Genomic DNA, 57,089 nt, shown 5'->3' with positions numbered 1-57,089 from the left:
CCGTCCCCCGCCGGAGCCGCGAGCGCCGGGTCCAGCCGGCCGGGGGCGGGCCGGTCGGCGGCGCCCGCCAGCGTGGCCTCGTGCACCCGGCCCAGGGTCGGGAAGGTCAGCGTCCGCCGCGAACGCTCGTCCGGCACCCGCCGTACCGCCGCTCCCGGTGTCTCGGGGGCGGCCGCCTCCGGCGCGGGCGCGGCCCAGCGCAGCGGCACCACGGCGAACACCCCGTCCTCGGCCGGGTCCAGGCCCAGCAGGCGCCCGACGCGGGGCTCGTCGAACCACAGCGCGGTGCCCAGCCGCAGCCCGTGCGCCCGCGCCCACATCCGCCAGGTCTCCAGCAGGGCGCCGATGTCCATCGTCACGGCGTGGTACGAGAAACTGTTGTACTTGAACGCGTTCTGCCAGAAGGTCACGCCCAGCACCAGGAACTGGTCGGTGTCCGCCTCCGCCAAGTCACCCAGGGCGGACCGGACTTCGCCGGTCACGTCGCCGGACAGCAGCCGGTTCAGCCGGTGGTGCGGGGTGTCGTAGTAGTAGACGCCCGGTGTGAGCGGGCCGCTCGCGCCGCTCACCCAGTGCACGCCGATCGGGTACAGGCCGCCGCCCGAGGCGGTGCCCCGCGACCAGTTGGCGTGGGTGTGGAACGGCAGCGAACCCAGGTCCGTGTTGGCCTGCACGGCCAGCCGGCGTCCGGTCAGCCCGTAGGAGTCCCGGAGCATCGCGCCCAGCAGGGGCAGCGTGAACGCGCCCGTGCCCGGCTCGCCGAACAGGCCCCGGCCCAGCGTGGCGTCGTCCGCGCAGCCGCCGTCGGGCAGCGGGAAGGAGGGCACACCGGGGAAGTACTTGCCCTTGCGGGGCCGGTCGGCCCAGTCCGGCACGAAGTCGGCCGGCTCCATGGGGACCCTGCCCCGCCGCATCACCGCGGTCGCGTACTCATGGGCGTATCCCATGGTCACTCCCTAGTCAGCTCGTCTGTGGCGGACGCCCGGCGGTTCGGGCCGGACGCCCTGGGATGTCGTTGGTGCGGACAGCCGCGGGGGCGGTCAGGGGAAGGGGTGCGGCGCCGGGTTGCAGTCGTCCGGCGCCAGATCGGCCGTACGCAGCCCGGCCTCCCGCAGCGCCGTACGGGTACGGGGCAGCCACGGGCCGCGCTGCCGGCTCCAGCCGAAGTCGATCGGGAGGAGGCCGGGCACCAGCACCTTGGCCGTGCTCAGGCCCAACCTCCGCTGTTCCGGGGCCGTCTGGTCGACCACGACCATGTCGAAACCGCGCGCCGTCACCTCCGCCACGACCGCCTCCACGTCCGCGCGCAGATCCGCCGGGCGGGGCCGGGGGCGGTCCGGGGCGAGGGAGGCGAGGGAGGCGAGGGGGACGCGGTCGCCGTCGTCCCGGCCGCGCAGCAGGAAGTCGGTGTACCGGCCCATCTCGGGCAGCCCGTACAGCAGCGGATGGTCGTGCAGCACCCGGACCTCGTCGAAGTCGGCCGCCATCCGGCGCAGCCGCCGCTCCTCGCGGGCGGTACGGCGGCGCAGGTTGACCGAGTCGGTGGCGATCTCGCACAGCCCGCCGGAGAGGGCGTCCTCCGGGTCGAGCGAGGCGCCCGCGCCGAAGCACAGCAGCCCCGGCCCGCCGTCCACCCGCTCGGCCACCGCGGTCACCACCGGTACCGGGAAGCTGATCCGGGTGTCGAAGAACCGCGCCCGGTACCCGTACATCGCCAGCCGGTCGACCATCGCGCGGGTCGCGGGCCGGGTGCTGCTCGCCGGGTCGATCTCGGGCAGCCGCGCCCGGCCGAACCAGGCCAGCAGGAAGGCGTCGCGCTCGATGGTCTCCATCAGCCCGTGGTGCACGGCCTCGGCCAAACTCCCGCCGGAGGCACAGCCGTTGGAGCTCTCCTGCACGAACCGGCGCCGGATGCCGCCCGGCGCGTGGTAGTACGCGACCACCTCCGGGACGAGGACCGGCCGGGCGTCCCGCAGCGACCAGCCCCACACCCACGCGATCGGCCGGTCCGGCGCGAAGCGGGGCGCGCCGACCGCGTCGGCGTCGAAGGTTTCCGGGTACAGCCCGGTGATCCGGGGGTCCACCGCCGTGTCGCCCAGCTCCTCCAGCGTGGCCGTCACGACCGGGCGCCGGGCCCGCGCCCGCATCCCCGCGTACCGCTCCAGCCCCTCCAGCAGCCCGACGCGCACACTCGTGCCGTACGTCCCGGTGTGCCCGCCCCAGTAGCACTCGCGCAGATAGGCGCCGGAGCGGGTGGTGAAGGCGCCGACCGCCGAAGAAGTGGACGCCGACGTCAGATCGGGCGCCACGGAGGGGCCGAGCATCCCGGTCACCGGGTTGGCGAACGCCTCCAGCGGCAGGTCGTACGCGGACAGGGGCCGGGTACGGAAGCTGCCCGGTGCGTGTTCCGGGGCCGGGTCCAGGTCGATCCGGGCACCCTCGGCCGTGTCGTCCGGCCGCTCCGCGCAGGCCGGACACTCACCGTCCGGCACCAGCGGGAACCGGGAGACCCGCAGCGTCTCCAGATCCAGCAGCCACACCCACGGATGCCGTACGGCACGCGGGTGCGCGTCGGCCGCCGAGACGAGCGCGGCCAGCGCGTCCACCACGAAGTCGGCACCCCACGGCGGGGTCCCGGTCGCGCGGGTCGGCCCGCCCTGCTCCAGCGCGTCCCGCAGGAACCCGGCCCGCACCGCCTGCCAGCGCCGGGCCAGACAGCGCGGACAGCCACGGCCGCCGACGGGAGCCACGGGGCCGACCACGGCGTGATGGCCGTAGAGGCCCACGGGGATCGCGTCGGGGGCGAACTCCCCTGTGGCTTCGGCCAGTTCATCGCGGACACCGAGCGCGGTGACCACGGCGGTCCGGCCGGGGAGACGGGAGACGAGTGCGGCGGTCAGCCGTTGGCACACCGTGTCCCAGGGCGCGTCGACGGCGACCGGCGCCGCCTCCGTCTCAGTGGGCACCGGACCCGCCACCGGTGAGCAGCACGCGTACGGCGTGGATCTCGCCCGCCGCGAGGTCCGGCGCGGCCACCGGCACCGCGAACGCGTCCCGCCCGGCCGCCGCCAGCGCGTCCAGCACCTTGGCCCAGTCCGTCCCGTCCGCCCGCAGCGGCACCGGCTCGCCCTCGGGGACGAGCGCCGCCGCCTCCAGGTCGGCCCACAGCGGGTCGCCGAGGTCCGGCTCGGCACCGGCCCGCCGCATCTGCTCCGCGCCGAGGAGATCGCGCAGCGCCTCCAGTACCGCCTCGCGCGGACGCAGACCGCTGCCCGGCGCCCAGCGCACTGCCCCGCTCTCCGGGTCGGTGCAGCGGGCCAGGGCCACGGGCAGCGCGGCCGCACCCTCGGTCAGGTCCAGCACCTCCACCGTGACGCCCAGGTTCTCCGCCGAGCTCAGCAGGAACAGCAACTCGGCATCTTCGGTGAGGGAGTTGAGGTCCAGCAGCCGGACCGGCGCCGCCCTCCGGATCGCCCGGCGCAGGGCGTCGTGGGTCAGTGCGGAGCGCAGGGCGCGGGCCAGGGCCGCGCGGGCGGTGCCCGCCGCGCCCGTACCGGCCGAGGTGCGCTCGAAGAGGCCCTGGTCGTTCCAGCCGCCCAGGGTGCGCACCGCGCCCGTGGGCACCAGCACGGCCCGCCCGTCCAGCAGCGACGTCGCCTCCGACCACGCGGCGACCTGGTCGACAGGCGCCTCCAGCCCACTGGACAGGGCGAGTTCGGCCGGCGCGACCCGGCTCCCCTCGCCGCCCACCCGAGGCGGCACCACATGCTCGGCGTACACCTCGGCGCCCCGGAACAGCGCGGCGAGCCGGGCCCCCGCCACATGGTGCACGTCGATCGCGGAGACCTCGCGCACCCGGCCGGGGGAGACCCCCAGGCGTACGGTGCTCACCTTCAGCGGGGTCTGCTCCCAGTCGTCGTCGGCATAGCCGCCGAACACCCCGGCCGCCTCGCGGACCAGGACGTCCCGCAGCTCCAGCGCGGCCAGCGCCCCCTTGGCCGCGGCCTCGTCGGCCGGGCCGTCGGCGGGCAGTACCGCCGGCTCGTCGTCCGCGTGCGGCACCCGCAGCGCGGCCCCGTCCGCGGCCTTGAGTTCACCGGAGGCGCAGAACCGGCAGCGGGGGTGCGGCAGCAGCGGTTCGGCCAGCACGTCCAGGGAGTTGAGGTCCTGCACGATGACCTGGTTACGGGTCTCGGCGGGCAGCGCCTCCGTCACCAGCCGGAACACCTCGAACGCCAGCAGGTTGCCGAGCATCCCCGCCAGCGGCCCGGTCGGCACCCGCGCGGGCGTCCCCACCGGTGCGGCCGGACCGAGGCCGGACCACAGGTCGGCGCTGTCGGCCGCGTCCGCACCGGCGCCCAGCCGCAGCGCGGCGCAGGACCAGCAGCCCGGCGTCCCGGCCGTCATCACCGGCCCGACCACCGCCCGCTCACCGAACGTCCACGCCCCCAGCAGCCGCCGCCCGTCCGGCACGCCCTCGCTGAGCAGCCGCAGCAGTTGCGCGGGCGCGCCCGCCCCGGTCACCAGCACGGTGTCCCAGCCGTCCAGGTCGGCCCAGCCCAGCGTGCCCCCGCCCAGCCGGACCAGCGTGGGCGCGCAGCCCGCCTCGGTGAGCCCCGCCACCTCCACGTCCAGGCCGGTGCTCCGGGGCTCGTGGTCGAGGGCGCCCTCCGCCGCGTCCTCGACCGTGACGGCCACCGTGGCGAGGCCGTTGCGCAGCAGGCCCAGCGCGGCCCACCCCGCCATCTCGTCGTCCCCGAGCACCGCCACACGGGTGTCCCGGTACCGGGCGAACCTGCCGTGGGCGTCGTCGGCGTAATGGTCCAGATAGTCGAGCTGATGGGCGAAACGTGCCGTCACCTGCGGTGACAAAGCGGAGCCGGTGGGTCTTGGCCCGGCATCCCGGGCGAAACCACGCGCGTAGAGTGCGCGCACGAGTTGGACCACCATGTCGCGCTGCTTGTCCCCCAGGCCGGCGCAGAGTTCCTCGACCCGGCGCTCCCCGTCGAGATGGGGCACGATCAGCGCGGCGAAGCGGTACGCGGACCGGGTGACCACGTTGAAGCCGCCGTGCGCGTTGTGGAACAGCACCCCGTCCGGAGTGCGGGTGAACAGGACGTCGCGGCGGATACGGGGCCGCGAACGGGCGATCTCCTCGTAGGACGAGGGAGCAGGGGCCATGCTGGACAACCTCCGTGAAGAGCGGGGGAGCGGTCAGTCGGCGGGGGGTGGGGACTTCTCCGCCGGGTCGTGCGGTGCGGTGGCCGGGAGGCTGGTGCCGGCCGCCTGGACGAAGAGCCGCAGCAGGTCGTGGACCCGGTAGCGGCCCGACGGGTCCTCCTCCAGCAGCCCGGCGTCGACCAGTGCGCGCAGCACCAGCGCGCCCGGCGCCGGGGGAGAGGCCCGCTCCAGCGCGGACGACGCCCCGGCGGCCCCCGAGGGCGGCACACCGGCCGCGGGCAGCGCCGGGCGCCCGCCGTACGGCTCGCCGCGCAGCACCGCGAGCTGGAGACCGCGCAGCGCCGCACCCGGCTCCACCCCCAGCTCGGAGGTGAGATGGGCGTGGATACGGCGGTACTCCGCGAGCGCCTCGGCCCGGCGGCCCGAGCGGTACAGCGCCTCGATGAGCAGCGCCGACAGCCCCTCGTGGCCGGGCTGGCCGCGCACCGCCTCGCGGGCCTCGGCGATCATCTCCCGGTGTCTGCCCAGGCGGAGTTCGCCGTCGAAGACCCGCTCCACGGCGAGCAGCCGCTCCTCGGCCAGGCGCGGTACGTGGTCGCGGTGCAGCTCGTCGGAGTGGACGTTGCCGAGCAGCGGCCCCTTCCACAGTCCCAGCGCCGTCCGCGCGAGCCGCAAGGCGGACTCCGGGTCGTCGCCGGCCGAGGCCCGGCCGAGCAGGTCGCGGAAGTGCAGGAGGTCCAGGGTCTCGGCGTCCGCCTGGAGCCGGTAGCCGCCGGGCACCGCCTCGATGGCGTGGTCGGCGACCCCGTACTTGGAAAACAGACGGCGCAGTCGGAGAACGCAGGTGTGCAGCGCCGATCTCCCGCCGGACGGCGGTCGGTCGCCCCACACCACGCGCTGGAGCAGCTCGCCCGAGACCACGGCACCGGGGTGCAGCAGCAGGGCGGCCAGCAGTGAGGTCGGTTTGGAGGGCTGGAGGACGACGGTCTCGTGACCGTCGGTGATGGCCAGCAGGCCGAGAACCTGGAAGCGGGGGCGGCCCGGATGCGCCGCGGTGGCCTGCTGATCAGGAAGCGCGCCGTGGGGCGCGGAAAGTCCGGTCTTCACCACAGCCTTTCGCATCGCACGGTAAGTGATGCAGCAACTGCCTGGCACGACAGGGCACTTGTTCACACCAGGGGTGGAGGACGTGAACAAGTGATCTGCTGAGACGGGAACTTAGAAGCGAACCGGTCGGTCCGTCCAGTGGTTGGCGCGAAACACCTGATGACGAGCGGGGGACGCGAGGGCTTTTGCGCCCAGCGGTGTTGGCGGGCGCCCTGCCAGGGCATACCCTCCCGGTGAAGTGGCGCGGCGCGCTCCCGTGACCGCCGCGCAGGGGAGGAACAACCATGCCGTGGTGGGCGCTGATCCCGGTCGTCTCGATGATTACCGGACCGGTCGTGCTGTACATCCTGAGCCGCCGCAAACGCGACTCCGACGACCCTGATGCCGACGAACGGTACGAGGAGCTGTCCCACAAGTACGACGAGCTGCTGGCGGAGAACCGGCGGCTCGACCCCCCGGCCGCCGGGGACCAGCGCGGCTGATCCCCGCGACGCCGGGTCCGCTCAGCCCTGATGTCCCACATGCTCGGGGTGCTCGGACGGCTGGTGCTCGCTCATGTACCAGCCGTCGACGCGCGGCCCGACCAGGTCGCTCGGCCAGCCCGCCGTCTGCACCGCCGCCTCGTACACGGCATCGCCGAACCGGACGATCGCCCCGTGCGGGTCCGGCAGCCGGCGCAGGTTCTGCCACGGCAGCAGCGCGAGCCCGAGGTCCGGGTGCCAGTCGGCGCCCTCGACACCCCAGGACCGGCCGGTCAGACCGTCCGGCTGCGGCCAGATGTAGGCGTACATCCCGATGTCCAGCGGGCTGCTGCCGTCGGCGTGGGTGTTGTCGAAGGAGAACCCCACCGACACGTACTCGTGCAACTGGGCGTTGCGCATGAACGGCGGGCCCTTGGGGCCGGGGTCCGTGCGCTTCGGGCGCCAGCGGGTCGCCGACAGGTCGAACCCGCCCCACATCACGCCGACGCGCGGCCGGTGCCCGAGGAACGGGGCCTGCCACGCCTCCAGGCCGCCCGCCGCGAGATCGAACGCCTCCCAGATCAGCCGCGCCGAGTGCGCGTCCCAGACCCGCTCGGCCCGGTCGTCCTCGAAGTTCGGCGGGGCGGCGGGGATCTCGCAGATCTGCGCGCTGCGCGGGTGCGGGATGCCCAGCTTGGTCGCGGCCTCGCAGAACGAGGTGTAGAAGTCGGCGACCGAGGTCCGCCCCAGCGACAGCGTCCGCGCGGCGCCGTCGGTCTCGATCACCACGTCACCGTCGAGCAGCCGGTAGTGCACCGTGAAGGTCACCCCGTTCCGCCGGAACGTCGGCGTACGCAGCCCGCGCGGGGACACCTCCAGCACGATGTTGCCCCAGCCGACCTCGAAAGGGTCGTCCAGCGAGTACTTGCCCGCGACCTGAACCACCCGGTTCACATATTCGAGCATGGACCCCAGTTCCGCGTGGTCCAGCACCGGCCACGCCTCGGGACGTTCGCTCACGGGAGCCTCCCGGCGGATCGATCCACATGTCCTCGACGGCCGTACGACGCCGGGTCCGTACCACCGGATTTCCGGCATGACAGTCGTACGACCGCACACCCCCCGATTCTCCCACGAGCCCCGGAGCCCCGCCTCCTTCCCGCCCGTGCCGGATCGCACCCGGCGTGACACGATGACGGGACGGAATGACGGGACACCCCACCTCAGTACGCCAGTTCCGCGGAAGCGTCTGAAGGAGCCCAGCATGGCGTCGACCGAAGCGACCGGCGCGGCCGGGATGCAGTTCGGCATCTTCACCGTCGGGGACGTCACCCCCGACCCCACCACGGGCCGTACCCCCACCGAGGCGGAGCGCATCCGGGCGACCGTCGCCATCGCGCGCAAGGCGGAGGAGGTCGGGCTCGACGTCTTCGCCACCGGCGAGCACCACAACCCGCCCTTCGTGCCGTCCTCGCCGACCACGCTGCTCGCCTACATCGCCGCGCAGACCGAGCGGATCATCCTCTCCACCTCCACCACGCTGATCACCACCAACGACCCGGTGAAGATCGCCGAGGACTTCAGTGTGCTCCAGCACCTGTCCGGCGGCCGCACCGACGTCATGCTCGGCCGGGGCAACACCGGCCCGGTGTATCCGTGGTTCGGCCAGGACATCCGCCAGGCCATTCCGCTCACGGTCGAGAACTACGACCTGCTGCGCCGCCTCTGGCGCGAGGAGACCGTCGACTGGGAAGGCAAGTTCCGCAGCGCGCTGCAGGGCTTCACCCTCGCGCCGCGCCCGCTGGACGACGTACCGCCCTTCGTCTGGCACGCCTCCATCCGCACCCCCGAGATCGCCGAACTCGCCGCGTACTTCGGGGACGGCTTCTTCGCCAACCACATCTTCTGGCCGGCCTCCCACACCCGACAGCTCGTCAGCCTCTACCGGCGCCGGTTCGCGCACTACGGCCACGGCACCCCGGAACAGGCCATCGTGGGGCTCGGCGGGCAGGTGTTCATGCGGCCCAACAGCCAGGACGCGGTCAAGGAGTTCCGGCCCTACTTCGACAACGCCCCGGTGTACGGGCACGGGCCCTCGCTGGAGGAGTTCACCCGGCAGACCCCGCTCACCGTCGGCTCACCGGCCGAGGTGATCGAGAAGACACTGGGCTTCCGTGAGTACGTCGGGGACTACCAGCGCCAGCTCTTCCTCATCGACCACGCCGGGCTCCCGGTGAAGACCGTCCTGGAACAGCTCGACCTGCTCGGCGAGGAGGTCGTCCCCGTGCTGCGCCGGGAGTTCGCCAAGGACCGGCCCGCGGACACCCCGGCGGCCCCGACCCACGCCTCGCTGCTGCGCGCATGCGAGGACGCGACCGACGAAGGCGACGCGGAGGCGCGATGAAGATCACGATCATCACGGGCGGGCTGCGCGAGCCCTCCTCCACCCGGCTCCTCGCGGACCGGCTGGCGGCGGCCGTCACCCATGAACTCGAGGCGCAGGGCGAGCCGGTGGAGCTGTCCTTCGTCGAACTGCGCCCGCTGGCCCACCCCATCATGGACGCGATGCTCACCGGCTTCACCGGCGAGGCGCTGGACACCGCCTTCGAGACCATCGCCGGGGCGGACGGCGTCATCGCGGTGACCCCCGCCTTCAACGCGTCCTTCAGCGGCCTGTTCAAGTCGTTCTTCGACGTGCTCCCCGAGGAGACCCTCTCCGACATGCCCGTCCTCATCGCGGCCAGCGGCGGCACCGAACGCCACTCCCTCGTCCTCGAGCACGCCCTGCGCCCGATGTTCTCCTACCTCCACGCCATCGTCTCCCCGCGCCCCGTCTACGCCGCCACCAGCGACTTCGGCACCCAGGACGGCGCGGCCCTCGGCGCCCGCATCACCGCCGCCGCCGCCGACTTCACCCGCCTCCTCCGCGCCTGCGGCCCCCGCACCCGAGAAACCCAGGAGGACGCGGACCTGGCGACGATGCGGGGGTTGCTGGGCGGAGGCTGACGTGATCCCATTTGGGCTCGTCTCCGAGGCCGGCCAGCGTTCCGCCACTACAACGAGCGTCACACTGGCGGCGGTGAGGAAGAGGCTCGAAACTGGTCCAGGGCCTGTGCCCGTTCGTGGTATGGGAGGCGGGACAACCGGCAGAGCATGGTCCACATGGTCCGCTCTGCGTGGAGTTCGGCCGGCAGGGTGTAGCCGAGGGCTTCTGCCAGTGGCTTGCGCCCCAGGTTTACCAGGGACCGGACGGATGCCGCCCATTCGTCCGTAGCCTTGGTGGCGGACCAGTACCACACTGGAATCAGCAGGCTCAGCGACACGATCGAGATCGCCAAGATACCTGTCTGCGGCCGGCCGCTCAGCAGAGCCGCCGCGGCGCAGGCGGCCACCACACCGTGCCCGTACAAGAGCGCGATGAAGAAGTCGACTCGTGTCCGCGCGAGTTCGACCTGACGCCTGACCTGCTCGGGCACGCACCCGGTCAACTCGTGCCACATCACTTGGGTGTCGAGGCGGAAACGTTCGTATCCGTACTCCTCGAGGCGGCGGATGGCATTGCCCAGCCGTGTCGGTGCGACCTGCTCGTCGCTGATGGGATAGCGGGAAAGTCTTTCCTGAAGCAGGGCGCGCTGGATCGCCGAGCGCGCCTGGTCCTGGCGGGTGTAACGGGCCACACCGGGGTCGTCGCGCAGACGTGCCAGGCGGGCTGCTGCCGCGTCGTTCGCACCTTCGTCACGCGCACGCTGTTCGAGTCGCATGGCCACGATGCGATCACGCAGTACGTGTTTGATCCTCAGTTGGCGTCCGCATCCCCAGTCGAACACCCTCTGAGGCCACAGGATGTAGCCCTCGAGCAGCCGGTACAGAACGTTCTGCGAGGCGTGTAGTACGAAGCCGATGAGAACGGAGCCCGTCAGGAGAAGGAGCGGCAGTCTCACCGGTGAGCCGGGCCCCAGTCGGTCGGCCAGAGAAGTGCGCTGTAGCGTCGGAGCGACTGCCAGCAGGAATACGGCCAGGTTGAGGGCGCTGGGCACGATCCACCCGACCAGCAGCGACCATGTTCCAGCGAAAACCCCTTTCGCGATGTCACCCACGCGTCCGCCCTCCCGGCAGGCCGCCGACGCTCATTCGTCGTCGCCCCAGTCGTCGTCGTCCAGTGGGGGGCCGGGAGGCGTGCTGGACGGAGGGTCCGACGGTGTTCCCCGCTTCCTGTTCCGCCATTCCCGCCAGCCGTTTACGGCGACGGTCACACCGCTTCCCAGAACGGCGGCACTGGCGAGTGTGAAGAGAACTTCCCTGATATCCATGATCCCCCTGCAACTCAAGCAGCGGGAGAATCAGCGGCGACACTAGTCACAGCCGGGTCCCTCCCGTCCCCGTCGGCTCAGTATCGCCTTGGGCGGCCCTCCTCCAGGCCGAGCAGATGGGTATCGCTTGGACGGCTTTCGGACCTCCGCACACGACCAGCCGCGCCCGGTCCGCGCAAAGCAACAAATCACCACACAGGCAAAAGCCTGGGCAAGTCTGAAGCAACAAATCTTGACGTGTTCGATCGTGCTTCGTACGTTCCCGAGCGGCCGTGAGGAGTCGTCGACTCCGCCTTCCCCCACGCGGCCGGCCGAAGGAGCAGACGATGCGCGCATTCAGATCCGCCGGGTTACCAGGTCTCAAGGGGCGCCTCGGGGCCGTCCTGTCCGTGCTCGCCCTGCTGCTGGGCGCCCTCGCCGGGCTGAGCGCGCCCGCGCAGGCCGCCGGGTCGGGCCCTTGCGACATCTACGCCGCCGCCGGCACCCCCTGCGTCGCCGCGCACAGTACGATCCGGGCGCTGTTCGCCGGCTACAACGGCCCGCTGTACCGGGTCACCCGCGCCTCGGACGGCGCCGCCACCGACATCGGGCTCCTGGCCACCGGCGGTTACGCGGACGCGGGCCGCCAGGACACCTTCTGCGGCGGCACCACCTGTCGTATGACGAAGATCTACGACCAGACCAGCCGCCACAATGACCTCAACCCCGGCCCGGCCGGCACCGCCGGGATGGGCGCCGACCGCGCCGCCGACGCGAGCGAACTCGCCGTCACCGCGGGCGGCCACAAGGTCTACGGCATCTGGATCTCACCCGGCGTCGGCTACCGCTCCAACGGCGCCGCCTCCGGCGTCGCGGTCAACGGCCAGCCCGAGGGCGTCTACATGGTGGCCAGCGGCACCCACGTCGGCTCCGCCTGCTGCTTCGACTACGGCAATGCCGAGCGCACCCCCGCCGACACCGGCAACGGCCACATGGACGCCGTATCCATCGCCACCACCTGCTACTTCGCCCCCTGCACCGGCAACGGCCCCTGGGTCGAGGCCGACCTGGAGAACGGCATGTTCCAGGGCGACAACGGCTCCAACCTCGCCAACCGGGGCAACAGCAGCACCTATGTCACCGCCGTGCTGAAGAACGACGGCCAGACCCGGTACGCCCTCAAGGGCGGCAACTCCCAGACCGGTCCCTTGAGCACCTGGTGGGACGGCGCGCTGCCCTCGCGCGGCGGCTACCGGCCCATGCAGCAGGAGGGCGGCATCATCCTCGGCACCGGCGGGGACAACAGCAACTGGAACATGGGCACCTTCTTCGAGGGCGCCATGGTCTCCGGCTATCCCTCCGACGCCGCCGAGAACGCGGTGCAGGCCAACGTCGTCGCGGCCGGCTACTCCGGCCAGACCAACGTGCCCAACGGCCCCCAGGGCACCATCACCGGCCCCGGCGGCAAGTGCGTGGACGTCGCCGCCGACGACACCGGGGTCAACGGCGCCGCCGTCCAGCTCTGGGACTGCCAGACCTACGCCGAGGACCAGCACTGGACCCACAACCCGGACACCTCCCTCGGCACCATCTCCCGCTGCCTCGACATCAACGGCAACGGCACGGCCAACGGCACCGAGGTCGAGCTGTGGGACTGCAACGGGGCCGGCGGGCAGAAGTGGGTCCAGCAGGCCGACGGCTCCCTGCGCAACCCCCAGTCCGGCCGCTGCCTCGACGCCCCCAACGGCACCTCCACCAACGGCACCCGGCTGCGGATCTGGGACTGCAACGGCTCGGCCGCCCAGAAGTTCTCCGTGAACGCCGGAGCACCGGTCACCGCGCCGGGCGGCAAGTGTGTCGACGTCGCCGCCGATGACACCGGGGCCAACGGCACCGCCGTACAGCTCTGGGACTGCCAGACCTGGTCCGTCGACCAGCACTGGTTCCACCGCTCCGACACCTCCCTCTCCACCCTCGGCCGCTGCCTGGACATCAACGGCAACGGCACGGCCAACGGCACCCAGGTCGAGCTGTGGGACTGCAACGGGGCCGGGGGCCAGAAGTGGGAGCAGCAGGCCGACGGCTCGCTGCGCAACCCCCAGTCCGGCCGCTGCCTCGACGCCCCCAACGGCACGACCGCCAACGGCACCCGGCTCCAGATCTGGGACTGCAACGGCGCCGCCGCGCAGAAGTTCAAGCTGAACTGACGGCCCGGCACGGGGGCTTTCCCGCCGGATACGGGGGAAGCGGCTGCGGGGGAGGGGTGAACACGCGGGCGGACGGCGCTTCTCCGCCCGCCGCGCCCCGCCCCCGCACACTGGGCGCAGCCGCCGCACCCGTACCGGAAGGAACCCCCGCACCATGCACCTCGATCTGAGCGGACGCACCGCCCTGGTCACCGGCTCCACGCAGGGCATCGGCGCGGCCATCGCGCTTGGCCTCGCCCGCGCCGGTGCCCGCGTCGCCGTCAACGGCCGCGACAAGGAACGTGTCTCCGCGAGCATCGCCGAGTTCGCCGAGCAGGCCCCGGACGCGGAGTTCGTCGCGGCCGCGGCCGACGTGTCCACCGAGGAGGGGGCCCAGCAGTTGCTGCGCGAGCTGCCCCAGGTGGACATCCTTGTCAACAACCTCGGCATCTTCGGCACCGCCGACCCGCTGGAACTCACTGACGACGAGTGGCGCCGCTACTTCGAGATCAACGTCCTCGCGGCCGTCCGGCTGACCCGGCTGTACCTGCCCGGGATGACCGACCGGGGCTGGGGCCGGGTGCTGTACATCGCCAGCGACTCGGCCATCGTCATCCCGGCCGAGATGATCCAGTACGGCATGTCCAAGACCGCCCTGCTCGCGGTGGGCCGGGGGTTCGCCAAGAAGGCCGCGGGCACCGGCGTCACCGTCAACTCGGTGATCGCGGGCCCCACCCACACCGCGGGCGTCGAGGACTTCGTCTACGAACTCGTCGACAAGAAGCTGCCCTGGGACGAGGCCCAGCGGGTCTTCATGCGCGAATACCGCCCGCAGTCCCTGCTCCAGCGCCTGATCGAGCCGGAGGAGATCGCCAACATGGTCGTCTACCTCAGCTCCCCCCAGGCATCGGCCACCACCGGCGGCGCCCTCCGCGTGGACGGCGGCTACGTGGACGCCATCCTGCCCTGACCGCCCCGGAGCCGTGCGTGCAGGCATCCGTCGAGGGGAGGCCCACCCGGTCAACGCCGTCAGCACGCGCGGGGCCACGCCCCGCCCCGCGCCCGCGCGGCCATGCTTGCACACCAGCCCCGTGGGGCAGATGAACCCGGACGCGGACTCCCCATCGGTGAAGCAGAGCGCGGCAGTGGATGCCGGATGGGGTGGGTCCGTTCGCTCGTACGGGCCCTGACAAGCCAAAATGGCCCTGAGCGTTTTGAGAGAACACGATGCGGAGGAGCGGACCCATGGCGCACGAGCGAGCCGGCCGTCCGGCCGGTCCCGAGGACCTTGTCGATGTGGCCCGCCTGGTCACGGCGTACTACGCCCTGCACCCGGACCTGGACGACCCCGCCCAGCGGGTCGCCTTCGGCACCTCGGGACACCGGGGCTCGTCCCTGGCGGCCGCGTTCAACGAGGACCACATCGCCGCCACCAGCCAGGCGATCTGCGAGTACCGCGCCGCGCAGGGCATCGACGGCCCGCTGTTCCTCGGCGCCGACACCCACGCCCTGTCCGAGCCCGCGAAGGTCACCGCGCTGGAGGTGTTCGCGGCCAACGGCGTCACCGTCCTCGTCGACAGCGAGGACGGCTACACCCCCACCCCGGCCGTCTCGCACGCCATCCTCGCCCACAACCGGGACCGTACGACCGGTCTCGCGGACGGCGTGGTCGTGACCCCCTCGCACAACCCGCCCGCCGACGGCGGCTTCAAGTACAACCCCCCGAGCGGCGGCCCGGCCCCCTCCGACGCCACGTCCTGGATTCAGGACCGCGCCAACCAGATCATCGCGGGCGGCCTCAAGGACGTACGCCGCATCCCCTACGCCCGCGCGCTCGCCGCCGACACCACCGGCCGGTACGACTTCCTCGGCGCCTACGTCCGTGACCTGCCCAGCGTGCTGGACCTGGCCGCGATCCGGGACGCCGGGCTGCGCATCGGCGCCGACCCGCTCGGCGGCGCCTCCGTCGGCTACTGGGGCCGGATCGCCGACGAGCACGGTATCGACCTGACCGTGGTCAACCCGCACGCCGACCCCACCTGGCGCTTCATGACCCTGGACTGGGACGGCAAGATCCGCATGGACTGCTCCTCGCCGTACGCGATGGCCTCGCTCATCGAGCAGCGCGACCGGTTCGGCATCTCCACCGGCAACGACGCCGACGCCGACCGGCACGGCATCGTCACCCCGGACGCCGGGCTGATGAACCCCAACCACTACCTCGCCGTCGCCATCGACTACCTCTACCGCCACCGCGAGCAGTGGCCCGAGGCGACCGGCATCGGCAAGACTCTCGTCTCCTCCACGATGATCGACCGGGTCGCCGGCGACCTGGGCCGCAGGCTCGTCGAGGTGCCGGTCGGCTTCAAGTGGTTCGTGGACGGACTGCTCAGCGGGGACCTCGGCTTCGGCGGCGAGGAGTCGGCGGGCGCCTCCTTCCTGCGCCGGGACGGCTCGGTGTGGACCACCGACAAGGACGGCATCCTCCTCGCCCTCCTCGCCTCCGAGATCACGGCCGTCACCGGCCGCACCCCCTCCGAGCACTACGCCGGGCTCACCGAGCGCTTCGGCGAGCCCGCCTACGCCCGCATCGACGCCCCGGCGACCCGTGAGCAGAAGGCGCTGCTCGGCAAGCTGTCCCCGGCCCAGGTCACCGCCGACACCCTGGCCGGTGAGGAGGTCACCGCCGTCCTGACCGAGGCCCCCGGCAACGGCGCCCCCATCGGCGGCATCAAGGTCACCACCGCCAACGCCTGGTTCGCGGCCCGCCCTTCGGGCACCGAGGACGTGTACAAGGTGTACGCCGAGTCGTTCCTCGGCCCGGACCACCTCGCGCGAGTGCAGGAGGAGGCCCAGGGCGTCGTCCTCGGGGCGCTCGGCGACTGAGCCCCAGCCCAGGGGGCGCGGCCGGTCAGCGCCGGCCGTGTCCCCGGTCCAGCCTGTCCAGCACCGCCCGCGCCATCGCCGCCTCGCCCTGCGCGTTGGGGTGCGCGGGCGCGGCGGGGGAGGCCGGCTGGAGCGGCTCGATCCAGCGCGCGCCGGGCGACTTGCACATGTCGTGGCCGACCGTGGGCCCGTAGGTGTCGACGTACTCCACCCCGTTCCAGGCCGCGACCAGGCGCAGCATCAGGTTGACCCGCTTCCCGGTGTCGCGCAGGTAGGGGAAGTCTCCGCGTGCGAACGGCACGGTGGGGAAGCAGCCGGAGCCGTCGTCGGGCAGCAGGTCCGGATAGCCGACCAGCAGCACCCGGGCGTGCGGCGCCCGCGCGTGCACGGCCCGCAGCACCCGGTCCACCTTGGGCGCGGTACGGGCGACGGCCGCCGTCAACTCGTCGTATCCGGCGGCCCGGTACGAGCGCTCGCACGGGTTGCCCGTCGGGTCGGCGGCGCCGAGGCGGGCGCAGGTGGCGATGATCGAGCCGAAGCCGACGTCGTTGCCGCCGATCTGCACGGTGACCAGGTCGGTGCCCCGGTTCAGCGCGTCCAACTGGGGACCGTTGCCGCCCTGCGCCCGCCACATCTCCGCGGTCGTCGCGCCCGAACAGCTCACGTCCTTGAACGTGCCCGTCCGCCGCGCGGCGGCCACCAGCGAGGGGTAATTCCGGTTCGAGCGGGCGCAGTTGGCGTCCACCTGGTCCGGTATCAGCGGGCCCGAGGTGTAGGAGTCCCCGAGCGCCACGTACTGCGTGCCGTGGCCCTGGGGCTGTGCCGCCGCCGGGACCACGGAACCGGCGACCAGGGCACAGCCGCCGAGCAGCGCCCCCAGCCCGGCCCGCCGACGCCGTCTCGCCGTCTCTCCGCCACGCGCCATGAGATCGTCCCCCTCGGTTCCGGCCCGGCGCTCCCCGCGCCCTCGACCGGCCTTGTATACCTCCGGGGCGGCCCCCGCGACCAGAAGCGGGACCACGTCAACTGCCGCACCGCAGGTCACAGTTGTCCCGGCCCCGGTGTGGAAGACTCCAGAGGTTCCGTCACCGTACGCAGGAGGGGCACCGCTCGATGGCCGTCATCCACCACACCACCCTCACCCCGACCAAGGTCGAACTCCTCACCTCCTGGCTCCCCGGCCGCCCCTGGTACCGGGGTTCCGGCACGCCCGAGCTGGAGCGGACCGGCGGCTTCCGGCTGGACGACCCGGCGGGCGAGGTCGGTATCGAGTTCATGGTGGTCACCGACCGCTCCACCCCCGAACCCACCGCCTACCTGGCCCCGCTGACCTACCGCGCCGCACCCCTCGCCGGTGCCGAGGACGGCCTGATCGGCACCACGGAACACGGCGTCCTGGGCAAGCGCTGGGTCTACGACGGCTGCCACGACCCGGTGCTGACCACCGAACTGCTCGCCCTGATCGGCGGCACCGCCCAGGCGATGGCCCAGAGCATCACCGACACCCCCGACCACGACGTCACCCGCTCCCACACCGGCGAGCCCCTCCCGTCGGCCCCGCACACTCCCGCCCCCGTCGACGACGCGGACGGCACCGCCCTGCCCGCGCCCCACAACACCGTGCTGCGCGTCCACCGTGTCCTGCGCCCGGTCCCCGGCGCCGAGACGCCCGGCCGCCCCGAGGGCGCGGTCGGCCATGTGGCGACCGGCTGGCCCGGCCCGGACGGCACCCGGCTGCGCGCGGTCTTCATGGAGCTGCGCACCGCCTGACCCGGCCCCGCGCCGGCGCCGCTCGCCCGGCGGCACCGGCACCCCAAGCGACCGTCTGGCATGCCCTGGTCAAATCTGTCACTCTTTCGGCAGCCACGCCCGCACGGGCGTGGCGCAGTGCTCGCGCAGCCCCGCCCCACGGCCGCCCCGGCGTACCCCGCCCGGCACCCGGCCACCGAGCAGGCCGGACCCCGGCCGCCGCCAAAGGAGTAGCGTGTGAGACCCACCCCCCACCGGGCGCTCGCCACCGGCGTGTTCACCGCAGCCGCCCTGATCGCCCTCTCCCTCCCCGCCACCGCCGCCCAGCCCGAGCCCTCGGCCGCAGCCGCGTGCACCCCGGCGCAGTCGGTCGTCAACGGCGGCTTCGAGAACGGCACGTCACCCTGGACCGAGTCCCCGTCCGGGATCGTCACCAGCCGCACCGGCCAGAGCGCCCACGGCGGCACCTCGTTCGCCTGGCTCGACGGCAGCGGCCGTACCCGCACCGACACGCTCACCCAGAGCGTCACCGTGCCGGGCGGCTGCACGACCGCCACGCTCAGCTTCTATCTCCATGTCGACACCGCCGAGACCACCTCATCCACGGCCTACGACAAGCTCACCGCCAAGGTCGGCTCCACCACGCTCGCCACCTACTCCAACCTCGACCGGGCCTCCGGCTACGTCCGCAAGACGATCGACGTCTCCTCCTACGCGGGCCAGACCGTGAACCTCGCCTTCACCGGCACCGAGGACTCCAGCCTGCAGACCAGCTTCGTCCTGGACGACATCGCGCTCGACACCTCGGGCACCACCACCCCGCCCCCGGCCGACGCGGTGCGCACCCCGGCCGCGCCCGCGTACACCGTCAGCCTCAGCAGCGACAGCACGGGCACGGTGTGGAACGGCCACCAGAGCGCCACCTTCACCAACGCCTCCGCCACCGCGCTCAGCGAGGTCTACCTCCGGCTGTGGGACAACTACCACGGCACGTGCTCGGCGCCGCCCATCAAGGTCAGCAATGTCACCGGCGGCACGGCGGGCGACCTCTCCGTGGCCTGCACCGCGCTGAAGATCACGCTGCCGGCCCCGCTCGCCCAGGGCCAGAGCGCCACCATCGGCTTCGACCTCGGCATCACCGTGCCCGACGGCGCCGACCGGTTCGGCCACGACGGCGCCTTCAGCTTCATCGGCAACGCGCTGCCCGTCCTCGCGGTCCGCGACGGCGCCGGCTGGCACCTGGACCCGTACACCAACAACGGCGAGTCCTTCTACTCGCTGGCCGCCGACTTCAAGGTCACCCTGGACCACCCCAGCAGCCTGCTGGTCCCCGCCACCGGCACCTCCACCGACACCCCCGGCAGCAGCGGCCGTACGGTGACCACCGCCACCGCGTCCAAGGTGCGTGACTTCGCGTGGGCCGCCGGACCCTTCAGCAAGATCTCGGGCACCTCGCCCGGCGGGGTCCCGGTCAACGTCTACTCCGTCTCCGGCATCAGCTCCGCCAACGCCCAGTCGATGCTCAGCACCGCCAAGAGCGCCGTCGACGCCCACGCGGGCCGCTTCGGGGCGTACCCCTACGGGGAGCTGGACGCGGTCATCGACAACAACTTCTGGTTCGGCGGCATGGAGTACCCCGGCTTCGTCCTCGACCTGGTCAGCACCACCGCCCTCACCCACGAGATCGGCCACCAGTGGTGGTACGGCATCGTCGGCGACGACGAGTACAACACCCCCTGGCTGGACGAGTCCTTCACCGACTACGCCACCGACCTCGCCCAGGGCAAGACCGGCTCGGGCTGCTGGAGCAGCGTCTCCTGGGCCTCCAGCGCCGAGAAGATCACCAACTCGATGGCCTACTGGGACGCCCACTCCTCCCGCTACTCCACCGTGGTCTACGGCTACGGCAAGTGCGCCCTGCACGACCTGCGCCGCGTCCTCGGTGACACCGCGATGGCCAAGCTGCTGAAGGACTACGCCGCCGCCCACTGGTACGGCGTCTCCACCACCGCCGAGTTCAAGGCCGCCGCCCAGGCCGCCACCAGCACCGACCTCACCTCCTTCTGGACCCAGCACCGCATCGACGGCTGACGCGCCCGCCCTCTTCGTCCCGGCCGGGGCGCTCCCCGGCCGGGCCACCCACATGGCCCACAGGCGCCTTCGCCCGGCGGTACCCCGCGTGCGGGACGGCCCGATGGCGGGTCAGATGGATGACGTGCGAAGCGACATACTCCTCCCCAGCGGCCGCAGCTCACGCCTTGGTCTCACCGGCGTCCTGACCGGCCTCCTCCTGTTCCTGTCGCCCCCCGCCGCCGTGCCCCACTCCGGCGGGCCGACCGCCCCGCGCGGCAGCGCCTACATGGGCGTGGGCGTACGCGCCCACGACGGGGGCGCGCCCCTGGCGGCCGAGCGGTCCGCCGGCCTCCGGGTGACCCAGACCGAGGGCGTGGACGTCTCCAGCCACCAGGGCAACGTCGCCTGGTCCACCCTGTGGAGTGCGGGCACCAAGTGGGCCTACACCAAGGCGACCGAGGGCACCTACTACAAGAACCCCAACTTCAGCCAGCAGTACAACGGCCCGTACAACGCGGGCATGATCCGGGGCTCGTACCATTTCGCCACCCCCGACACCACCAGCGGCAAGGCCCAGGCGGACTACTTCGTCGACCACGGCGGCGGCTGGTCCAAGGACGGCAGGACGCTGCCCGGTGTCCTGGACATCGAGTGGAACCCCTACGGGGCGTCCTGCTACGGCAAGTCCAAGAGCGGCATGGTGAGCTGGATCAAGGACTTCCTGAACCGCTACAAGGCCCGTACCGGCCGCTCGGCCGTCATCTACACGGCCACCAACTGGTGGAAGGACTGCACCGGCAACTACGCCGGCTTCGCCTCCTCCCACCCGCTGTGGATCGCCCGCTACGCCTCCACCCCCGGCACCCTGCCGGCCGGCTGGTCCACGCACACCATGTGGCAGTACACCTCCTCCGGCAAGACCGTGGGCGACCACGACAAGTTCAACGGCGCCCTCTCCAGGGTGCGGGCACTCGCCAACGGCTGACGCCCCGGCAGCCCACCGTGCGCGGGACCCGGCCCACGGGCCGGCCCGCGCACCGTCATGCGACGACCACCTGCCAGGCCGGCGCCAGCCCGCCCGCGTACACCAGCGCCCCCAGCGGCAGTCCGCACCACGGCCAGAGCCCCCGCCGCCGGGCCGCCACCGCGAGCGCCGCGCCCGCCGCCCACACCAGGCCCAGCCATGGCAGCCCCCATATCAGCAGCAGGCCGCCGCCCGTGCAGCGCAGCGGGTCCGGGCGGTGGATGCCGCAGTCGTCGGTGGCGAAGACGGCGAGGTAGCACCACAGCAGGTTCAGCAGCGCCCCGCCCGCGGCCAGCACGCCGACGACCACCACATAGGCGACCGGCCACAGGCCCCGCCGCGTCCCGCCCGCTCCGTACCCGCTCATGACCCCACCCCTTGCTCTCCGCCGCTCCGGCTGACGCTACGGTCCGCCCGGCGCCGGGCACTTGAGCGCGGGTACTCAGCCCGGACGGGTCCGCTACTCAGGGCGGCGGCTTCTGAGTACCCGCACTCAGGCGTACTTCCGCCCGGTCGGGCAGGCTGAGGGCATGACGACGCCATCACCGAAGACCCCGGCACCGCGGCTGTGGGCGGGGCTGGCCGCGCTCGGCGTGACCGTCGCGTGCGGAGGGGCCGCGCTGTCCTGGTCCGGCAAGGACGGCGGCCGGCCGCGCGTGACCGACACCCGCGCGGGCGTCTCCTACGCCGTGCCCGAGGGCTGGCGTCACGACCCGGCGGCGGACCGGGAGTTGCTCGGCGCCTTCTCCTCCCGGATCAGCCGCGCCTCCGACACCACCGAGGACGCGACCGTGCTGACCGGTGCCGCCGGGCGGCCCGTACCGAGCGCCGAACTGCGCCGGGCGGCCGAGGGCGCCGCCCGCTCCAACGCCGCGTTCTTCTTCCCGGACGCGGCCCCCACCCTCACCGAGTCCCGCCGCACCGAACTGGGCGGCCGGCCCGCCCACACCGTCGCCCTGGACGTCCCGCACGACGGCGGCACCGCCCGCGTGGAACTGACCGTGGTCGCCGGCACCCACCCGGCCTTCCTCCTGGCCCTCGCCTCGAACGCCGCCGACACGCGCGTCCTCGCGGACGTGCACGCCGTGGAGGCAAGCGTGGCGCTGGGCACTAAGGCGAGCTAGGCGGGGGTGGCGCCCGTACCGCGCCCAGTACCGCCCAGACCACCGAGACGAACGGCACCGCCACCACCGCGCCGATCACCCCCGCCACGATGCTGCCCGCGATCACGGAGACCGCGACGACCAGGGGATGCAGGCGCACCGCCCAGCTCATCACCAGGGGATGCAGTACGTGCCCCTCCAACTGGCCGATGACCACGATGAGCACCAGCACCGCGGCGGCCGTCAGCGGGCCGCGTCCGGCCAACGCCACGACCGTCGCCACGCCGAGCGCCACCGGCGAGCCCACCAGCGGGACGAAGGCGGCGAAGAACTCCAGCAGGGTCAGCGGCAGCGCCAGCGGCACCCGCAGGATGAACAGCACGATGCCGACCAGGATCGCGTTGGTCGCGGCGATGATGATGATCCCCCGCGTGTACCCGGCGAAGGTCCGCCAGGCCGCCCGCCCCGCCCGCTCCCACACCGGCCGGCCCCCGCGCGGCAGCAGCCGGACGCTCACCCAGCTCCACAGCTTCTCGCCGGAGTGGATGAAGAACACCGAGGCGAACAGCGCCAGCGCCCCGCCCGTGATCACCTCCACCACCCGGCCGAGCCCGGACACCGCGCTGCTGAACAGGCTGGCCCGGTGCCGGGAGAGATAATCCGTCACCTCCTGCTGGAGCGCGGCCAGCCGCCCCGGACTCAGCCGGAACGGCGGCTGCCGCAGCCACTCCTCGATCCGGTGCACCCCGCCCCGGAACTCCCCGCTCAGCCGTGTCGACTCGCCCGCCACCGCGTTGCCCACCAGCGCCAGCAGCCCCAGCACCAGCAGGATGCTGCCGATCAGCGCGACGGCCACGCTCAGCGGCCGGGGCATGAACCGGTCCAGCACATCGGCGAGCGGCCGCAGCACCGAGGTGATGACCAGCGCCAGGAACAGCGAGACGGCGATGAGCTGGAAGCGGCCCAGCACGCTGAAGATGCCCCAGACGACGACCCCGACCAGGATGAGCCGCCACGAGTAAGCCGCCGCGATCCGCAGCCACCCCACGGTCCGCTCGGCCACCGAGGTACGCGGGATGGACCGGGTCACCGAGGGCAGCCGCACGGAGTACGCCGGACGGCTGCCCGGCACCGCGCCCCGCGCGCCCGGACCGGAACGCTCGCGCCCCGTCCGCCGCCCGTCACCACCCACCACGCGCCCGCCTCGCCTCCGCACCCGCCGAGCTGACCGTCGGTCACCTCCGACGCTACGGGCAAACCGGACACCGGGTGACGCCCACTGAGCCGCGTGGGCTACGTCCCCCTACTCCTCGGTCGGCAGCCAGTTCCCGTGCAGGCCGAGCGGGACGCGCACCGGGATGCGCACGCGGGCCATCGGGCCGCTCTCCGGTGCCTCGGCCGGAAACACCAGGAGCTGGGCGCTGTCGTCGGTGCGGTCGGTGGCGAAGGCCAGCCAGTGGCCCCGGTCGTCGCCATCGTGGCCCGGCGAGGGCGCGAACGCCGGCTCGCCCACCGAGAGATCGCCGCCGTACCAGGTGCGGGACGGGGCGCCGGGAGCGCCGGTGTCGTACCAGCGCAGCGCGTCGAACTCGCCGGGAAGCAGGTCCGGGGAGCGTTCGCTGTCGAAGGCGACCGCCACCTGTCCGTGCCGGGTGCCGATCCGGCGGTCGTCGATGCGCGGGAACTCCACGCGGGCGTCGTCCAGCGTGGTGCGCCGCATCCGGCCGGTCGCCGGGTCCAGCACCGCCCGGACCAGGGTGCTGCGGTTCGGCCCGCCGGCGGAGTCGCCCAGGGACAGCCGCGTCCACTGCACGTACTCCAGCACCACCGTGCCGTCCGGCTCGTCGTGGGCGTTGACGGTGTGCCAGAGCCAGAAGGCGTCGTCCGACACCTCGCGGACCGGGGAGCCGTCGCGCGGGATCAGCAGCACACGGGTGCCCGCCTCGGGACGCCAGTCGATGAGCGAGCCGCCGCTCACCGCCGCCGAGAGGTCGAAGAAGACGGGGGCGAGGACCAGCACCAGGAAGCGGGCGGTGAGCGCCATGTCGTGGATCATCATCGGCTCGCCGACCCCGTCGAGCGGCACCGGACCCCGCGTCACCGTCCCGTCCGGGGCGATCAGGGACCAGGTCAGGTACGGCGGCTCCAGCGCGTAGCAGAACACCGCCATCTCGCCGGTGACCGGGTCGGTCTTCGGGTGCGCGGTGATCCCGGCGGGCAGGGCGCCGCCGAAGGTCTCCCGGCCTGCCGTCTCCAGCTCCGGGGTCATCCGGAATGGGCAGCCCGCCTCGGCCAGTGCCAGCAGGCGGCCCGCGTGCCGGACCACGTTGATGTCGGGCAGGTCCCGGAAGGTGTGGGCCAGCTCCGGCCCGACCTCCTGCTCGTCCGGGGTGATCATCGACTCGATGCCGCCCCACAGCGCCCGGCCCGCCCGCTCCTCGGCGACCACGGCGGGGGTACGCACGAAGCGGTTGCGGTAGCGGGCCCGGCCGCCCTCGATCCACACGCCGTGCAGCATGCCGTCGCCGTCGATCGGATACAGGAAGGAGCCGATCGGGGTGAAGCGCGGGTTGGGACCGTTGCGCAGATAGACGCCGTCCAGGCCGGCGGGCAGCTCCCCCTCCACGGCGAGGGAGACCTCGTCCACCTCCTCGGTGACGGGCGCGAACCGCCCCGACAGATGGGCCACACGCGCCGGGTCGAAACGCCCGGTGGCGGAAGCGGTCATGAGACCTCCCCGGCGGAGGGAAACGGGCCGACGTCCCCCCATCGTCACCCGCCCGGCCCACCCCCGCATCCGAACCCCTCACCGGCGACCGAACGTGTGCTTGCCTCGAACAGTCCGGAATGCCCAGGTATGGGCGGAAGTGGCCGCGAGCGGGTGAGGAAACGTTCCGATGGTCCTACATGACGTCCGGAACATGGACGAATATACGGTCTCATGGACATTTTGCTGGTCGCCAGCGCGTTCAACAGCCTCACTCAGCGCGCCTACGCCGAACTCTCGGACGCCGGACACCAGGTGGACGTCGTCCTCGCCACGCACGGTCCCGACCCCGTCCGTGCCGCCGTACGCGAGAGACGCCCCGAGCTGATCGTCGCGCCCATGCTGAAGAGCGCGCTCCCCGAGGACGTGTGGCGGGAGCACACCTGCCTGATCGTGCATCCCGGCCCGCCGGGGGACCGGGGCCCCTCCTCGCTGGACTGGGCCGTGGACGGGGAGGCCGGCCAGTGGGGCGTCACCGTGCTCCAGGCCGAGGCGGGCATGGACGCGGGCGCCGTCTGGGCCGACGAGCCCTTCGCCGTACCGGACGCCGGAAAGAGCGACCTGTACCGCAACGAGGCCGCCGACGCCGCCATGACCGCCCTGCACCGGGCCGTACGCCGGTACGCCGACGGCGACCACAAGCCCCGCCCCCAGACCGGCGACTGGCCCGAGGTCGTCTGGCGCGACTACTTCCGCCAGGACCGGCGCCGCATCGACTGGGAGCGGGACGACACCCGTACCGTGCTGCGCAAGCTGCGCGGCGCCGACTCCCAGCCGGGCGTGCTCGACGAACTCCACGGCCGCGAGGTCTTCCTGCACGGCGGCCACCCCGAGGACCAGCTCCGCGGCCGCCCCGGCGACCTCCTCGCCACCCGCGCCGGAGCCGTCTGCCGCGCCACCCGCGACGGCGCCGTGTGGATTCCCGAGCTGCGCCCCCGCAAGAACTCCGGCGACCCGGCGCCCTTCCGCCGCCCCGCCGCCACCGTCCTCGCCTCCTGGACCGCCCCGCACACCCCCGCGCTGCCCGAGATCCCGGCCCCGCTCGACCTGCCCGCCGCCCGGCGCACCTTCGCCGACGTCCGCTACCGCGAGCGGGGCGGCACCGGCTTCGTGAGCTTCTCCTTTCCCGGCGGCGCGATGAGCACCGACCAGTGCCGCAGACTCCTGGCCGCCTACCGGTACGCCCTCACCCGCCCGACCTCCGTCGTCGTCCTCGGGGGCGCCCGCGACTTCTTCTCCAACGGCATTCACCTCAACGTCATCGAGGGCGCTCCCGACCCCGGCGAGGAGTCCTGGCGCAACCTCAACGCCATGGACGACGTGGTGGAGGCCGTCCTGCGCACCACCGACCGGCTGGTGATCGCCGCGCTCGCGGGCAACGCGGCCGCCGGAGGCGCCATGCTGGCCCTCGCCGCCGACGAGGTGTGGTGCCGCACCGGCGCCGTCCTCAACCCGCACTACCGGCGCATGGGCCTGTACGGCTCCGAGTTCTGGACGTACACCCTGCCCCGCCGCACCGGCCCCGAGACCGCGCGCCGCCTCACCACCGAGGCCCTGCCGGTGAGCGCCGCCCGAGGGGTCCGGCTCGGCCTGGTGGACCGTCTCGTCCCCGCCGCCCCCGGCGAGTTCGCGGGCACCGTCGAGGCCATGGCCGCCGAGGTCGCCGCCGCCCCCGGCCTGGCCGGCCGGATCGCCGCCAAGGCCGAGGCCCGCCACGCCGACGAGGCCGTACGCCCCCTCGCCGAGCACCGGCGCGACGAACTCGCCCGGATGCACGCCATCTTCTTCGACCGCCACGCCCCGTACCACGCCCTGCGCTCGGCCTTCGTCCGCAAGGTCCCCGCCGCCGGCACCCGCCCCCTGCACCCCGGAGAGGGCCGATGAGCACCCCCGAACCCCTGCTGGTGGCCGGCGTCGGCAACATCTTCCTCGGCGACGACGCCTTCGGCCCCGAGGTCGTCCGCGCCCTCGAACAGCGCCCCCTCCCGCCCGGCGCGCACGTCCGGGACTTCGGCATCCGGGGCATGGACCTCGCCTACGCCCTGCTCGGCGGCTGCGCCACCGCCGTACTGGTCGACGCCGCGCCCCGGGGACAGCGCCCCGGCACCCTCTCCCTGGTCGAGGCCGAACCGCCGGACGGCACGGTCGTGCCCGAGGCGCACGGCATGGACCCGGAGAAGGTACTCGCCCTCGCCACCCACCTCGGCGACGAACCGCTGCCCCGCGTCCTGGTCCTCACCTGCGAGCCCGCCGTGGTGCCCCGCCCGGACGAGGACATCGCCCCCGGCCTCAGCGAACCGGTGCGCGAGGCCGTCGGACGGGCCGTCGACGCGCTGCACACCCTGATCCCCGTCCTGCTGGCCGACCCGGCCGCGCCCGCGCCCCCGTTGGGCCGCCCGATGGAATCCGGGCCCCCGCACGCGGCTGCGCTGCCCGGCGTCGGGGCGGGCGGACCCGAAGATCGGTGAGACCCCTGGGCCGTGCCCCGGCACGGCCCAGGCCCCCGATCTTCGCGAGGAGCTGTGCCCATGTGCCGGTCCGACGTCAAGCAGGCCGTCCTGGCCAAGAACGACGATCTCGCCGCCCGCCTGCGTGAGGACCTCACCGAACGGGGCGTCACCGTCGTCAACCTGCTGTCCAGCCCCGGCAGCGGCAAGACCGAACTCCTCGGCCGCATTCTGGCCCGCGCCGTCCAGCGCGGTGTCCCCGTGGCCGCGCTCACCGCCGACCTCGCCACCGAGAACGACGCCCAGCGCCTTGCCCGCTCCGGCGCCCCCGTCCAGCAGCTCCTCACCGACGGGCTGTGCCACCTGGAGGCCGGCCAGGTCCGCGACCGCCTCGACGGCTGGCTCCCCGCCGACACCGAGGTGCTGTTCGTGGAGAACGTCGGCAACCTCGTCTGCCCGGCCTCCTACGACCTCGGCGAGACCCTGCGGATCGCCCTGATGGCCGTCACCGAGGGCGAGGACAAGCCGCTGAAGTACCCCACCGCCTTCGGCTCCGCCCACCTGGTCGCCATCACCAAGACCGACCTCGCCGCCCCCGCCGGCTTCGACGAGGCCGCCTTCCGCGCCAACGTCCAGCGGGTCAACCCCGGCGTGGAGACGGTACGGACCTGCGCGCGTAGCGGAGACGGCGTCGACGCCCTGCTGGAGCGCGCCCTCGCCGTCCGCCACGCCCCGCCCGCCCACCGCCCGCCGCTGGCCCCCGGACCGCACGGCCACTCCCACGGCGGCCACAGCCACGACCACGACCCGGCCGCAGCCCCCCTCGCATGACGGCCCCCGCGACGGGCCGGGTGCGCCGCCGGCTCACCGTGCGGGGCACGGTGCAGGGGGTCGGCTTCCGGCCCCATGTGCACCGGCTCGCCGCCGAGTACGCCCTCGCCGGGTTCGTCGGCAACACCGCCGACGGCGTCCTCGTCGAGGTCGAGGGCCCGCTGCCCGACGTGGAGCGGTTCTGCGAGGCGCTCGCCGGACACCCGCCCCCGCTCGCCTCGGTCACCGCCATCGGCCACCAGGACCTCCCCGCCACCTGCACCGGCGGGACGTTCACCATCCAGGCCACCACGGAACACACCACCGGCCGCACCCAGTTGCCGCCCGACACCGCCGCCTGCGCCGACTGCCTGCGCGAACTCGCGGACCCCGCCGACCGCCGCCACCGGCACCCCTTCGTCACCTGCACCCACTGCGGCCCCCGCTTCACCATCGCCACCGCGATGCCGTACGACCGCGCGGCCACCACCATGGCCCGCTTCCCGATGTGCCCCGCCTGCGCTCGCGAGTACGGCGACCCGCTCGACCGGCGCTTCCACGCCCAGCCCGTCGCCTGCCCCGACTGCGGCCCCGGACTGAGGCTCGTTCCCGCCGAGGGCACCGGAGCGCGCCCGGCCCGCGACGCCGACGCCCTCGCCCAGGCGCGGGCCCTGCTCGCCCGGGGCCGTATCGTCGCCGTCAAGGGACTCGGCGGCTACCACCTGGCCTGCGACGCCACCAACCCGCGTGCCGTCGCCACCCTGCGCGCCCGCAAGGCACGCGGCGGCAAGGCGTTCGCGGTGATGTGCGCCGACCTCGCCACCGCCGAGAGCGTCGCCCACCTCACGGACGCCGAGCGGGCCGCGCTCACCGGCCCGGAACGCCCCATCGTCCTGCTGCGCGCCCGTACCCCCGGCGACGGCCCCCGCCTCGCCGACCAGATCGCGCCCGGCAGCCCGCACCTCGGCGTCCTGCTGCCCTACACCCCGGTGCACACCCTGCTGTTCGGCCTGCCCGGCGACCCGCCCGGACCCCGCGTGCTCGTGATGACCAGCGGCAACCGCTCCGGCGAGCCCATCGTCACCGACGACGCCCAGGCACTCATCCGGCTCGCCGGACTGGCCGACGCCTGGCTCACCCACGACCGCACGATCGCCGCCCCCTGCGACGACTCCCTGCTCCGCGTACGCACCGACGGCACCTCCCAACTCCTGCGCCGCTCACGGGGATACGTACCCCGGCCACTGAACCTCCCGGTGCCGGTGCGGCCCGCCCTCGCGGTCGGCGGGGACCTGAAGAACGCGCTCTGCCTCGGGGAGGACGACCAGGCGTGGTTCGGCCCGCACATCGGGGACATGGGCGACCTCGCCACCCTGGACGCCGCCCGCCGCGCCGAGGCCCACCTCGCCGCCCTGACCGGCGTCACCCCGCGCCTGATCGCCGCCGACCGGCACCCCGGCTACCAGTCCACGGCCCACGCCCGCCGCCGCGCCGCCGAGGCCGGACTGCCCGCACCGGCGCTGGTCCAGCACCACCACGCCCACATCGCCGCCGCCCTGGCCGAACACGGCATGGACGGCACCACCCCCGTCATCGGCGTCGCCTTCGACGGCACCGGGTACGGCGACGACGGCACCGTCTGGGGCGGCGAGGTCCTGCTCGCGGACTACACCGCGTACCGCCGCTTCGCCCACCTCGTCCCCGCCCCGCTGCCCGGCGGGGACGCCGGTGTCGCCAACCCCTGCCGGCAGGCGCTGGCCCGGCTCTGGGCGGCCGGTATCGACTGGGCGCCGGACGTGCCCAGCGTGGCCGCCTGCACCGACACCGAACGCGCGGTACTAAACGGCCAGTTGACCCACGGCATCGCCTGCGTACCGACCAGCAGCATGGGCCGTCTCTTCGACGCCGTCGCCTCCCTCACCGGCGCCTGCCATCGCGCCGGCCACGAGGCCGAGGCCGCGCTCGCCCTGGAGGCCCTCGCCCTCGAAGCACGGGACGCGGACAACGGGGAGTACGCCTTCGGCTTCGCACCCGGACCGCGGGCCGACCCCGCCCCGGTGCTGCGGGCCCTCCTCTCCGACCTGCGCCGGGGTGCGCCCGCGCCCGTGCTCGCCGCCCGCTTCCACCGGGGCGTCGCCGGAGCCGTGGCCGGGCTGTGCCGACGGGCCCGCGAGGCCACCGGTCTGACCACCGTGGCCCTGACCGGCGGGGTCTTCGCCAACGCCCTGCTGGAGGAGGACAGCACCGCCCGGCTCACCGCCGACGGCTTCACCGTCCTGCGGCACGGCCGGGTGCCGCCCAACGACGGCGGCCTCGCGCTCGGCCAGCTCATGGTCGCGGCCCATGTGCCCCGGCCGGCCCGCTGATCCGCCGACCCGGCCATCAGCCCACCCCAGACGAGACGGAGTGACCCATGTGTCTTGCAGTGCCCGGCAAGGTCGTCGCCATCGACGAAGGCGCCGACCCGCTCACCGGGCTCGTCGACTTCGGCGGCGTGCGGAAACAGGCGTGTCTGGAGTATCTGCCCGATGTACGGGTGGGGGAGTACGTCATCGTGCACGTCGGCTTCGCCCTGCAGAAGCTCGACGAGGAGTCGGCCCGCGCCTCGCTGGAGCTGTTCGAGCAACTCGGGCTGCTGGAGGAGGAGTTCGGGGACGCCTGGGAGCAGGCCGAGCGGCAGGGAAGCGGGAGTGAGAACCGGTGAAGTACATCGACGAGTTCAACGACCCCGCGCTGGCCCGCCGCCTGCTGGACGAGATCCGCGCCACCGTCACCCGGCCCTGGGCCCTGATGGAGGTGTGCGGCGGCCAGACCCACTCCATCATCCGGCACGGAATCGACCAACTCCTGCCCGACGAGGTCGAGTTGATCCACGGGCCGGGCTGTCCGGTGTGTGTCACCCCGCTCGACGTCATCGACAAGGCCCTCGCGGTCGCCGCCCGTCCCGACGTGATCTTCTGCTCCTTCGGTGACATGCTCCGGGTGCCCGGCACCGACCGCGACCTGTTCCGGGTCAAGGGCGAGGGCGGCGACGTACGCGTGGTGTACTCCCCGCTCGACGCGCTCGAACTGGCCCGCAAGCACCCCGAGAAGCAGGTGGTGTTCTTCGCCATCGGCTTCGAGACCACCGCACCCGCCAACGCCATGGCCGTCCACCAGGCCCGCAGGCTCGGCCTGGACAACTTCAGCCTGCTGGTCTCCCACGTCCGGGTCCCCCCGGCCATCGAGGCGATCATGACCGCCCCCGAGTGCCGGGTACAGGGCTTCCTCGCCGCCGGGCACGTGTGCAGCGTGATGGGCACCGCCGAGTACCCCGAGCTGGCCGAGCGGTTCCGGGTGCCGATGGTGGTCACCGGGTTCGAACCGCTGGACATCCTGGAGGGCATCCGCCGCGCCGTGCACCAACTGGAGCGCGGCGAGCACCGGGTGGAGAACGCCTACCCGCGTGCCGTGCGCGAGCAGGGCAACCCGGCCGCGCTGCGCATGATCGAGGACGTCTTCGAGGTCACCGACCGCAACTGGCGCGGCATCGGCCCGATCCCGGCCAGCGGCTGGCGCCTCGCGGAGGCGTACCGCGCCTACGACGCCGAGCACCGCTTCGACGTCACCGGCATCCGCACCGAGGAACCCGCCGTGTGCCGGGCCGGAGAGGTGCTCCAGGGCCTCATCAAGCCCACCGAGTGCGAGGCGTTCGGCACCGCCTGCACCCCGCGCACCCCGCTCGGCGCCACCATGGTCTCCAGCGAGGGCGCCTGCGCCGCCTACTACCTGTACCGCCGCATGGAAGGCGGGCCCGCGCCGCGCGGATCGCGCATCCCGCGTAAGGAGATGAACCCCGTTGGCTGACCTCACCGAAGCTCCGGCGATCGACCCCGCCAACTGGACGTGCCCCGCCCCCCTGCGCGACCAGGGCGTGGTCGTGATGGGCCACGGCGGAGGCGGCGCCCTCTCCGCCGAGCTGATCGACCAGGTCTTCGCCCCCGCCTACGGCAACCCCACCCTCGCCGGGCTCGCCGACTCCGCCGTGCTCCAACTCGGCGGCGCACGGCTGGCGTTCTCCACCGACTCCTACGTGGTGCGCCCGCTGTTCTTCCCCGGTGGCTGCCTCGGTGACCTCGCCGTCAACGGCACGGTGAACGACCTGGCGATGAGCGGCGCGAAGCCCGCCTATCTGTCCACGGCGTTCGTGCTGGAGGAGGGCGTCGAGATCGCCGTCGTCGACCGCATCGCCCGCGCCCTCGGCGCCGCCGCCCGCGCCGCGGACGTCACCGTAGCCACCGGCGACACCAAGGTGGTCGAGTCCGGCCACGGTGACGGCGTCTACGTCACCACCGCCGGCGTCGGGCTCGTCCCCGACGGCGTCGACATCCGCCCCCAGCGCGCGCGGCCCGGTGACGCCGTCCTCGTCAGCGGGCCGATCGGGCTGCACGGCGTCGCGGTGATGAGCGTGCGGGAGGGGCTGGAGTTCGGCGTCGAGATCGCCTCCGACACCGCGCCGCTCGCCGGCCTGGTCGCGGCCATGCTCGCCGTCACGCAGGACGTGCACGTCCTGCGCGACCCCACTCGCGGCGGCCTCGGCGCCTCCCTCAACGAGATCGCCCGCGCCTCCGGCACCGGCGTCCGGATCACCGAGCGGGCCGTGCCGGTGCCGGACGAGGTGGCCAACGCCTGCGGGTTCCTCGGCCTGGACCCGCTGTACGTCGCCAACGAGGGCCGGCTCGTCGCCTTCGTACCCCGCGAGCACGCCGACGCCGTACTCGCCGCCATGCGCGCCCATCCGCACGGCGCCGGGGCCGCGCTGATCGGGGAGTGCGTGGCCGAGCACCCCGGCATGGTCACCGTGGCCACCGGGCTCGGCGGTACCCGTGTGCTCGACCTGCCGCTCGGGGAGCAGCTTCCGCGCATCTGCTGAGCACACGAACCGGCCCCGCCCCCAAGAGGGACGGGGCCGGTTCGCGCGTGCGGGGGTCAGGGCACCGCCTCCACGGCGGTGATCTCCAACTCCCGCCCGCTGCGCAGGTCCTGCGACGGCTGGTCGCAGGCGGGGCACCAGAAGAACGGGGGCATGCCCACCGCGAACTCCTCCGCGCACCCGCCGCACCAGGCCACCGCCGTCACCTGCTCCACCACCAGATCGGCCGAGGCGAGCGAGGTGCCGTCACGGGCCACCTCGAAGGCGAAGTGCAGCGCGTCCGGCACCACGCCCGCCAGCTCACCCACCCGCACGGTCACCGAGGAGACGTCCCCGGCGCCGTCCGCGCGGGCGATCTCCCCGGCCTGCTCCACGATCGCGGTCGCGATCGACAGCTCGTGCACCGGTGCCTCACGGGTACCGGCGGAGCGCGCGGCGGCCGCCGGTCATCCGATAGATCTTGATCTCCCGGATGATGCCGGGGACCTCACTGACGACCAGCAGCAGCGTCAGACCGGCGAGCACGGCGGCCTGGGCGACGAGCACCCGCCGCCCCGTCCACAGGGTCCGCTCCGTCTCCTCGACGGCTCGCGCGGCTTTTGCGATCTTCATGGCGCTCACTTCCTGCCGTCTCATCCCGGTGGGATGTTCGGCATGACGTCGAGGATGGCGTTGTGCCGCTTGGTACGGACACCCGTGGAGCGGCGCGAGTCGGCGGTGCCGTCCTCGTGATGGCCCACCTGCTCCTGATAGGGGCCCCTGTTGCCCTCGTGCAGACCCCGCACGTGGGTCGGCGTGTCCGGCTTCACCTGGGGACGGCCCACTCTGATCCTGCCCATGATCGTCTCCTCTCTGGGCTCACGAACCTCTGGGCTTCACGAACGCTCGGTGAGCTCCGCGAAGAACCGTTCGACGGCCGGCCACACCCGGCCGCCGCCGGACAGCCCCTGCCACTCCGCGCGGACCAGGGCCACCATCCGGAAGCAGTCGTCGACGGGCACGATCCAGTGCTCCTCCTGGCCGCGCACCGTGTTGACCAGCAGCGCCTCCACGTCGGGTACCACGGAGGCGAGCGGCGGACACGCGGCGGCCAGCCCCCGCCAGGCATCCGCGTCCACCTCCCACCGCATGGCCCCGGCCGGGCTCGGCCCCTGCGCGGTCACCGTGCCGTCGGCGCGCGGCACGAAGAACACCAGACCCACCGGCACCCCCAGCGCCGCCGTGTCCACCGGCGCGAGTCGCACCCGGCGCCGGGGCACCAGTTGATACCGGCCGCCGCCCGACCCCTGCTCGGCGAAGAGCACCGAGCAGGGACCGCAGACACAGCGGACCTGGTCGGCCGCCGCCTCGAACAGATGCGGATGCTCCTCGGCCACCGGCGCGGCACACAGCTCGCAGGTCTCGGGCCGACCGGCCCCGGCCGGACCGGAGCGGATCAGCCGGGCCAGCGCCCCGCTCACCGCGCCTCCTGCGGACGCTCCGCCCGGCGCGTGGTCAGCGTGGCGAGCGGTACGAACGCCGGCGGCTTGGCCCGCTCGGCCGTGACCGCCTCCACCGCCCGCAGCTCCGGAGCCGCGGCCAGTACGGTCGCCCGCACCACCTCGGTGACGTCCCCGCCACCCCCGCCGCACCCCGAGCCACAGCCACCGCCGCCGGAGTCGACCCGCACGCGGGCCACCTCGCCCTCGACGCCCAGCCACTCCAAGTCGCCGCCGCGCTCACGCACCGCAGGCCGCAGCCGCTCCACCGCGCGCTCGGCCCGCCGTTCCGGCGGCTCGGGGTGCAGGGAGTGCAGCACCAGCAGATGCGCCAGCAGCTCGTCGCCGGCCACCCGGTCCAGCAGGGCGGCGTCCGCGCCGTCGAGCATCCGGGCCAGCGCCTCCCCGTACACCTCGGTCAGCAGGCCCACCGACTCCAGGGCCTCGGCGGACAGTTGGCCACTGCCGGACTCCAGCCGCTCCAGCAGCTCGTCCAGCCGGGCGAGCCGGGCCTCCACCGCCGGGTCGGCGAGCCGGGCGCCGTCAGCCATGGCTGGCGCCGTAGGTGGGGGAGTGCACGACGTCCAGCGTCTTGCCCTTGCCCATGTACATGTGGACACCGCACGGCAGACAGGGGTCGAAGCTGCGCACGGTGCGCATGATGTCGACGCCCTTGAAGTCGTCCGGCCCGTTCTCCTCGAAGATGGGCTGGCCCTGGACGGCGTCCTCGTACGGGCCGGGGGTGCCGTAGATGTCGCGAGGGCTCGCGTTCCACGGGGTCGGCGGGTACGGGTGGTAGTTGGCGATCTTCTTGTCCTTGATGACCAGGTGGTGCGAGAGGACCCCGCGCACGGCCTCGTGGAAGCCGCAGCCGATCGCCTCGTCCGGGACCTCGAAGTCCTGGAACACCTTGGTCTCGCCCGCCCGCAGCAGCTCCATGGACTCCTCCAGGAACTGCAGCGCCATCGCGGCCGCGTACGCGACGAAGTACGGCCGGGCGCGGTCGCGTTCGAGGGTGTTGCTCCACTTCGGGATGGACCACTCCAGCGTGGTCTCCGGGAGCGACTCGCCCTTGGGGAGCTGGATGCGCACCTTGCCGTTCGCCGCCTTGACGTACCGGGTGTCGACCAGGCCGCTCAGCGCGGTGGACCACAGGCGGGCGAGCGGGCCGCCGCCGGTGTCCAGGGCGAGGTGCTTGTCCGTCTCCTGGTGGTACCAGCGCGGGCTCATCACCCAGCTATAGTTCCCGTCGAACTCGCGCTTCTGCGGCACCGGCACGGTCGTCTGGTTCCACGGGTGCCGCATGTCGACCGGGTTGCCCAGCGGGTCGTGGGTGACGAACGGCTGTTCGTTGACCCAGTCGTCGTAGAACGAACTCCCCAGCATGATGCGCATGTTGAGGTTGATGTCGATCAGGTTGTTGGTGACCAGCTCGCCGTCGACGATGACGCCCGGCGTCACGTACATCGCCTTGCCCCACTCGTTCATCGAGGCGTAGCGGTAGTCCACGACGGCGGGGTCCTGCCAGGCGCCCCAGCAGCCCAGCAGGATGCGGCGGCGTCCGACCTCCTCGTAGCCCGGCAGGGCCTCGTAGAAGAAGTCGAAGACGTCGTCGTTCATCGCCACCGCCTTCTTGATGAAGTCGATGATGTGCATCAGCCGGCTGAGGTAGTCGGTGAAGACGCTCGGCTGCGGCATGGTGCCGACCCCGCCCGGATACAGCGTGGAGGGGTGCACGTGCCGCCCCTCCATCAGGCAGAACATCTCCCGCGTGACCCGGCTGACCCTGAGGGCCTCCTTGTAGACCTCGCCCTCGAAGGGGTTGAACGCCTTCATGATGTCGGCGATGGTCCTGAAGCCGTGGATCTCCCCGCGCGGGGCATCGGTGCGCTCGGCGCGGGCCAGCAGCGTGGGGTTGGTCGCCTTGACCATGGCCTCGCAGAAGTCCACGAACACCAGGTTGTCCTGGAAGATCGTGTGGTCGAACATGTACTCGGCCGCCTCGCCGAGGTTGGTGATGTGCTCGGCCATCGGCGGCGGCTTGATCCCGTACGCCATCTGCTGGGCGTAGTTGGAGCAGGTGGTGTGGTTGTCCCCGCAGATACCGCAGATGCGCGAGGTGATGAACCCGGCGTCGCGCGGGTCCTTGCCCTTCATGAACACCGAGTAGCCGCGGAACAGCGACGAGGTGCTGTGGCACTCGGCGACCTCGCGGTTGGCGAAGTCGATCTTCGTGTAGATGCCCAGGTTGCCGATGATCCTGGTGATCGGGTCCCAGGACATGTCCACGAGCTGTGCGGGTTTGCGCCCCGTGGGCCGGGATTCGGTGGTCGTCATCTGCGGTACTGCCCCTCGCTGTCGGGGTGGTGCGGGTGGGGTGGGGGGTGCTGCGGTGGCCGGACCGGTGTCAGGGACGCCAGTACGGGTCGTAACCGCTGGTGAGCTTGCGCTTCTTGTGCCGCCACTTGGGCTCGTGGTTGACCATCTCGTTGGTCACGCCGCGCAGCCGGCGCACGACCGCCCCGTACGGCTTGATGACCAGGGAGGACAGGGTGCCGCCGGGGGGCTCGTCCATGAACGGCATGAACGCGTCCGGGAAGCCGGGCATGGTGCACCCGATGCAGATGCCGCCGACGTTCGGGCAGCCGCCGATGCCGGCCATCCATCCGCGCTTGGGCACGTTGCAGTTGACCACCGGACCCCAGCAGCCGGTCTTCACCAGGCACTTGGGGGAGTTGTAGTCGAGGCCGAAGTCGCCCTGCTCGTAGTACGAGCCGCGGTCGCAGCCCTCGTGGACGGTCTTGCCGAACAGCCACTGTGGCCGCAGCATGTGGTCCAGCGGGGGCGGCGGCGCGTCGCCGGCGGCGTGCTGGAGCACCCAGATCAGGGTCTCCATGAAGTTCTCCGGCTGGATCGGACAGCCGGGCACGTTGACGATGGGCAGCCCGGCCGTCGACTTGTAGTCCCAGCCCAGGTAGTCCCCGAGGCCCATGGAACCGGTCGGGTTGCCCGCCATGCCGTGGATGCCGCCGTAGGTGGCGCAGGTGCCGGCCGCGACCGTGGCCCACGCCTTCGGGGCGAGCTGGTCGATCCACCAGTTGATGGTCTGCGGCTGCCCGGTCGCCGGGTCGTTGCCGAACGACGTCCAGAAGCCGTCGCCCTCGATGATGTCCTGGTTGGGCACCGAGCCCTCGATGACGAGGATGAACGGGGTGTCCAGCTCGCCGCGCGCCGCCGCCCGGTAGGGGGCGAGGAAGTCCTCGCCGCCCAGGCTCGGCGAGAGCACCTTGTTGACCAGGTTGACCTTGGGCAGGCCGGGGATCAGGCCGAGCACCACGTCCTCGATGGAGGGCTGCATGGCCGCCGTCAGGGAGACGGTGTCGCCGTCGCAGCTCATCCCCTCCGAGATCCAGAGGATGGTGATCTCGTCTATCCCCTTATGTTCCTCGGATCGCTGGATGCGCTCACGGGCCGCGGTGGTGTGGCTCTCGGTGGTCATGTCGCCTGCCTTCGCTGCGGTCGGTCGGCCGCTGGGGAGTGGGTGTCGCCGTCAGGGGCGTCCGGGCTCGGGTCCGGCGGGGGATCGGGGTCGCGGCTCGGCGCCGTCCCCGAGGGGCTCGAGTTCGTCCGGCCGGAAGTAGTGGAAACGGCCGTACCAGCCGTGCAGTTCGGCCGCCGGATCGTCGTCGACGGTCACCGCCAGGTGCACGCTGCCGTCCACGTCGTGGAAGACCGCGGCCACCTCGGCGGTCCGTCCGACCAGGAACATGTCCTGGGCGTCCGCCCCGCGCAGCCGGGGGTTCAGCCGCACCCGGCTGCCGGTGCCGAGCGGGACGCCGTCCACGGTCACGGTGTCCGTCGTCGGGGACAGCCCGGCGTCGCCGCCCTCCTGCCACCAGGCGGGCCGCGCCTCGGGGGCCTCGGCGGCCTCCTTGGCCGGGGCCAGCGAGCGGATCGCGCCGTGCAGGTTGGCGAACACCTCGGGCGGCATCGTGTCGACCCGGTCGAGGATGCGGGCGGCGCGCGGGTCGGTGGCCCGCGCCTCGGCCTTCTCCTCGTCGGTCAGCAGCATGGTGCGCAGCGTCAGGATCTCGTCGATCTCCGCCGCGTCGTGCAGATCGCCCGGACTCTCCGGCGCCACCTGCGGATGGTCCGGCAGGATGATCGGCGCGGAGAGCAGTACGGGCCCGGTGGCGCCGTCCGCGCTCTCCCCGGCCGGTCCGCCCAGCACCGGGAAGGTGAAGGCGCTGCGGCAGCCGCGCGCCCGGTCCCGCAGCGCGGCCGGCGGGTCGGTCTGCGACACGAACTCCAGCCCCTCCCCGCCCAGCAGGGTGTGCGCGGCGAGCAGCGCCTGCCGCAGCGCCTCGGCACGCGGGGCACGGGCCTCCGGCGCCTCGCCCGCGTTCTCGGTACGCACGCACAGCCGGTACAGCCCGTCCGCCAGCTTCTCGGCCGCGACCGTGGTGTGCGCCCGTACGTGCTCACGGCGGCGCACCACCCGCCCGGCGCCCAGTTCCCCGGTCTCCACGGCCGGCGGCGCGGAGACGTCGGCGGTGCACGGGCCGCGCAGCAGCTCCGCCAGCGGCCACGCCAGGTCCACCTCGTACGGGACCGCCTCGTCGAAGCTCAGATGGGCCGTGCCGTCGGCCCCGCGCAGCGACTCGACCGGCCGGTACCGGCCTTCGCTCAGCGCCTCCACCTGCTTGTGCTGGAGCTGGAGGTAGCGCACCCGCACCCGCAGCACCGCGCCCGGAGCGGCCCGTACCAGGCACTCGGTGCGCTGGTACCAGGAGTCCGCCGAACCGGAGATGCCCTCGGTGACCGGGCCGTCCGCCTCCACCCAGGTACGGGGGAGCAGCACCCCGAACTGCCAGCGGACCCGGTTCTTCGCCGAGGAACGCCGGTAGGGGTAGAGCAGGTAGCCCTCGTACAGCACGGCGTCCGCGACCGCGCCCACCTGAGCGAACGGATCGCCGGACAGTCCCTCGGGGATTTCCTGGCCGGGCGCCGCGGCACACGCGGTGCCGCCCTCGCCTCCCGTGTCAGCCATGCCGCCTCCTCGACGCCGGTGCATGGGGCCATGTCTCCCACCGTGCTCCACCACCGTCACACCGCTCACGCGGCCTCGCCCCTTAGGCGGACCCCGGTTGAGCCGGGCGGGTGACGCGCGAGGGCCGGTCAGTCGCCGGTGTCGCCGTGGCCCTCCTCGCTCCGGCGGCGCCGGGAGCGGACCACCTCCACCAGGAGCGGCAGCAGGGAGATCACGACGACCAGCGCGATCAGCGGCAGGAGGTAGTCGTCGACGTGGTCGACCGACGCGCCCAGCGCCCAGCCGGCCAGGACCAGGCTCTGGGACCACAGCACCCCGCCGACCGTCTGCCAGATGGTGAAGACGCGCGTCGGCACCCCGAGTGCCCCTGCGGCCGGATGCAGCACGGAGCGCAGCATCGGTACGAACCGGCCGATCACCAGCGCCTTGCGGTATCCGTACCGGGCCAGCAGGCGCTCCGCCCGCGCCACGCCCTCCTTGACCCGGTGGCTGGAGGTACGGGTGAGCAGCGCCCGGCCGCCGTGCCGCCCGATCAGGAAACCCACCTGGGCGCCCGCCACCGAGCCCACGGCCGCACAGAGCATCACCTGCCACAGCACCAGCCGGGGCGGCTGCCCGCCGTGCTGGACCGCGCAGAGCACCCCGGCCGGGAACAGCAGCGTGTCGCCCGGCAGGAAGAAGCCGACGACCAGCAGCCCGGACTCGGCGAAGGTCACCGCCAGCACACCCAGGGCGCCGAAGGCGGCCAGCAGGGACGCGCTGTCCGTGGGGTTGACGGCGTTCACCCGCCCATCGCCTCCCGGCCCGCCGATCGGTCGTCCGGCATCCAGTCTCACGTGAACCGCGCTCACGCGCCCGCCGCGCTGTCCGGCGTACACACGCATGCGTGGTGTGCACACCCTTGCGCGGTGTGTACCCCTTCGCGCACACCCTCTGTCGTGCACCCGACACCCGCCGTAGACTCGCGGGGAGCGCGGGGCGGTTGACGGGGGGAGCCGACATGCCGGAAGCGCCGTACGGTCCGTACCAGGGGTTCACCGTTCCGCCGATGCCGTCCGGGCCACCGCCCGCGCCGCCGAGCGCGCTGCGCGCGGCCGCCGTGGCCCTGCTGAACCTCAGCGGACTCGGCCTCGGCTACGCCCTGCTCCGAAGATGGGTCCCGCTGGCGCTGTGCCTGGCGGCCACCGCCGTCCTCCTCTTCGTCGCGCTGCCCGCCGACGCCGACGGCCTGCCCACCGGGGTGCTGGTCGGCTACCTCGTCGTCCTGCTGCTCGCCGCCGCCCACGGCGCCCGCCTGGGACTGCGCACCCCGCTGTCCCTCCGCGCACCTCTCGCCCTCGTGCTGGGCCTGGTGCTGCTCGCCGTACCGGCCGGCGGCGCGCTCTGGTACGACGGTGCCCGCGCCGAGGCCGAACAGCAGGCGCTGCTCGGCAAGCTGGAGAAGGCCGACGACCTGGTGGCGGCGGCCGGACGGCACACCTTCGCCGCCTCCCGCGCCGACTACCGCTCGGCCCTCGCCGTCTACCGCGACCTCGCGGTGGACCACCCCGGCTCACGCGCCGCCGACCGCGTCCCGGCCCGGCTGCGCGCCTACTACTCGAGCGTCGGCGCCGCGTACGGGCGGGGCGAGTACTGCGTGGCCGTCGAGCCCCTCCAGTTCCTCCGTACGGTGCCGCGCACCATGCCCGCCGACCGGCTCGGCTCGCTCACCCACTGGCCCGACGACCGGCTGGCCACCTCGCTCTACGAGTGCGGCAAGGCCGACCTGGGCGACGGCGGGGAGGCATGGGTCGACCGGTTCCGTGAGCTGCTCGCGGACTTCCCCGGTTCACCGGCCGCCGCCAAGGTGGTGCCGGCCGCCGACGCGGCCGTACGGAGCGCGCAGCAGGGGGTCGGCGGGAAGACGCCCTGCACCGCCGTGGACCGGCTGCACACCCTGGACACCCGGCTCACCGACCTCGCCGCCTCGGCCGGAAACGCCTCCACCGACCTCACGGCGGCCGCCGCCCGCGCCGGGCGGGGCGGGGACGCGGGCGCCTACGAGTGCGGGGTGGACCAGTACCAGGACGGCGACTTCGCCGAAGCGCGGAAGAGCATGCAGGCTTATGTCTCCGACACCAAGAGCGGCGGCAAGCGGGAGAGGGCCAAGAAGATCGCCATAGCCGCCGAGGTCGCCCAGACCCTCCCGGCCGCCGGGAAGAAGCTGCCCACCACGGCCTCCGGCGGCAGCATCTCCGTCACGGTGAAGAACGACAGCCCCCACGACATCACCGTCCTCTACACCGGCCCGGTCACCGGCAGCTTCACCCTCAAGGCGTGCGGCGGCTGCACCGCGTACTCCCTCACCGCGACCATCACGCCGGGCTTCAAACCGTGCTCCGACAGCGGGCGGAACTACCCGCAGCGCACCATCCAACTGCCCACCGGAACCACGTACTTCGTGCACCAGCCCCAGGGCACCGGCACCGGCTCGCCCGCCTCCGACACCGCGCGGCTCAGGTCGGGCTATGTGTACACCGAATGCGCCTACACCACGCGGACGTTCGGGTCCGGTACCTGAGCCGGTCCCAGGTCCGGGCGCGGCACGGTGACGGTGCCGCACAAGGCCGGGTTGCCCGGCTCCGGGCCGCGCTCCAGCCAGTCCCGGTACGCGGGCGCCTGGTGGGCCACCTCCCAGTAGGCGTCGGCCAGTTCCTCGAAACCCCGGTCGAGGTCGGTCTCGGTGCGGGCCGCGAGCAGCAGCCGCACCCCGATCGGGTCGCCGTGCAGCGGGCGGATGGCGAGGTCGGAGCGGGGGTGCGCGGTGGGCTGGCTGACGGTGACCACCTCGCCGGTGGCGGCCAGCGAGTAGGCGGTGAGGTAGTCGCCGTGCAGCAGGTCCGGCTCGATCCCGGCCTCGCGCAGCACCCGGCAGATCGCGTCCCACTCGCCGTCCACCGTGGAGTCCACCATCCAGCGGTCCTCGGCCAGCTCGGTGAGCCGCACCTCGCTGCGGGCCGCCGCCGGATGGTCGGCCGCCAGCGAGACGAACTGCGGCTCCCGTTCCACCAGCACCCGTAGGCGCAGCCCCGGCGGGACCCGCAGCGGGCTGCCCTCCACCTCGTGCACGAAGGCCAACTCCAGCGCGCCCTCGGCGACCTGGCGCAGCAGGGCATTGGCGGAGGCGTCCATCTGGAGCGAGGGCTCGGCCGCCGGGACCCGGGAGCGCAGCCGGCGCAGCCAGCCCGGCAGGGCGCGGCTGGCCGTGGCGCCGATCCGCAGCCGGGGTCCGGCCGAGGCACGGGCGGCGGCCGCGCGGGCCTCGGTGACCAGGGCGTCGAGTTCCCCGACCAGCGGCCGGGCGCGGCTCAGCACCAGCCGGCCCAGCGGGGTGGCGCGGCAGCCGGTGTGGCCGCGGGTGAAGAGCGGGCCGCCCAGCGCCTTCTCGATCCGGCGCAGTTGGGTGCTCAACGAGGGCTGGGCCAGGCCGAGTTCGCGCGCCGCCTGATGCAGGCTGCCCGCATCGGCGATGGCGCACAGAACCCGGAAGTGCCTCACCTCTAGCTCCATGACGGGAGCCTAGGGCGGGTTTGCATGCGCACGCCAGACGCATAAATCACCGCGCACCGCCACGAGTTGCCGGTGATAGCCCGGTGCTATCGCAACTTGCCATTAGCCGAGGCCTGTTGATCTATCCAAGACTCGGAAGCAGCCGGTCGTTCACCCCCACTCGAACGACGGGCCACCCCCACACGCATCGAAAAGAGGAGCACCCCCACATGTCGTCCTCCCGCATGCCCGCGAAGAGCACCAGAATGATCGTCGCCCTCGGTCTCGGCGTGGCCGCCGCCACGTTCGGCGCCGCCGCCCCGGCGTCCGCCCAGCCCGCCCCCGTCGCCGCGCACGCCGGATACACCGGCTCGGCCCAGGAGGCGGCGAACAACCAGGCGTTCTTCGACGCGGTCCTGAAGTCGGTCGCCGAGAAGCGGGCCGACAATCCGGGCCTGAAGTCGGTCACCATCACCTACAACCCGTCGGCCGCGCCGAGCTTCAGCTCCCAGATATCGAGCGCCGCCTCGATCTGGAACAGCTCCGTCTCCAACGTGAAGCTGTCCGCCACCTCCGGCACCGGTGACTTCTCCTACCGCGAGGGCAACGACTCGCGCGGCTCCTACGCCTCCACCGACGGCCACGGCAGCGGCTACGTCTTCCTGGACTACGCCCAGAACCAGGAGTACGACTCGGTCCGCGTCGTCACCCACGAGACCGGCCACGTCCTCGGCCTGCCGGACCACTACGAGGGTCCGTGCAGCGAGCTGATGTCCGGCGGCGGCCCCGGCCCGTCCTGCACCAACTCCAGCCCGGACGCCAACGAGCGCGCCCGGGTCGACCAGCTCTGGGCCAACGGCTTCGCCAAGGCGCTGGCCAAGGTGAACCAGGCCCGCTGACCCCTCAGCACGCCCGGCCGTACCCCCGGACCGCGGATCGTCGCCCCCACGCGACGGTCCGCGGTCCGTCGCGTCCCCCGGCTCCCGTGCGGTCCTGCCGATAGGTCGCTGCTATCCCAACTTGCCATCATCCGGACGCCGTTGACCTGCCCGAGACTCAGGGGCAACCGGCCGTTCACCCCCATACGGACGGCCCTCCCCACGTACGAAACGAGGACCCCACATGACGTCGTCCCGTACGTCCGCCAAGACCGTCAGATCCCTCCTCGCCCTGGGTCTCGGCGTGGCCGCCGCCGCGTTCGGCGCCGCCGCCCCCGCCTCCGCCCAGCCCGAGCCCGTGGCCGCCCCGCACGCCGGGTACACCGGCTCGGCCCAGGAGGCGGCGAACAGCAAGGCGTTCTTCGACGCGGTACTGAAGTCGGTCGCCGAGCAACGGGCCGAGAACCCGAGCCTCAAGGCCGTCACCGTCTACTACAACGCCAGCCAGGCGCCGAGCTTCCGCTCGCAGATCTCGAGCTCCACGTCCATCTGGAACAGCTCGGTCTCCAACGTCAAGCTCGCCTCGACCACCGGCACCGGCAACTTCTCCTACCGCGAGGGCAACGACTCGCGCGGCTCCTACGCCTCCACCGACGGCCACGGCCGGGGCTACGTCTTCCTCGACTACGCGCAGAACCAGCAGTACGACTCGATCCGGGTCACCGCGCACGAGACCGGCCACGTGCTGGGCCTGCCCGACCACTACAGCGGCCCGTGCAGCGAGCTGATGTCCGGCGGCGGCCCCGGCACCTCCTGCACCAACCGCTACCCGAACGCGGCCGAGCGCTCCCGCGTCAACCAGCTCTGGGCCAACGGGCTCGCCAAGGCGCTGGCCAAGGTGAACCAGGACCGCTGAGGGTCCTCCTGACACGCGCGGGCCGTCGTCCACCGGGTGGACGACGGCCCGTTCGCGTGCGGGCTCAGTCGTCCGAGCCAGGCGGCGGACGCTCGATGAGGTTCTGCACCGCCCGGCTCAGCACCAGCACACCGCCGACGATGAGGAGCGCCCCCAGCGCCTCCGGCACCAGCCACCAGCCGGTGCGGATGCGCTCGTGGAAGAGGAAGACACCCAGCGCCAGGCTGACCACCGCGTCCCCGATGGTCAGCGCCGGCTGGGCGGCGGCCAGCGGGCCCGCCTGGAGGGCGTTCTCCAGCAGCAGCACCGCCGCCGTGCCCGCCAGCGCGAAGCCGTACGTCTGCCAGGCCGTGATGAACGCGACGAAGCCCTCGTCGGCGAACGTGCCCGTGGCCGACTTCAGCAGAGCCGCCGTCAGCGCGTTGGCGATCGCGGAGCCCGAGGCCAGCAGCGCGGCGCGGCCGGTCGCCGGACGCTCGTGCCGGGCCAGCAGCGTGACCACCACCACCGCCCCCACGCACAGCACCAGCGCCGGGACCCAGCGGGTCAGCGACGCCTGGTCACCGGCCCCGTGCGGCGAGGCCGCCGCCAGCAGCACGGCCAGGCCGACCACCACCCCGCCGACCCCCCACCAGCCGTAGCGGGGGAGGTGCCGGTGCAGCAGCGGGCCGACGATCAGCAGGGCGAACGGCAGCTCCAGGATGAACAGCGGCTGTACCAGCGCCAGCGGCCCGTTGACCAGCGCCAGACTCTGGAACACCGCCGCGCCGATCACCCCGGCCATGCCCAGCACCCACGCCGGGCGGCGCACCAGCTCGGCCAGCAGCTTGAAGCCGCTGCGCTCGCTGGTGGAGGCCGCCTTGCGCTGGAACGCCGTACCCATGGCGTTGCTCGCGGCACCCGCGACGGCGAAGGCCGCGGCCAGTTCGATCACTGCATTTCTCCCGCCTGCGTAAAGGCTATGAAAAGCCTACGAAAGCCCTGCCCCGCGCGCCGCCGGGCCGCGCCGGGCACACCCGTCCGCGCGAGGCTCTGGCCGAAGCTTGGGCGCGTATTCACTCGTTCGGGTTCTTTCTGTGCTGATGTCCGGGTCTGGGTGTGTGGCGTGTCGCTGGACGGAGAGAAAACGGGCATGGACGAACCGAATCCGGGCAGCCCCCTCCCCGGTCCGCGGTCCGCCGCCGCTTCCGACGTGGTGTTCACCGCCGACTTCACGTCCGAACGGCAGTGGGTGGCAGGCCGGTCCTGGGCCTATCCCAACGGCGGCCCGGTCAATCCGGGCGACGACAAACTCGACTACCTGGTGGCCGACCCCGACTTCAGCCGCTCGGGCGTCTTCCGGGCCAGACGCAGACCGGACGGCCGGTGGAACACCGGACTGCTCACCACCGAGGGCAGCCGGGACGGCTTCGAGGTCCGCACCGGCGACATCCTGGAGGCCCGCGTCCGGCTGCCCCGCGAGATCGGCGCGTGGCCCGCCATCTGGACCTGGCGGGACGGCGGCCAGGAGGTCGACATCTTCGAGTACCACCCCGACAACCCCGACCTGCTGGAGTTCACCAACCACGTACGCGGCAGCAACCGCTACTTCCGCGACGACATGATCAGCCCCGGCGCCTGGCTCGACCTGCGCACCGAGTTCGGCGCCCGCTCGGTGGTCTGGTGGGCCAACGGCCGACGGGTCTTCGACGACCAGCGCGGCACCGGGCGCAACTGGCACGCGTACCTCATCGTCAACCTCTCCGTCTGCGGCGGGCGCTACCATCCGCCGCCCCGCCGCGAGACCTCGGAGATGTCGTACACGGTGAGCAGACTCGTCGTCCGCCGCCCGAACACCGGTCTCACCGCCCAGTCCCAGGTCGCCACCGCCGAGGAGGAGGGAGCCGACGAGCAGAGAGCAGAGGCGTGACGCACCAAGCCAACACCAGGACCCGGCCCGGTACGCCGGGCAGCGGGTGGCGGTGATCGGCGGCCTTCGCCGCAAAGGCGAGCGCGAGGCACCCCAGCAGCCCGGCGGCGGGAACGATCCGTGCCGGGCGTCCCTCCCCAAGGGACAGCGTGAGCGCGGAGGCGTTGGCGACGGCGTAGTAGAAGAGCACGCCGAACGACGAGAAGCCGACCGCGCCGCGCACGTCCGTGAAGGCGGCAGGCACGACGACGACCGCGCCCACCCAGCAGCGCCGAACCAGCAGCCCGTGCCGCGGGAGCCAGCGCCGCGAACACTCCGGCGCCGATCAACCCCACCAGCCCGCCTTCACCTCTGGCAGCCGGGCCCGGACCTTTCTCGCGCTCGGGTGACTCGAAGCCCGGGTTCGGGGAAGCGGAAGAGATGCCCTGCCCCATAAGGGGAGGACCGGGTCTTCCGACGCCCGGTTCCCTCATCGGAAGAAGGAACGTGATGGCGCACGAAGACGACGGTGGGCAGGCCGTGCCGAACACCCCGAGCATGCGCTCCGACGACGACGGCGTCACACGCCGCCGCCCCCTGCGCGAGCGGCACGTCGAGGAGACGGTGGAGGTCGCGGTGCCGGTCCGCACGGCCTACAACCAGTGGACGCAGTTCAAGACGTTCCCGCGCTTCTCGACCGTGGTGCGCGACGTCGAGCAGATCAGACCCACCGTCACCGAGTGGACCATCGGCTACGGCCCCCTGCGTCACCGTTTCGCGGTCGAGATCGTGGAACAGGACCCGGACGCCTACCTGGCCTGGCGTGGCCTGGAGCAGCACCCCACCCACCAGGGCGAAGTCGAGTTCAGGCCGACGGAGTCCGGTGGCACCGCGATCACGGTCCGGATGCTCCTCCAACCGCGGGGTGCCGCGAGGGTGTTCACCCGCTCGTCCAGGGTCGTGGGGCTGGCCGTGCGACTGGTCCGCGAGGAACTGGTGGGCTTCAAGCACTTCATCGAAGGGCTCGGTCAGGAGGGCGGTGCCTGGCGCGGCACCATCCGCAACGGCCGGGTGCAGCACGACTCCCCGGAACCGCCCAGGAGCCGTGTCGCCCAGTGGCCCGTCGGCTGACCCGCGTACCGCACACCGCAAGAGAAAGGCCAAGCGATGCAGCACCCGCCCGGTGAGGAGCCGGAGACCTCCCTCTCCGTGACACCGCCGAAGAAGTGGGCGGCCGGGGTCCCCGCCGTCGTGCACGCGCTGGAGTACTCCCTGGAGCAGACGTCCCCGCGCAAGACCGGGGTCGACCTGCTCACCATGAACCAGGTGGGCGGGATCGACTGCCCCGGCTGCGCGTGGGCGGACCCCGCACCGGGTCGGCGCCATCGCAATGAGTACTGCGAGAACGGCGCCAAGCACATCAACGACGACGCCACCACGCGCCGGATCACCGCCGACTTCTTCCGCGAGCACAGCGTGTCCGACCTGGCCGCCCGCTCCGACATGTGGCTCAACCAGCAGGGCCGGCTTACCGAGCCGATGATCAAACGACCCGGGTCGGACCACTACGAGCCCATTGGCTGGAACGACGCTCTGGGCGTCCTGGCGCAGGAACTCCAGGGGCTGGACTCGCCCGACGAGGCGGTCTTCTACACCTCCGGCCGGGCCAGCAACGAGGCCGCCTTCGTCTTTCAGCTCTTCGCCCGCGCCTACGGCACCAACAACCTGCCCGACTGCAGCAACATGTGCCACGAGTCCAGCGGCTTCGCCCTGAACGAGACGCTGGGCGTCGGCAAGGGCACCGTGAGTCTCGACGACCTCCACCACGCGGACCTGATCTTCCTGGTGGGGCAGAACCCGGGCAGCAATCACCCTCGGCAGCTTTCGGCCTTGGAGGAGGCCAAGCGCAACGGCGGCCGCATCGTGGCGGTGAACCCGTTGCCGGAGGCGGGGCTGCGACGCTTCAAGAACCCGCAGAAGCCGCGAGGGGTCATGGGACGGGGCACCCAGATCGCCGACCGCTTCCTGCACATCAAGCCGGGCGGGGACCTCGCCCTGTTCCAGGCCCTGAACCGGTTGTTGCTGGAGGCGGAGGACGCGCGTCCCGGCACCGTCCTGGACCACGACTTCATAGACGCCCACACCTCCGGTTTCGAGGAGTTCGCCCAGCACGCCCGCACCGTCGACTGGGACGACGTACGGGCGGCTACGGGACTGACCCGCGAGGAGATCGAGAAGATCCGCGACGAGGTCCTGCGGAGCGAACGCGTCATCGTGTGCTGGGCGATGGGCATCACCCAGCACAAGCACGGCGTACCCACCATCCGGGAGATCGTCAACTTCCTTATGCTGCGCGGCAATCTGGGGCGCGCCGGTACGGGCGCCTGCCCGGTACGCGGCCACAGCAACGTCCAGGGCGACCGCACCATGGGCATCTGGGAGCAGATGCCGGACACCTTCCTGGACGCGCTTCAGGAGGAGTTCGGCTTCGATCCGCCGCGCCCGCACGGCTTGGACTCGGTGAACTCGATCAAGGCGATGCTGGAGGGCCGCGTCAAGGTCTTCCTCGCCCTGGCCGGGAACTTCGTGCGCGCAGCACCCGACAGCGAGGCCACCGAGAAGGCGATGCGTTCGTGTCGGCTGACCGCCCACATCTCCACCAAGCTCAACCGTTCGCACACCGTCTGCGGTGACACGGCTCTGATCCTGCCGACGCTGGGGCGCACCGAACGTGATGTCCAGGCCGACGGCGAGCAGTTCGTCACCGTCGAGAACTCCATGAGCGAGGTGCACACCTCCCAGGGACGGCTCGAACCGGCCTCGCACGTGCTGCTGAGCGAGGTCGCCATCCTGTGCCGGCTCGCCCGGCTGAGCCTCGGCGGCGAAAAAGACATCCCCTGGGCCAAGTTCGAGGGCGACTACCACACCATCCGCGACAGCATCTCCCGGATCGTGCCGGGCTTCCACGACTTCAACGCCCGGGTGACCCGTCCGGGAGGCTTCCAACTGCCCAACCCGGTCAACGAGGGCGTGTTCAGGACCGAGACCGGCAAGGCCCGGTTCACCTGCAATGAGCGGGTGGTCCCCCGGGCTCCCGAGGGTCACCTGCTGCTGCAGACCTTGCGTTCGCACGACCAGTGGAACACCGTCCCGTACACCAACAACGACCGCTACCGCGGCATCCACGGCAGCCGCCACGTGGTCCTCGTCAACCCGGCCGACGTTTCCGAACTCGGCCTTGCCCAGGGCGAGCGCGTGGACCTGGTGAGCGTCTGGGAGGACGGTACCGAGCGCCGGGCCGAGAACTTCGAGGTCGTGTCCTACCCGGCGGCCAAGGGTTCGGCCGCCGCCTACTACCCGGAGACGAACGTCCTGGTGCCGCTCGACAGCGTCGCCGACGTGAGCAACCAGCCCACGTCGAAGGGCATCGTCGTCCGCCTCGAACCCACGGCAGACCGATCCCGGCCGACGCCCGTCTGACCGAACCCGATGACGCCTTACCTCCACGGGCGGCCCATGACATGGCCCGCCCGCGCGGGGCCCCCTACCGCGGAGCGCTGGGCACGCGACTCCTGCGGAGGCGGGGGAGTGGTGCCGGGTGGACGGGACGGGTCAGGTGAGGTCAGCTACTGCTTGCCGAGTGTCGCCGTTCTGGGCTTGGCGGGCCGGGCATGGTGCGCAATCCCCCTCCCGGTATCCGGTGACAGGGACCGTGAAGGCTTGCCAGCGATTCTCGGCGGATGCAGGGGCGGGGCGTAGTCTGCGCCGTTATGATCACCGCGCGTGAACTCAACCGGGCTTCTCTCAGTCGTCAGTTGCTGCTGGAGCGCGAGCGACTGACCGTCCCCGACGCGATCCGGCGCGTAGTCGCGCTGCAGGCGCAGCATCCGGCCTCGCCTTACCTGGCGCTCTGGAACCGGGTCACGGGTTTCGCTCCGGCCGAGCTCGACAGCGCCTTCATCGAGCAGGCGGTGGTCAAGGCGACCCTGATGCGGATCACCTTGCACGCCGTGCATGCCGAGGACTATCCGGTCTTGCGCGCGGCGGTGCAGCCTACTCTGTACGCCTCCCGGCTCGGCTTCCGTTTCGCTGAGGCGGGGCTGACCCCAGCGGACGCCGACGAGTTGGTGCCGGGACTGCTGGCCTTCGCCCGCCGGCCACGGACATCGGCCGAGATGCAGGCGTGGGTCGAGGAGCGGCTCGGTGCCGAAAAGAAGGACGGGGCGTGGTGGGGGCTGAAGGCGTATGCGCCGCTGCACCATGCCCCCACAGGCGGGCCGTGGTCATTCGGTTTCCGGCCGTCCTTCGTCGCGGCCGGGACCGGGCCCGTCACCGCGGGGCGGGCGGCGGAGCCACAGGCGCTACAAACCCTGATTCTGCGCTATCTGGCAGGCTTCGGGCCCGCGTCGGTGGCGGACGTGGCGCAGTTCGCCATGGTGCAGCGGGCGCCCGTTCGCGAGGCCCTGCGTGCTCTGGACGGTGCTGTCGAGCAGGTCCAAGGCCCGGACGGCGGCACGCTGTTCGACGTTCCGGGCGGCCCCCGGCCTCCAGCGGATACTCCCGCACCACCTCGGCTCATGGCGATGTGGGACAGCGTCCTGCTGGCCTACGCCGACCGCAGCCGGGTGATACCGCCGGCCTACCGCCCTCTGGTGATCCGCAGGAACGGAGACGTACTGCCCACCCTGCTCGTGGACGGCTACGTCGCCGGTGTGTGGCGCCCAGTGGACGGAGGGATCGAAGCCACGGCCTTCCACTCCCTGTCACAGGCCGCCTGGGACGGACTCGCCGCAGAGGCCCGTTCCCTGAGGGCGCTCCTCGGCGACCGCGAGGCGAAGGTCTACAGCCGCCACCACCACTGGTGGGCGAAGCTTCCCGAGACCGAGGTGCGGACGTTGTGACCCTCACTCCACCGGCCAGGTGTGCACCGGGGCGTTGAGGTGCATGTAGTCGATGTACAGCTCCGTCATCCGGCGCAGCGCCTCGTGGCGGCTGGTGTGCGTGGTGTCCTCCAGCTTGTGCACCGTCTCCTTCTGCCACACCGCGCCGTTGCGGGCCGTGACACACCGCTGCTCGATGATGCCGAGCAGCGGCTCCCGCCACGCCGCGTCCATGCCGGACAGCTCCAGACCCCGGTGCGCCAGCGGCAGCAGCCGCCGCAGCACCAGTTCCGGCACCGGCACCTCGCCCATGCCGGGCCAGTACAGCAGCGCCTCGATGCCGTGCCGGGCGGCGGTGTGCAGGTTCTCCTCCGCCGCCGAGAACGACATCCGCGACCACACCGGCCGGTCCTCCTCCACCAGGGCCCGCGTCAGGCCGTAGTAGAAGGCACCGTTGGCCAGGGTGTCCGCGACCGTCGGGCCCGCAGGCAGCACCCGGTTCTCCACCCGGACGTGCGGCCGGCCGTCCGCGACCGCGTACACCGGGCGGTTCCAGCGGTAGATCGTGCCGTTGTGCAGGGTCAGCTCGGCCAGCTCCGGAATGTCGCCCCGGTCCAGGGTCTCCGCCGGGTCCTGCTCGTCGCACAGCGGCAGCAGGGCCGGGAAGTAGCGCAGGTTCTCCTCGAACAGGTCGAAGACGCTGGTGATCCACCGCTCCCCGAACCACACCCTCGGCCGCACCCCCTGCACCTTGATCTCCTCGGGCCGGGTGTCCGTCGCCTGCTCGAACAGCGGGATACGGGTCTCGTGCCACAGCTCCTTGCCGAACAGGAACGGCGAGTTCGCCGCGAGCGCCACCTGCACCCCCGCGATGGCCTGGGCCGCGTTCCAGTAGCCCGCGAAGTCCTCCGGAGAGACCTGGAGATGGAACTGGGTGCTGGTGCAGGCCGCCTCCGGGGTGATCGTGTCCGCGTAGGTGCGCAGCCGGTCCACGCCGTCCACCTCGATGCGCAGGTCCTCGCCCCGGGCCGCGAACACCTGGTCGTTGAGCAGCCGGTAGCGCGGGTTCTCCGACAGCGCGGCCACCCCGATGTCCGCCTGGCGCAGCGTGGGGAGAATGCCGACCGTCACCAGCCGCGCGCCGACCGTACGGGCCCGGTCCTCGGCGTGGTTGAGCGCCGCCCGGATCTCGCCCTCCCAGGCGTCCGGGCCGCCCGCGGTCAGCCGGCGCGGCGGCACGTTGATCTCCAGGTTGAACCGGCCCAGCTCGGTCGACCAGGACGGGTCCGCGATGGCCTCCAGCACATCGCTGTTGCGCATCGCGGGCTCGGCGCCGGCGTCCACGAGGTTCAGCTCGATCTCCAGCCCGACCCGCGGCCGGTCGCTGTCGAAGCGCGACTCGCGCAGCATCTGGGCGAACGCGTCGAGGCACTCCTGCATCTTGATGCGGTACCGGCGGCGGTCCTCGCGGGTGAAGACGAGCGCCGGGACGTCCCGTCCCATCGGCCCTCCCTGCCCTTCTCGATTCCCTCCTCCAACACCTGTGCCCCCAGCCTCGCACCACCCACCGCACCCCACCACGCGGCGGCGCTACGGGTGGTCCACCACCCGCGCGAGCAGCAGGGCCACGTCGTCGTGGTCGTCGGGGTGGCGCAGGCCGGTGACCAGCCGGTCGCAGACCTCCTCCAGCGAGGGGCCGGGCTCGCCCAGCAGCGACAGCAGCGTCTCCAGGCGGTCGTCGATCGCGTGCTGCCGGGTCTCCACCAGCCCGTCCGTGTACAGCACCAGCAGATCGCCGGGCTCCATCGGGACGGTGACCGCCTCGAACGGCACCCCGCCCACCCCGAGCGGCGCCGCGGTCGGCAGGTCCAGGAACTCCGGCGGGCGGCCGGGCCGGGCCAGGGCGGGCGGCAGATGCCCGGCGTTGGCGACCGTGCACCGGTTGGTGGCGGGGTCGTACACCGCGTACAGACAGGTGACGATGTAGTGCTCCAGGTCGCAGGTGATCCGGTCCAGATGGCGCAGCACCGCCTCCGGGGCCAGGTCCAGGTCGGCGTAGGCGCAGGTCGCGGTGCGCAGGCGGCCCATGGTGGCGGCCGCATCGATGCCGTTGCCCATCACGTCGCCCACCACCAGGGCGGTCCGGTCGTCGGCCAGCGGGATCACGTCGTACCAGTCGCCGCCCACCTCGCTGGTGGCCTGCGCGGGCTCGTAGCGGGAGGCCACCTCCAGGCCGGTGTGGCGGGGGGAGTGGTCGGGCAGCAGGCTGCGCTGGAGGGTGAGCGCGGTGTTGCGCACGCTCTGGAACCAGCGCGCGTTGTCGATCGCCACCCCGGCCCGGCCCGCTATCTCGGCCGCCAGCACCACGTCGTCCTCGTCGAACGGCAGCGGATTGCGGGTCCGCTTCAGGTCCAGCGCGCCCAGCACCTCGCCGTGCGCGATCAACGGCACCGCGAGGTACGAGTGCACGCCCGCCTCCGCGAGCAGCGCCTCGCCGTCCGCGTCCCGCGCGATCCGCGGCAGGTCGGCGGCCTGCACCTGCGGAATCAGCACCGGGCGCCCGGTGTGCACGCACAGGGTCACCAGCCGGTCCCCGTCGTAGGCGGCGAGGTCGCCCGGCGGGTCGGCGGCGCGGGTCGCCACCGTCGGATGGGCCGCCTTCAGGGCGAGCGCCCGGAACAGCTCGGGCCCGTGGTCCGGGCTGCTCATCCGACGGCAGGCCAGCGCCGAGTCCAGGACGTCCACCGCGACCACGTCCGCCAGTACCGGCGCGGCCACCTCGGCCAGCTCGCGGGCCGTGCGCTCCACCTCCAGGGTGGTGCCGATCCGCGCCGAGGCGTCCGCGATGACCGCCAGCCGTCTGCGCGCCCGGTCCGCCTCCCCGGCCGCCTGGTGCCGCTCGGTGACGTCCACGACGGAGGCGGCGGCGCCCAGCACCCGGCCGCTGGGGTCCTCCAGCCGGTAGAAGGACAGCGACCACGCGTGCTGCTGTCCGGGATCGTTGCGCGGGCGGCCCACGTGGTACTGGTCCAGCAGCGGGATGCCGGTGGTGAGGACCTGGCGCAGCGCCGACTCCACGGTCTCCATGTCCGTCAGCGGCAGCGTCTCGCGCAGGCTCCGGCCCACGTGCTCGGCGGCCGGCATGCCGTCGATCCGCTCCAGTGCCGGGTTGACCAGCAGATACTTCAGGTCCGGGTCGAGCAGGGCGAGCCCGATGGGGGACTGGTAGATCAGCCGCTCGCACAGCGCCAGGTCGGTCTCCACCCGCTGGAGCAGGCCCCGGTCGGCGGCGATACCGAGCGCGTACACATCGCCCTCGTCGTCGAGCAGCCGCATGGTGCGGAACTCGGTCAGCCGGCTGGAGCCGTCCTTGTGCCGTACCGGGAAGGCGCCCGCCCAGCCCTGGCCGGTGGCCAGCACCTCGCTGAACAGCCGTACCGCCGACTTGATCCGCCCCGGCGAGACCAGCAGCGATCCCGCCTCGGAACCGAGCGCCTCCTCGGCGGACCAGCCGAAGAGATCCTCCGCCTGCGGGGTCCAGAAGACGATGCGCCCCCGGGTGTCGAGGACCACCGCGGCCACGCTCAGCAGGTCGAGCAGCCCCGTCGGCCGGGGGTCCCCGGCGTCGTGCTCCTCGTCCGACTGGAAGGAGTCCACTGCCATCCCGCCACCTCCACCCAACCGGTACGGGCGTCGCCCGACAGCTCGGGACCGGTACCCCTCCATGCTGCCCCCGCCGCCCGCTCACGCCCACCGCAGAGCCCGCCCGCCCCGTCAGCCGCCCTCCTCCTCATCGTCCTCGTCGTCCTCGTCGTCCTCGTCGTGGGAGGGCACCCAGTGGTGCTCGGTGAACCAGCGGCCGAACAGCGCGCCCCCGTACACCACGAACCCCACGCCGATCAGCCAGGACGACACCACCAGCACGGTGCCGACCGCCCCGTAGCTCAGCGCGTTGGTGACGATCAGCGGGGTGAAGATCAGGGTGGAGAAGGCGCGCAGCCCGGCCAGGCCCACCACGCTGGCGATCGCGCCCGGCAGCAGGTCCCGCCAGCGGACCTGGCCGCCCAGCAGGAACCACGGTCCCCACCAGAAGAAGAACAGCGTGGTCACCGTGGTGAGGAAGGTCCGGGAGAAGCCTTCGACGGTCGTCCCGGTCTGTACCTCCTGGTACAGGTACGCCATCAGCACCAGCAGCCAGGTCGCCTGCCGCCACACCCGGTGCCAGCGCCCGGCGGGCAGCCCCCAGATGCGCTCGAACGCGTTCTGCACGCTGCCGCCGAAGGACACCCCGAACACCGCGAGCATCAGGATGCTCCACGCGCTGGTGGTGCCGATGACCTCGCGCGGCGGGCTGAACACCTCGTTGAGCACCTTCGCGGAACGGCCCGACAGTCCCATGCCGTCCGACAGCCAGGACGGGAAACCGCCGCGCACCAGCGGGTCGGCGGCGGCGACCACGATCAGCAGCGGGGCCAGGGTCACCAGCGCGAGGGTGGCGAACCCCATCGCCCGGTGCAGCAGTTCGAGCTCCTGGCCGCGCCGGATCAGCTTGTGCAGGGCGAGCCATTCCCAGGCTCGCTCCAGCCGGCCCCGGCTCATGAACCCGGCCCGTCGGACCCGGCGGGCGGCGGGTAGGTGATACGCCCCTCCTCGACGTGCGCGTGCTCGTTCAGCGACGCCGGCTTCGTGCTCGTCGCCGACATGATGTGGTCCACGTCGGCGCCCGCCGCCAGCAGCGCGTCCGTGATGAGCCTGCGGTGGCAGCGCCAGGGCACCGCCTCGCTGCACATGATGGCGGGCCGGCCGTGCTCGGCCAGTTCCAGGAGTTCGTCCAGCCCCTCCCGGAACTCGTCCGTGGCCATGTGGTCGGCGTAGTCCCGGAACGCCTTGACACGCCAGGCGCCGTTGGGACTCGGCACATCCTTGGGCGTGTGCCGGCGCCCGCCGAGCTGCGGAATCCAGCGGTACTCGATGTCGGGCGGCAGCGCCTCCTCGATGGCCGGCCGGTTCCACTGCGGGAACTTCCGCGAGGAGGGGAACGAGCGCACGTCGACCAGATGGGTGATGCCGTTGTTCCGCAGCATCGTCACCAGCTCGTCGACGTCACGCGTGGAGTGCCCCACCGTGCGGATACGGTTCGTCATCCCGGCGCCGCCTCACCCGACCCGCCCGTGCCGCCGGTTCAGGCGTTCGCGGCCCGCACCAGCACCCGCTCCTGGGAGATCTTCACGTCCCAGTCCGGCTGCGGGACCGTCGCCGGACCCCGCGTCACCTCGCCGTCGGAGAGCCGGAACGCGCTGCCGTGCCAGGGGCAGTGGAGGCAGCCGTCCGCGTCGACCTTGCCCTCGTCCAGCGGGCCGCCGGCGTGTGTGCAGGTCGCCGACAGGGCGTTCACCGTGCCGCCGTGCCGCACCAGCACCACCGGGACACCGCCCGCGTCGACCCGCAGCGGCTTGTCCTCCTCCAGCGCGGTCAG

The 57,089-nt window shown here is 72.7% G+C and carries 50 protein-coding genes and 1 pseudogene (2 of these 51 cut by a window edge); 24 read left to right on the top strand and 27 right to left on the bottom strand.

The features are described from left to right. The 4 genes from E5083_RS05825 to E5083_RS05805 all read right to left on the bottom strand — a co-directional run. Positions 1–947, bottom strand: the 5' portion of a protein-coding gene (locus E5083_RS05825) for a SagB family peptide dehydrogenase (RefSeq protein WP_135784520.1). It extends 640 nt beyond the left edge of the window; the window shows 947 of its 1,587 coding nt (coding positions 1–947); it begins with the start codon at positions 945–947; its stop codon lies off the left edge, out of view. Positions 948–1,040: 93 nt separating this feature from the next. Beyond that, positions 1,041–2,966: a TOMM precursor leader peptide-binding protein gene (locus tag E5083_RS05820; RefSeq protein WP_135784519.1), complete on the bottom strand. Its 1,926-nt coding sequence runs from the start codon at positions 2,964–2,966 to the stop codon at positions 1,041–1,043. Next, a complete protein-coding gene (locus E5083_RS05815) occupies positions 2,956–5,181 on the bottom strand; it encodes a TOMM precursor leader peptide-binding protein (RefSeq protein WP_135784518.1) in 2,226 nt (741 codons plus the stop codon). Before E5083_RS05815 ends, E5083_RS05820 begins: the two co-directional genes overlap by 11 nt. Before the next feature lie 33 nt (positions 5,182–5,214). Next, a complete protein-coding gene (locus E5083_RS05805) occupies positions 5,215–6,288 on the bottom strand; it encodes an AfsR/SARP family transcriptional regulator (RefSeq protein WP_244317393.1) in 1,074 nt (357 codons plus the stop codon). 284 nt (positions 6,289–6,572) lie between these two features. Between E5083_RS05805 and E5083_RS05800 the strand changes: the two genes are divergently transcribed. Continuing rightward, positions 6,573–6,770 carry a hypothetical protein gene (locus E5083_RS05800; protein WP_135784517.1) on the top strand — a complete coding sequence of 66 codons (198 nt, stop codon included), beginning with the start codon at positions 6,573–6,575 and terminating at the stop codon, positions 6,768–6,770. Positions 6,771–6,791: 21 nt separating this feature from the next. Here E5083_RS05800 and E5083_RS05795 read toward each other — a convergent pair whose 3' ends face one another. Then, entirely contained in the window at positions 6,792–7,769 is a 978-nt protein-coding gene (locus E5083_RS05795; RefSeq protein ID WP_135784516.1) for a DUF5996 family protein, read from the bottom strand. Between the two features lie 277 nt (positions 7,770–8,046). Between E5083_RS05795 and E5083_RS05790 the strand changes: the two genes are divergently transcribed. Together E5083_RS05790 and E5083_RS05785 are read left to right on the top strand one after the other, a co-directional pair. After that, the gene (locus E5083_RS05790) at positions 8,047–9,153 is read left to right on the top strand and encodes an LLM class flavin-dependent oxidoreductase (RefSeq protein WP_135785232.1); all 1,107 of its coding nucleotides are present in this window, start codon (positions 8,047–8,049) and stop codon (positions 9,151–9,153) included. Next, a complete protein-coding gene (locus E5083_RS05785; RefSeq protein WP_135784515.1) occupies positions 9,150–9,755 on the top strand; it encodes a CE1759 family FMN reductase in 606 nt (201 codons plus the stop codon). Before E5083_RS05790 ends, E5083_RS05785 begins: the two co-directional genes overlap by 4 nt. A gap of 59 nt (positions 9,756–9,814) precedes the next feature. Here E5083_RS05785 and E5083_RS05780 read toward each other — a convergent pair whose 3' ends face one another. Then, a complete protein-coding gene (locus tag E5083_RS05780; RefSeq protein WP_135784514.1) occupies positions 9,815–10,846 on the bottom strand; it encodes a hypothetical protein in 1,032 nt (343 codons plus the stop codon). Positions 10,847–11,385: 539 nt separating this feature from the next. Between E5083_RS05780 and E5083_RS05775 the strand changes: the two genes are divergently transcribed. From E5083_RS05775 to pgm, 3 genes are all read left to right on the top strand, one after another. Further along, positions 11,386–13,245: an arabinofuranosidase catalytic domain-containing protein gene (locus tag E5083_RS05775; RefSeq protein ID WP_135784513.1), complete on the top strand. Its 1,860-nt coding sequence runs from the start codon at positions 11,386–11,388 to the stop codon at positions 13,243–13,245. 154 nt (positions 13,246–13,399) lie between these two features. Next, positions 13,400–14,194: an SDR family NAD(P)-dependent oxidoreductase gene (locus E5083_RS05770; protein ID WP_135784512.1), complete on the top strand. Its 795-nt coding sequence runs from the start codon at positions 13,400–13,402 to the stop codon at positions 14,192–14,194. 275 nt (positions 14,195–14,469) lie between these two features. Further along, complete coding sequence (gene pgm / locus E5083_RS05765; RefSeq protein ID WP_135784511.1) at positions 14,470–16,110, top strand: phosphoglucomutase (alpha-D-glucose-1,6-bisphosphate-dependent); 1,641 nt, start codon at positions 14,470–14,472, stop codon at positions 16,108–16,110. 25 nt (positions 16,111–16,135) lie between these two features. Here the strand turns inward: pgm and E5083_RS05760 are convergent, their stop codons facing one another. After that, a complete protein-coding gene (locus E5083_RS05760) occupies positions 16,136–17,035 on the bottom strand; it encodes an SGNH/GDSL hydrolase family protein (RefSeq protein ID WP_135784510.1) in 900 nt (299 codons plus the stop codon). A 188-nt stretch (positions 17,036–17,223) separates the two neighbouring features. Here E5083_RS05760 and E5083_RS05755 point away from each other — a divergent pair, with 188 nt between their 5' ends. From E5083_RS05755 to E5083_RS05745, 3 genes are all read left to right on the top strand, one after another. Beyond that, positions 17,224–17,880 (top strand): maltokinase N-terminal cap-like domain-containing protein, encoded by a 657-nt coding sequence (locus E5083_RS05755; RefSeq protein ID WP_135784509.1) that lies wholly within the window; start codon positions 17,224–17,226, stop codon positions 17,878–17,880. Between the two features lie 216 nt (positions 17,881–18,096). Continuing rightward, positions 18,097–19,950 (top strand): M1 family aminopeptidase, encoded by a 1,854-nt coding sequence (locus tag E5083_RS05750; protein WP_135784508.1) that lies wholly within the window; start codon positions 18,097–18,099, stop codon positions 19,948–19,950. 115 nt (positions 19,951–20,065) lie between these two features. Next, complete coding sequence (locus tag E5083_RS05745; protein WP_135784507.1) at positions 20,066–20,917, top strand: lysozyme; 852 nt, start codon at positions 20,066–20,068, stop codon at positions 20,915–20,917. Positions 20,918–20,972: 55 nt separating this feature from the next. Here the strand turns inward: E5083_RS05745 and E5083_RS05740 are convergent, their stop codons facing one another. Next, entirely contained in the window at positions 20,973–21,323 is a 351-nt protein-coding gene (locus E5083_RS05740) for a hypothetical protein (RefSeq protein ID WP_135784506.1), read from the bottom strand. Between the two features lie 163 nt (positions 21,324–21,486). On the opposite strand from E5083_RS05740, the gene E5083_RS05735 reads away from it, so the two are divergent. Continuing rightward, on the top strand, positions 21,487–22,080 hold the full coding sequence (locus E5083_RS05735) for a hypothetical protein (RefSeq protein WP_135784505.1): 594 nt from the start codon (positions 21,487–21,489) through the stop codon (positions 22,078–22,080). Here the strand turns inward: E5083_RS05735 and E5083_RS05730 are convergent. Together E5083_RS05730 and E5083_RS05725 are read right to left on the bottom strand one after the other, a co-directional pair. Beyond that, complete coding sequence (locus tag E5083_RS05730) at positions 22,067–23,254, bottom strand: AI-2E family transporter (RefSeq protein ID WP_425276694.1); 1,188 nt, start codon at positions 23,252–23,254, stop codon at positions 22,067–22,069. The two genes, E5083_RS05735 and E5083_RS05730, sit on opposite strands and share 14 nt — an antisense overlap. Before the next feature lie 108 nt (positions 23,255–23,362). Further along, positions 23,363–24,787 carry a carotenoid oxygenase family protein gene (locus E5083_RS05725; RefSeq protein ID WP_135784503.1) on the bottom strand — a complete coding sequence of 475 codons (1,425 nt, stop codon included), beginning with the start codon at positions 24,785–24,787 and terminating at the stop codon, positions 23,363–23,365. A 213-nt stretch (positions 24,788–25,000) separates the two neighbouring features. Here E5083_RS05725 and E5083_RS05720 point away from each other — a divergent pair, with 213 nt between their 5' ends. From E5083_RS05720 to hypE, 7 genes are all read left to right on the top strand, one after another. Continuing rightward, on the top strand, positions 25,001–26,710 hold the full coding sequence (locus E5083_RS05720) for an enoyl-CoA hydratase-related protein (RefSeq protein ID WP_135784502.1): 1,710 nt from the start codon (positions 25,001–25,003) through the stop codon (positions 26,708–26,710). After that, entirely contained in the window at positions 26,707–27,294 is a 588-nt protein-coding gene (locus E5083_RS05715) for a hydrogenase maturation protease (protein ID WP_135784501.1), read from the top strand. Before E5083_RS05720 ends, E5083_RS05715 begins: the two co-directional genes overlap by 4 nt. Before the next feature lie 60 nt (positions 27,295–27,354). Continuing rightward, positions 27,355–28,104, top strand: a complete 750-nt coding sequence (hypB, locus tag E5083_RS05710; RefSeq protein WP_135784500.1) for a hydrogenase nickel incorporation protein HypB — start codon at positions 27,355–27,357, stop codon at positions 28,102–28,104. Beyond that, complete coding sequence (hypF, locus tag E5083_RS05705) at positions 28,101–30,449, top strand: carbamoyltransferase HypF (protein WP_135784499.1); 2,349 nt, start codon at positions 28,101–28,103, stop codon at positions 30,447–30,449. The genes hypB and hypF overlap by 4 nt, the downstream gene beginning before the upstream one ends. A gap of 47 nt (positions 30,450–30,496) precedes the next feature. Further along, positions 30,497–30,787 carry a HypC/HybG/HupF family hydrogenase formation chaperone gene (locus tag E5083_RS05700; protein WP_086695079.1) on the top strand — a complete coding sequence of 97 codons (291 nt, stop codon included), beginning with the start codon at positions 30,497–30,499 and terminating at the stop codon, positions 30,785–30,787. Beyond that, positions 30,784–31,929: a hydrogenase formation protein HypD gene (gene hypD / locus E5083_RS05695; protein WP_135784498.1), complete on the top strand. Its 1,146-nt coding sequence runs from the start codon at positions 30,784–30,786 to the stop codon at positions 31,927–31,929. The genes E5083_RS05700 and hypD overlap by 4 nt, the downstream gene beginning before the upstream one ends. A 76-nt stretch (positions 31,930–32,005) precedes the next feature. Further along, positions 32,006–32,995, top strand: a complete 990-nt coding sequence (hypE, locus tag E5083_RS05690) for a hydrogenase expression/formation protein HypE (protein ID WP_244317452.1) — start codon at positions 32,006–32,008, stop codon at positions 32,993–32,995. A 56-nt stretch (positions 32,996–33,051) separates the two neighbouring features. Here hypE and hypA read toward each other — a convergent pair whose 3' ends face one another. The 9 genes from hypA to E5083_RS05645 form a co-directional block, all read right to left on the bottom strand. Further along, entirely contained in the window at positions 33,052–33,399 is a 348-nt protein-coding gene (gene hypA, locus E5083_RS05685; protein ID WP_135784496.1) for a hydrogenase maturation nickel metallochaperone HypA, read from the bottom strand. Between the two features lie 7 nt (positions 33,400–33,406). Beyond that, the gene (locus E5083_RS05680; RefSeq protein WP_135784495.1) at positions 33,407–33,607 is read right to left on the bottom strand and encodes a hypothetical protein; all 201 of its coding nucleotides are present in this window, start codon (positions 33,605–33,607) and stop codon (positions 33,407–33,409) included. A 20-nt stretch (positions 33,608–33,627) separates the two neighbouring features. Further along, positions 33,628–33,834, bottom strand: a complete 207-nt coding sequence (locus E5083_RS05675; protein ID WP_135784494.1) for a hypothetical protein — start codon at positions 33,832–33,834, stop codon at positions 33,628–33,630. Positions 33,835–33,870: 36 nt separating this feature from the next. Then, entirely contained in the window at positions 33,871–34,455 is a 585-nt protein-coding gene (locus tag E5083_RS05670; RefSeq protein WP_135784493.1) for a DUF5947 family protein, read from the bottom strand. Then, complete coding sequence (locus E5083_RS05665) at positions 34,452–35,024, bottom strand: NifU family protein (protein WP_135784492.1); 573 nt, start codon at positions 35,022–35,024, stop codon at positions 34,452–34,454. Before E5083_RS05665 ends, E5083_RS05670 begins: the two co-directional genes overlap by 4 nt. After that, a complete protein-coding gene (locus E5083_RS05660) occupies positions 35,017–36,810 on the bottom strand; it encodes a nickel-dependent hydrogenase large subunit (RefSeq protein WP_135784491.1) in 1,794 nt (597 codons plus the stop codon). The genes E5083_RS05665 and E5083_RS05660 overlap by 8 nt, the downstream gene beginning before the upstream one ends. Positions 36,811–36,880: 70 nt before the next feature. After that, the gene (locus E5083_RS05655; RefSeq protein WP_135784490.1) at positions 36,881–37,972 is read right to left on the bottom strand and encodes an NADH-quinone oxidoreductase subunit B family protein; all 1,092 of its coding nucleotides are present in this window, start codon (positions 37,970–37,972) and stop codon (positions 36,881–36,883) included. A 51-nt stretch (positions 37,973–38,023) separates the two neighbouring features. Next, entirely contained in the window at positions 38,024–39,523 is a 1,500-nt protein-coding gene (locus tag E5083_RS05650) for a hypothetical protein (protein ID WP_208753978.1), read from the bottom strand. Between the two features lie 128 nt (positions 39,524–39,651). Then, positions 39,652–40,308, bottom strand: coding sequence for a DedA family protein (locus E5083_RS05645; protein WP_135784489.1), 657 nt, complete (start codon positions 40,306–40,308; stop codon positions 39,652–39,654). Positions 40,309–40,523: 215 nt separating this feature from the next. Here E5083_RS05645 and E5083_RS05640 point away from each other — a divergent pair, with 215 nt between their 5' ends. After that, positions 40,524–42,083 (top strand): hypothetical protein, encoded by a 1,560-nt coding sequence (locus E5083_RS05640; protein WP_135784488.1) that lies wholly within the window; start codon positions 40,524–40,526, stop codon positions 42,081–42,083. Here the strand turns inward: E5083_RS05640 and E5083_RS05635 are convergent. Next, a complete protein-coding gene (locus tag E5083_RS05635) occupies positions 42,050–43,072 on the bottom strand; it encodes a LysR family transcriptional regulator (protein ID WP_135784487.1) in 1,023 nt (340 codons plus the stop codon). The two genes, E5083_RS05640 and E5083_RS05635, sit on opposite strands and share 34 nt — an antisense overlap. Positions 43,073–43,281: 209 nt before the next feature. On the opposite strand from E5083_RS05635, the gene snpA (E5083_RS05630) reads away from it, so the two are divergent. Next, positions 43,282–43,950, top strand: coding sequence for a snapalysin (snpA, locus tag E5083_RS05630; protein WP_135784486.1), 669 nt, complete (start codon positions 43,282–43,284; stop codon positions 43,948–43,950). 223 nt (positions 43,951–44,173) lie between these two features. After that, positions 44,174–44,845, top strand: coding sequence for a snapalysin (gene snpA, locus E5083_RS05625; RefSeq protein ID WP_135784485.1), 672 nt, complete (start codon positions 44,174–44,176; stop codon positions 44,843–44,845). A 64-nt stretch (positions 44,846–44,909) separates the two neighbouring features. Here snpA (E5083_RS05625) and E5083_RS05620 read toward each other — a convergent pair whose 3' ends face one another. Then, positions 44,910–45,779 carry a DMT family transporter gene (locus tag E5083_RS05620; protein ID WP_135784484.1) on the bottom strand — a complete coding sequence of 290 codons (870 nt, stop codon included), beginning with the start codon at positions 45,777–45,779 and terminating at the stop codon, positions 44,910–44,912. Positions 45,780–45,977: 198 nt separating this feature from the next. Here E5083_RS05620 and E5083_RS05615 point away from each other — a divergent pair, with 198 nt between their 5' ends. Continuing rightward, positions 45,978–46,754, top strand: a complete 777-nt coding sequence (locus E5083_RS05615) for a LamG domain-containing protein (protein WP_135784483.1) — start codon at positions 45,978–45,980, stop codon at positions 46,752–46,754. Here the strand turns inward: E5083_RS05615 and E5083_RS32205 are convergent. After that, positions 46,687–47,016: pseudogene (locus tag E5083_RS32205) on the bottom strand (hypothetical protein); the annotation flags it as partial. The gene E5083_RS05615 and the pseudogene E5083_RS32205 sit on opposite strands and share 68 nt — an antisense overlap. Before the next feature lie 227 nt (positions 47,017–47,243). Here E5083_RS32205 and E5083_RS05605 point away from each other — a divergent pair. The 3 genes from E5083_RS05605 (at position 47,244) to E5083_RS05595 (ending at position 51,634) form a co-directional block, all read left to right on the top strand. Further along, positions 47,244–47,864, top strand: coding sequence for an SRPBCC family protein (locus E5083_RS05605; RefSeq protein WP_135784482.1), 621 nt, complete (start codon positions 47,244–47,246; stop codon positions 47,862–47,864). Positions 47,865–47,900: 36 nt separating this feature from the next. Beyond that, complete coding sequence (locus E5083_RS05600) at positions 47,901–50,213, top strand: FdhF/YdeP family oxidoreductase (protein WP_135784481.1); 2,313 nt, start codon at positions 47,901–47,903, stop codon at positions 50,211–50,213. A 290-nt stretch (positions 50,214–50,503) separates the two neighbouring features. Next, on the top strand, positions 50,504–51,634 hold the full coding sequence (locus E5083_RS05595) for a winged helix DNA-binding domain-containing protein (RefSeq protein WP_244317392.1): 1,131 nt from the start codon (positions 50,504–50,506) through the stop codon (positions 51,632–51,634). Between the two features lie 3 nt (positions 51,635–51,637). On the opposite strand, the gene E5083_RS05590 is transcribed toward E5083_RS05595, so the two are convergent. From E5083_RS05590 to E5083_RS05570, 5 genes are all read right to left on the bottom strand, one after another. Further along, complete coding sequence (locus tag E5083_RS05590) at positions 51,638–53,116, bottom strand: glutamate-cysteine ligase family protein (RefSeq protein ID WP_135784479.1); 1,479 nt, start codon at positions 53,114–53,116, stop codon at positions 51,638–51,640. An 87-nt stretch (positions 53,117–53,203) separates the two neighbouring features. Further along, a complete protein-coding gene (locus E5083_RS05585) occupies positions 53,204–55,276 on the bottom strand; it encodes a SpoIIE family protein phosphatase (protein WP_135784478.1) in 2,073 nt (690 codons plus the stop codon). 111 nt (positions 55,277–55,387) lie between these two features. Continuing rightward, complete coding sequence (locus E5083_RS05580) at positions 55,388–56,212, bottom strand: ribonuclease BN (protein WP_135784477.1); 825 nt, start codon at positions 56,210–56,212, stop codon at positions 55,388–55,390. Then, positions 56,209–56,757 (bottom strand): DUF488 domain-containing protein, encoded by a 549-nt coding sequence (locus E5083_RS05575; RefSeq protein WP_135784476.1) that lies wholly within the window; start codon positions 56,755–56,757, stop codon positions 56,209–56,211. Before E5083_RS05575 ends, E5083_RS05580 begins: the two co-directional genes overlap by 4 nt. 38 nt (positions 56,758–56,795) lie before the next feature. After that, a protein-coding gene (locus tag E5083_RS05570; RefSeq protein ID WP_135784475.1) for a Rieske (2Fe-2S) protein crosses the window boundary here: on the bottom strand, positions 56,796–57,089 show its end. It continues 567 nt past the right edge of the window; only the last 294 of its 861 coding nucleotides appear in the window; its start codon lies off the right edge, out of view; its stop codon occupies positions 56,796–56,798.

The organism is Streptomyces bauhiniae (assembly GCF_004784475.1).
Taxonomy (GTDB): Bacteria; Actinomycetota; Actinomycetes; order Streptomycetales; family Streptomycetaceae; genus Streptomyces; species Streptomyces seoulensis.
This window is presented reverse-complemented; position numbering and strand designations above follow the sequence as displayed.

Bases quoted from the DNA above. Each gene is read 5' to 3' on its own strand.
- E5083_RS05815 (WP_135784518.1), bottom strand. From the start codon at position 5,181: ATGGCCCCTGCTCCCTCGTCCTACGAGGAGATCGCCCGTTCGCGGCCC.
- E5083_RS05800 (WP_135784517.1), top strand. From the start codon at position 6,573: ATGCCGTGGTGGGCGCTGATCCCGGTCGTCTCGATGATTACCGGACCG.
- E5083_RS05790 (WP_135785232.1), top strand. From the start codon at position 8,047: ATGCAGTTCGGCATCTTCACCGTCGGGGACGTCACCCCCGACCCCACC.
- E5083_RS05785 (WP_135784515.1), top strand. From the start codon at position 9,150: ATGAAGATCACGATCATCACGGGCGGGCTGCGCGAGCCCTCCTCCACC.
- E5083_RS05775 (WP_135784513.1), top strand. From the start codon at position 11,386: ATGCGCGCATTCAGATCCGCCGGGTTACCAGGTCTCAAGGGGCGCCTC.
- E5083_RS05770 (WP_135784512.1), top strand. From the start codon at position 13,400: ATGCACCTCGATCTGAGCGGACGCACCGCCCTGGTCACCGGCTCCACG.
- pgm (WP_135784511.1), top strand. From the start codon at position 14,470: ATGGCGCACGAGCGAGCCGGCCGTCCGGCCGGTCCCGAGGACCTTGTC.
- E5083_RS05760 (WP_135784510.1), bottom strand. From the start codon at position 17,035: ATGGCGCGTGGCGGAGAGACGGCGAGACGGCGTCGGCGGGCCGGGCTG.
- E5083_RS05755 (WP_135784509.1), top strand. From the start codon at position 17,224: ATGGCCGTCATCCACCACACCACCCTCACCCCGACCAAGGTCGAACTC.
- E5083_RS05745 (WP_135784507.1), top strand. From the start codon at position 20,066: ATGGATGACGTGCGAAGCGACATACTCCTCCCCAGCGGCCGCAGCTCA.
- E5083_RS05740 (WP_135784506.1), bottom strand. From the start codon at position 21,323: ATGAGCGGGTACGGAGCGGGCGGGACGCGGCGGGGCCTGTGGCCGGTC.
- E5083_RS05735 (WP_135784505.1), top strand. From the start codon at position 21,487: ATGACGACGCCATCACCGAAGACCCCGGCACCGCGGCTGTGGGCGGGG.
- E5083_RS05725 (WP_135784503.1), bottom strand. From the start codon at position 24,787: ATGACCGCTTCCGCCACCGGGCGTTTCGACCCGGCGCGTGTGGCCCAT.
- E5083_RS05720 (WP_135784502.1), top strand. From the start codon at position 25,001: ATGGACATTTTGCTGGTCGCCAGCGCGTTCAACAGCCTCACTCAGCGC.
- E5083_RS05715 (WP_135784501.1), top strand. From the start codon at position 26,707: ATGAGCACCCCCGAACCCCTGCTGGTGGCCGGCGTCGGCAACATCTTC.
- hypB (WP_135784500.1), top strand. From the start codon at position 27,355: ATGTGCCGGTCCGACGTCAAGCAGGCCGTCCTGGCCAAGAACGACGAT.
- hypF (WP_135784499.1), top strand. From the start codon at position 28,101: ATGACGGCCCCCGCGACGGGCCGGGTGCGCCGCCGGCTCACCGTGCGG.
- E5083_RS05700 (WP_086695079.1), top strand. From the start codon at position 30,497: ATGTGTCTTGCAGTGCCCGGCAAGGTCGTCGCCATCGACGAAGGCGCC.
- hypE (WP_244317452.1), top strand. From the start codon at position 32,006: ATGGGCCACGGCGGAGGCGGCGCCCTCTCCGCCGAGCTGATCGACCAG.
- E5083_RS05680 (WP_135784495.1), bottom strand. From the start codon at position 33,607: ATGAAGATCGCAAAAGCCGCGCGAGCCGTCGAGGAGACGGAGCGGACC.
- E5083_RS05675 (WP_135784494.1), bottom strand. From the start codon at position 33,834: ATGGGCAGGATCAGAGTGGGCCGTCCCCAGGTGAAGCCGGACACGCCG.
- E5083_RS05665 (WP_135784492.1), bottom strand. From the start codon at position 35,024: ATGGCTGACGGCGCCCGGCTCGCCGACCCGGCGGTGGAGGCCCGGCTC.
- E5083_RS05660 (WP_135784491.1), bottom strand. From the start codon at position 36,810: ATGACGACCACCGAATCCCGGCCCACGGGGCGCAAACCCGCACAGCTC.
- E5083_RS05655 (WP_135784490.1), bottom strand. From the start codon at position 37,972: ATGACCACCGAGAGCCACACCACCGCGGCCCGTGAGCGCATCCAGCGA.
- E5083_RS05650 (WP_208753978.1), bottom strand. From the start codon at position 39,523: ATGGCTGACACGGGAGGCGAGGGCGGCACCGCGTGTGCCGCGGCGCCC.
- E5083_RS05640 (WP_135784488.1), top strand. From the start codon at position 40,524: ATGCCGGAAGCGCCGTACGGTCCGTACCAGGGGTTCACCGTTCCGCCG.
- E5083_RS05635 (WP_135784487.1), bottom strand. From the start codon at position 43,072: ATGGAGCTAGAGGTGAGGCACTTCCGGGTTCTGTGCGCCATCGCCGAT.
- snpA (WP_135784486.1), top strand. From the start codon at position 43,282: ATGTCGTCCTCCCGCATGCCCGCGAAGAGCACCAGAATGATCGTCGCC.
- snpA (WP_135784485.1), top strand. From the start codon at position 44,174: ATGACGTCGTCCCGTACGTCCGCCAAGACCGTCAGATCCCTCCTCGCC.
- E5083_RS05615 (WP_135784483.1), top strand. From the start codon at position 45,978: ATGGACGAACCGAATCCGGGCAGCCCCCTCCCCGGTCCGCGGTCCGCC.
- E5083_RS05605 (WP_135784482.1), top strand. From the start codon at position 47,244: ATGGCGCACGAAGACGACGGTGGGCAGGCCGTGCCGAACACCCCGAGC.
- E5083_RS05600 (WP_135784481.1), top strand. From the start codon at position 47,901: ATGCAGCACCCGCCCGGTGAGGAGCCGGAGACCTCCCTCTCCGTGACA.
- E5083_RS05595 (WP_244317392.1), top strand. From the start codon at position 50,504: ATGATCACCGCGCGTGAACTCAACCGGGCTTCTCTCAGTCGTCAGTTG.
- E5083_RS05590 (WP_135784479.1), bottom strand. From the start codon at position 53,116: ATGGGACGGGACGTCCCGGCGCTCGTCTTCACCCGCGAGGACCGCCGC.
- E5083_RS05585 (WP_135784478.1), bottom strand. From the start codon at position 55,276: ATGGCAGTGGACTCCTTCCAGTCGGACGAGGAGCACGACGCCGGGGAC.
- E5083_RS05580 (WP_135784477.1), bottom strand. From the start codon at position 56,212: ATGAGCCGGGGCCGGCTGGAGCGAGCCTGGGAATGGCTCGCCCTGCAC.
- E5083_RS05575 (WP_135784476.1), bottom strand. From the start codon at position 56,757: ATGACGAACCGTATCCGCACGGTGGGGCACTCCACGCGTGACGTCGAC.